The sequence below is a fragment of the Chromatiales bacterium 21-64-14 genome, from assembly GCA_002255365.1.
Classification (GTDB): domain Bacteria; phylum Pseudomonadota; class Gammaproteobacteria; order 21-64-14; family 21-64-14; genus 21-64-14.
The window spans coordinates 57,066-102,612 of record NCBI01000022.1 but is presented as its reverse complement, the minus strand read 5'-3'; the positions used below and the strand labels follow the sequence as shown (position 1 = coordinate 102,612).

General features: G+C 61.4%; 33 protein-coding genes, 3 tRNA genes and 1 pseudogene. 9 read left to right on the top strand and 28 right to left on the bottom strand.

Features of this window, described 5'->3' with window-relative positions; all coding sequences use genetic code 11:
- Position 1: 1 nt before the first annotated feature.
- Positions 2 to 1,135: a class V aminotransferase gene (locus B7Z66_11060; GenBank protein ID OYV75981.1), complete on the bottom strand. Its 1,134-nt coding sequence runs from the start codon at positions 1,133 to 1,135 to the stop codon at positions 2 to 4.
- A 468-nt stretch (positions 1,136 to 1,603) separates the two neighbouring features.
- Between B7Z66_11060 and B7Z66_11055 the strand changes: the two genes are divergently transcribed.
- Positions 1,604 to 2,791, top strand: a complete 1,188-nt coding sequence (locus tag B7Z66_11055) for a hypothetical protein (protein OYV75980.1) — start codon at positions 1,604 to 1,606, stop codon at positions 2,789 to 2,791.
- 172 nt (positions 2,792 to 2,963) lie between these two features.
- Here B7Z66_11055 and B7Z66_11050 read toward each other — a convergent pair whose 3' ends face one another.
- Entirely contained in the window at positions 2,964 to 5,831 is a 2,868-nt protein-coding gene (locus tag B7Z66_11050; protein ID OYV75979.1) for a hypothetical protein, read from the bottom strand.
- On the opposite strand from B7Z66_11050, the gene B7Z66_11045 reads away from it, so the two are divergent.
- From B7Z66_11045 to B7Z66_11035, 3 genes are all read left to right on the top strand, one after another.
- On the top strand, positions 5,832 to 6,044 hold the full coding sequence (locus B7Z66_11045; protein OYV75978.1) for a hypothetical protein: 213 nt from the start codon (positions 5,832 to 5,834) through the stop codon (positions 6,042 to 6,044).
- A 981-nt stretch (positions 6,045 to 7,025) separates the two neighbouring features.
- Entirely contained in the window at positions 7,026 to 8,417 is a 1,392-nt protein-coding gene (locus B7Z66_11040; GenBank protein ID OYV75977.1) for a hypothetical protein, read from the top strand.
- Positions 8,418 to 8,572: 155 nt separating this feature from the next.
- Positions 8,573 to 8,767: a hypothetical protein gene (locus B7Z66_11035; GenBank protein ID OYV75976.1), complete on the top strand. Its 195-nt coding sequence runs from the start codon at positions 8,573 to 8,575 to the stop codon at positions 8,765 to 8,767.
- 308 nt (positions 8,768 to 9,075) lie between these two features.
- Here the strand turns inward: B7Z66_11035 and B7Z66_11030 are convergent, their stop codons facing one another.
- The 3 genes from B7Z66_11030 to B7Z66_11020 form a co-directional block, all read right to left on the bottom strand.
- Positions 9,076 to 10,239, bottom strand: coding sequence for a hypothetical protein (locus tag B7Z66_11030; protein OYV75975.1), 1,164 nt, complete (start codon positions 10,237 to 10,239; stop codon positions 9,076 to 9,078).
- A 69-nt stretch (positions 10,240 to 10,308) separates the two neighbouring features.
- The gene (locus tag B7Z66_11025; GenBank protein ID OYV75986.1) at positions 10,309 to 10,953 is read right to left on the bottom strand and encodes a hypothetical protein; all 645 of its coding nucleotides are present in this window, start codon (positions 10,951 to 10,953) and stop codon (positions 10,309 to 10,311) included.
- A gap of 70 nt (positions 10,954 to 11,023) precedes the next feature.
- A complete protein-coding gene (locus B7Z66_11020; GenBank protein OYV75974.1) occupies positions 11,024 to 11,695 on the bottom strand; it encodes a hypothetical protein in 672 nt (223 codons plus the stop codon).
- 442 nt (positions 11,696 to 12,137) lie between these two features.
- Here B7Z66_11020 and B7Z66_11015 point away from each other — a divergent pair, with 442 nt between their 5' ends.
- A complete protein-coding gene (locus tag B7Z66_11015) occupies positions 12,138 to 12,422 on the top strand; it encodes a hypothetical protein (GenBank protein ID OYV75973.1) in 285 nt (94 codons plus the stop codon).
- A gap of 161 nt (positions 12,423 to 12,583) precedes the next feature.
- Here the strand turns inward: B7Z66_11015 and B7Z66_11010 are convergent.
- The 3 genes and pseudogenes from B7Z66_11010 to B7Z66_11000 all read right to left on the bottom strand — a co-directional run bounded on the left by B7Z66_11010 (position 12,584) and on the right by B7Z66_11000 (position 17,487).
- Positions 12,584 to 15,495: pseudogene (locus B7Z66_11010) on the bottom strand (Tn3 family transposase).
- A gap of 2 nt (positions 15,496 to 15,497) precedes the next feature.
- Positions 15,498 to 16,058, bottom strand: a complete 561-nt coding sequence (locus tag B7Z66_11005) for a transposase (protein ID OYV75972.1) — start codon at positions 16,056 to 16,058, stop codon at positions 15,498 to 15,500.
- 226 nt (positions 16,059 to 16,284) lie between these two features.
- Entirely contained in the window at positions 16,285 to 17,487 is a 1,203-nt protein-coding gene (locus B7Z66_11000; GenBank protein OYV75971.1) for a hypothetical protein, read from the bottom strand.
- 304 nt (positions 17,488 to 17,791) lie between these two features.
- On the opposite strand from B7Z66_11000, the gene B7Z66_10995 reads away from it, so the two are divergent.
- The gene (locus B7Z66_10995; GenBank protein OYV75970.1) at positions 17,792 to 18,589 is read left to right on the top strand and encodes a hypothetical protein; all 798 of its coding nucleotides are present in this window, start codon (positions 17,792 to 17,794) and stop codon (positions 18,587 to 18,589) included.
- A gap of 18 nt (positions 18,590 to 18,607) precedes the next feature.
- Here the strand turns inward: B7Z66_10995 and B7Z66_10990 are convergent, their stop codons facing one another.
- The 7 genes from B7Z66_10990 to B7Z66_10960 form a co-directional block, all read right to left on the bottom strand.
- Positions 18,608 to 19,354: a glutathione peroxidase gene (locus tag B7Z66_10990; GenBank protein OYV75985.1), complete on the bottom strand. Its 747-nt coding sequence runs from the start codon at positions 19,352 to 19,354 to the stop codon at positions 18,608 to 18,610.
- Positions 19,355 to 20,259: 905 nt separating this feature from the next.
- Positions 20,260 to 20,604: a hypothetical protein gene (locus B7Z66_10985; protein OYV75969.1), complete on the bottom strand. Its 345-nt coding sequence runs from the start codon at positions 20,602 to 20,604 to the stop codon at positions 20,260 to 20,262.
- Positions 20,605 to 20,642: 38 nt separating this feature from the next.
- Positions 20,643 to 20,978, bottom strand: coding sequence for a cytochrome C (locus B7Z66_10980; protein ID OYV75968.1), 336 nt, complete (start codon positions 20,976 to 20,978; stop codon positions 20,643 to 20,645).
- A 497-nt stretch (positions 20,979 to 21,475) separates the two neighbouring features.
- Positions 21,476 to 22,294 carry a hypothetical protein gene (locus B7Z66_10975; protein OYV75967.1) on the bottom strand — a complete coding sequence of 273 codons (819 nt, stop codon included), beginning with the start codon at positions 22,292 to 22,294 and terminating at the stop codon, positions 21,476 to 21,478.
- Between the two features lie 709 nt (positions 22,295 to 23,003).
- Entirely contained in the window at positions 23,004 to 23,945 is a 942-nt protein-coding gene (locus tag B7Z66_10970) for a hypothetical protein (protein OYV75984.1), read from the bottom strand.
- Between the two features lie 44 nt (positions 23,946 to 23,989).
- On the bottom strand, positions 23,990 to 24,706 hold the full coding sequence (locus tag B7Z66_10965; protein OYV75966.1) for a nucleotidyltransferase: 717 nt from the start codon (positions 24,704 to 24,706) through the stop codon (positions 23,990 to 23,992).
- The gene (locus B7Z66_10960) at positions 24,703 to 25,833 is read right to left on the bottom strand and encodes an inositol-3-phosphate synthase (GenBank protein OYV75965.1); all 1,131 of its coding nucleotides are present in this window, start codon (positions 25,831 to 25,833) and stop codon (positions 24,703 to 24,705) included. Before B7Z66_10960 ends, B7Z66_10965 begins: the two co-directional genes overlap by 4 nt.
- 1,151 nt (positions 25,834 to 26,984) lie before the next feature.
- Here B7Z66_10960 and B7Z66_10955 point away from each other — a divergent pair.
- A complete protein-coding gene (locus B7Z66_10955; GenBank protein ID OYV75964.1) occupies positions 26,985 to 28,094 on the top strand; it encodes an LPS export ABC transporter permease LptF in 1,110 nt (369 codons plus the stop codon).
- Positions 28,095 to 28,497: 403 nt separating this feature from the next.
- Positions 28,498 to 29,748: a glycosyl transferase gene (locus B7Z66_10950; protein ID OYV75963.1), complete on the top strand. Its 1,251-nt coding sequence runs from the start codon at positions 28,498 to 28,500 to the stop codon at positions 29,746 to 29,748.
- 39 nt (positions 29,749 to 29,787) lie between these two features.
- On the opposite strand, the gene B7Z66_10945 is transcribed toward B7Z66_10950, so the two are convergent.
- The 3 genes from B7Z66_10945 to B7Z66_10935 all read right to left on the bottom strand — a co-directional run bounded on the left by B7Z66_10945 (position 29,788) and on the right by B7Z66_10935 (position 34,133).
- Positions 29,788 to 30,813 carry a hypothetical protein gene (locus B7Z66_10945; GenBank protein ID OYV75962.1) on the bottom strand — a complete coding sequence of 342 codons (1,026 nt, stop codon included), beginning with the start codon at positions 30,811 to 30,813 and terminating at the stop codon, positions 29,788 to 29,790.
- An 802-nt stretch (positions 30,814 to 31,615) separates the two neighbouring features.
- Positions 31,616 to 32,764 (bottom strand): glycosyl transferase, encoded by a 1,149-nt coding sequence (locus B7Z66_10940; GenBank protein OYV75961.1) that lies wholly within the window; start codon positions 32,762 to 32,764, stop codon positions 31,616 to 31,618.
- A 196-nt stretch (positions 32,765 to 32,960) separates the two neighbouring features.
- On the bottom strand, positions 32,961 to 34,133 hold the full coding sequence (locus B7Z66_10935; protein OYV75960.1) for a hypothetical protein: 1,173 nt from the start codon (positions 34,131 to 34,133) through the stop codon (positions 32,961 to 32,963).
- Positions 34,134 to 34,250: 117 nt separating this feature from the next.
- Here B7Z66_10935 and B7Z66_10930 point away from each other — a divergent pair, with 117 nt between their 5' ends.
- Positions 34,251 to 35,702: a hypothetical protein gene (locus B7Z66_10930; GenBank protein OYV75959.1), complete on the top strand. Its 1,452-nt coding sequence runs from the start codon at positions 34,251 to 34,253 to the stop codon at positions 35,700 to 35,702.
- 48 nt (positions 35,703 to 35,750) lie between these two features.
- On the opposite strand, the gene B7Z66_10925 is transcribed toward B7Z66_10930, so the two are convergent.
- From B7Z66_10925 to B7Z66_10880, 10 genes are all read right to left on the bottom strand, one after another.
- Positions 35,751 to 36,581, bottom strand: coding sequence for a hypothetical protein (locus B7Z66_10925; protein OYV75958.1), 831 nt, complete (start codon positions 36,579 to 36,581; stop codon positions 35,751 to 35,753).
- Positions 36,569 to 37,702, bottom strand: a complete 1,134-nt coding sequence (locus B7Z66_10920; GenBank protein OYV75957.1) for a glycosyl transferase — start codon at positions 37,700 to 37,702, stop codon at positions 36,569 to 36,571. The genes B7Z66_10925 and B7Z66_10920 overlap by 13 nt, the downstream gene beginning before the upstream one ends.
- Before the next feature lie 431 nt (positions 37,703 to 38,133).
- Positions 38,134 to 39,138: a radical SAM protein gene (locus B7Z66_10915; GenBank protein OYV75956.1), complete on the bottom strand. Its 1,005-nt coding sequence runs from the start codon at positions 39,136 to 39,138 to the stop codon at positions 38,134 to 38,136.
- Positions 39,139 to 39,413: 275 nt separating this feature from the next.
- A tRNA-Leu gene (locus B7Z66_10910) sits at positions 39,414 to 39,501 on the bottom strand.
- Positions 39,502 to 39,562: 61 nt separating this feature from the next.
- Positions 39,563 to 39,636, bottom strand: a tRNA-Cys gene (locus tag B7Z66_10905).
- Positions 39,637 to 40,367: 731 nt separating this feature from the next.
- Positions 40,368 to 40,443: transfer RNA gene (locus B7Z66_10900), tRNA-Gly, on the bottom strand.
- A gap of 217 nt (positions 40,444 to 40,660) precedes the next feature.
- Complete coding sequence (locus B7Z66_10895; protein OYV75955.1) at positions 40,661 to 41,221, bottom strand: CDP-diacylglycerol--glycerol-3-phosphate 3-phosphatidyltransferase; 561 nt, start codon at positions 41,219 to 41,221, stop codon at positions 40,661 to 40,663.
- Positions 41,222 to 41,226: 5 nt separating this feature from the next.
- Positions 41,227 to 43,065: an excinuclease ABC subunit C gene (locus B7Z66_10890; GenBank protein ID OYV75954.1), complete on the bottom strand. Its 1,839-nt coding sequence runs from the start codon at positions 43,063 to 43,065 to the stop codon at positions 41,227 to 41,229.
- A 117-nt stretch (positions 43,066 to 43,182) separates the two neighbouring features.
- Positions 43,183 to 44,616 (bottom strand): hypothetical protein, encoded by a 1,434-nt coding sequence (locus B7Z66_10885; protein OYV75953.1) that lies wholly within the window; start codon positions 44,614 to 44,616, stop codon positions 43,183 to 43,185.
- 166 nt (positions 44,617 to 44,782) lie between these two features.
- Entirely contained in the window at positions 44,783 to 45,421 is a 639-nt protein-coding gene (locus B7Z66_10880; protein OYV75952.1) for a hypothetical protein, read from the bottom strand.
- Between the last annotated feature and the right edge of the window lie 126 nt (positions 45,422 to 45,547).

The window sequence follows — 45,547 nt, the reverse complement described above, 5'->3', positions numbered from 1 at the left end:
TTTAATCTACTACATAAGCCCGTACCCGGTCCAGGGCCGCATCCAATTGCGAATCCGATGTATGGAAATGGGGCGAAAACCGCACGCAACCTCCCCGCAGGGCGCATTGGATCCCCGCTTGTTGCAAGGCCTGAAACAGCCCTTCGGGGTGACTGTGGCGAGGCCGGAAAGCCACGATCCCTGCGAAGCGTCCGGGCGTCACTGGCGAACATATCGAAATTTCATCAATACGTTCCAAATTTTCAATTAAATATTGAACATTATTAATAACGGTTCTCTCAACCATGTCCATCCCCAGTTCCTCCAGCAGGGACAGACTCGCGTTCAGTCCATGGATCCCGAGCATATTGGGGCTACCGCACTCGAAGCGTCGGGCGGAGGCCGCCGGGGCCCAATCATCCCGGTCAAAATCACCCGCTGCCTCTACCATATGCCATCCGTACTGGTGCAGCCGCAGCCGTTCGCGCAGCTCCGGTCGCACATAGAATACCGCCAAGCCCTCGGGGCCCAGCATCCACTTGTGCCCATCCGCTACCACGAAATCCGCGGACACCGCTTGGGCATCGAAGCATACCGCGCCGATGGCCTGGATCGCGTCTACGCAGAATAGAATCCCCCGGGCGCGGCATTCGGCCCCCAAGCGCTCCAGGTCCATCCGCAGGCCGCTGGCATACTGCACCGCGCTGATGCTTACCAGGCGGGTGCGGTGATCGGTCAGGGCCAGCAAGGCATCTTCCGGGGAATCCGGCCCGGAGAGATCCGCCAGGCGCAAAGCCACACCTCGGGCGCGCAGGGAGTCCCATGGCAAGCGATTGGACGGAAATTCCTCACGCGCGCTGACGACATTGTCGCCGGGTTGCCAATCCAACCCATATGCGATCACGGAGAGGCCCTCCGAGGTGCTCTTGAGTAACCCGATGTCCGCGGCAGAACCCACGTTGATCAACCGCGCGAGCCGTTCCCGCAATTGCAGCTCGGTCTGTACCCAGCGGGGGTAGTTGCGCGACCCGTAGCGCAGATTTTCTTCGGCGAACGCGCACACCGCATCCACAGTGCGGCGCGGCCAGGGTGCCACCGCAGCGTGATTAAGGTAGATGATGCCGGGGTCCAGGGAAAACTCGTCGTGTCCGTCCATGACTTCTCGTCAGGCCAACGGTTAAGTTGCCCATACTACCGTAATACCAGGCCCTCGATTCCCGCCACCCTATTAGACGTATAATGTATATTATGTTAAATATAAGGCAAGCCCAATCGGGAGGCTACGTTGCGTCCCGCAGCCGGAAACCGGAACGAATCTGAACCCGTTGTTTCCCTGACACCACCGTTACCGGGATTCCGCCCTTTCAGGCCCCCTACCAACGTACGCCCAGCCCGGCCGCCAGCCCGGAATGGACGGCCTCTCGCCGCCATCACCCGTGCCGTCGGCGCCCCGGCGGTCGATCGCAACCGGACCGTCCGTCACACTGGGGCTCGTCTGAGCCGGACTGGGTCGGCCAACGGTTCAAACGGCCGACTCAAAATCCAGCTCGACACGCCGATATTCCCGATGTCTGACTGGGAAAAGAACGGACCACGGTCGTAAAAAAGGGAATACCGGTCAACGATGAATTTTGACATTCCGACGTTATTGGTCGCCGCCGCCCTGACAAGCGCTGTTGCGGCGGGCGCTCGCGTGCTGCTGTGGCGGATGCACCCGGAAGTGGCCGGGCTCGCCCAGTGGATGTGGGCCGGTATCGCCTCACCGCTCGCACTCCTCCTGATCGCAGGGCACGTTGCGCTCTCCATGCTGCCGCTGCTGTCATTGGCGCAAATCCTCATCGTCGGTGGACTGATCCTCGCCTGGGACGGATTTTCCCGCTTTACCGGGCGCCCGCGCGCCTCGACGCCGATATTGACCACGATCGGCGCCATCACCCTGGGTACCATCGGCTTGGCGCACTTTGAAGGCTCAATATCGGTACGCTCGTTCACGAACGCAGCACTGATCGCCGCGCTGTCTGGGCTGATCGCCCGTGACCTGTTGTCCGCCGCGCGCGCAAAGCGGGTCGCGATGCGCGCGACCGGGTGGGCCTATGGCGCGAATGCCGTCTTCTTTCTAGGACGCGCCATCTTGGTCGCTCGGGCGGTCCACGGCGACGGCCAATGGAACCCGGATGGATACGCCGCACTGCCCCTGCTGTGGTGGTCGGGCATCACGGTGGCGATCACATTGGGAATGGTGCTGATGACGGGTGAACGCCTTCAGGCGAGCCTCGACCGCCAGATCAGCGTTGACCCCCTGACCGGGGTGCTCAATCGCCGCGCCTTTCAGCTCCTCTCGGAAAAGGAGAAGGACTGGGCCCAGCGCCACGACCGCTCACTGTCGTTGATGATGATGGACCTGGATCACTTTAAGCAGGTCAACGACCACCTCGGTCATGGCGGCGGCGACGACATTCTCCGCCATTTCGTCGCCGTCTCGAAACTGGTGTTGCGCGGTAAGGACGCGCTTTGCCGTATCGGAGGCGAGGAATTTGTCGCCGTACTACCGGACACCACCGCTGCCCAGGCGCTGGCCGCCGCCGAGCGGCTGCGCGCCGCCTTTGCCGAGGGGTCGGAGCGCGCGGCTCCTGCAGCCTCCGTCCTGCCGTTCGCAATCACGGTCAGTATCGGGGTGAGTGAGCTCGGCCCGGACGAGGACATCGACAGCGCGTTGAGCCGTGCCGACGCCGCGCTCTACCGCGCCAAGGCCGCCGGTCGCAACCGCTGCGAATCGGCGTACCCCTTGGCGTGCGCGCCGTCCCAAACCTGAACTGGGCGCGCTCCCCGATCGCGCCGATCTCAGATCGAGGCGCGGCCCCGCATCTTCCAGCCACCCACGATCGGGCTGGGTATCCCTGCCGATCCCTCCGCCTCCTACATTCCGCGTGTCGCGCGCGTAGCGCCCCAACCCCCCCAGTGCGTACCCCGGGTATCACACGGCTTCAGAGGCTCATCGCGGGTTTTTTGCCGGATTTCCCACGGAGTCTGAAGGGGTCGTGCTTCGGCCACCATGCGTGCGCGCGACGCCGGATGGCCGGGGGCACTTCCGCCAGCCATACCGACTCGGGATCGAGATACCCGGCGAAAGCGGCAGCCCGCACACGTGCCGCCCGATCGGTGGCGTACCTGGCCTCGAAGGCGTATGCCCAGCTATCCTGGGGTTGGATCATCTCATGTTCGTGGGCCCAGTGGACGGCCTCGCGCAGGACACGCTTATCGCCGGTCTTTGTGTAGACCCAATCCGCCACCTGCAGCAGTTCGAACCATGTGTCGCTCGGGCGCCAGGCGTCGCGGGAGACATTCCGCTGGGCGGCAATCAGTTCCTGCAGGCTCGTCGCGCGCCGGCCTCGATCCGCGTCGATTACCGCGCGCGTCAGGTTGCCGTCAAATTTTCCGATCTGACGCCCGTCTTTTCCATCCAGCATGGTCGACAGTCCGGCAAGGATCTCAGGCTCCCGGGCCTCCGATGCCGCGATCGCAACATACGCCAGGCTCATAGCTACCCGGTCCGAACCGTATAGGGGCTGCGCCCTGTCATATTGCAGAAAGGCATCCAGCGATGCGCCATAGTTCCCCTGCTCCAACAGCGTGTACGCGTACAGAAAGCCCGCCACCCTGTCTCGCGCATACCGGGCAGATTCCGCCGTCCGCGGTGTGCAATGCACATTGCCAGCCACGCATGGTGCAGTCCGGCCCGGGAAATGCTCATGCAGACGGCCGATCATTGCCTTTTCCTGGAACTGAATCGCGGACAACGGAATGCTCTCCTCCATGCGTGCGATTGCCGCGACCTTCGCCATGGACGGCCCACGATCCATGACCGACTGATGCATCAGATAATAGATCGCCTGCCGCTGCTGGCCCACGTCGTTCGCGTTGATCAGGTAATCACCGACCCATTTCCTCATCTGGTCGAACGACTTCTTCTCCATGCGTTGGCCGACGAACAGCGACGCCCATAGCGACGGACTGTTGAAGCGCGGAGCGATCTCCTGAAAGCCCGTCTCCGCGGCCTCATGCAGTCCCGCCAATTGAAGGATGGTCAGATAGTCCCGGTAGCCGTCCGGACTGTTGTAACGCTTGGCCTGCCGGTAGGCGGCCACGATTGCGGCAGAATAGTCGGAATGGACGAATGCCAGATATTTCTGTGCGGTGTATTCAACCTCGGCGCCCGTATCCAGCCGGGCTGCGATCTCATAGAGTGGGATCGCTTCTTCGTAGTGACCCAGCCAATACAGTTTTCTACCGGAACCATAGGCAAAATCCGCGGTGGCTACCGGGTCCTTCCCGGGGGGATTCCTTAAATCGGGATACTGCATGAACGTCTTTGACGCCTCACGATATTGTCCTTTCCCGATCAGCAGATCCCCCAGATCCAGGTAGACGTTCGAACTCGCGTCGCCCCTGGTAATCGCGTCTTGCAGCAGCGTAATCGCCTTTCCATTGTGCCCCGCCGCAATCAGCCGGCCCGCGATGAACGGTACTTTTCCTGGCGCGCCGTCGAAGCGAGTCTGGAGCTCATGTTGAATCCCTGCCGCGTCCAATGCTCCGCTCTTTGCGGCCACGATCAGCAAGCTGAACTGGGTGTTCTCGTAGGGCAACGCCAGCGGATCTCCATCATAGGCATCTACCTCGATGCTGGAAGGGAAATCACAGCGTGCCAACCAACAATCGTTGCCGGTGTTCACTTGCGGCGAGCCAGGGGAAAGGACTCCGAGGATCTGGGAACGAACCGTCCCCGCGGAAGCCACCAGCCAATTGGAACCCCCTCCGAGCCGGATCGCGTTCGAGGCGAGTTGAAGCGCTTTCTTCAACAGAAACATCCGGGCGTTTCCGCTGGTCTTGGCGGCGTAACCCTGTAATGCTTCCGCATACAGCACCATGAACTCGGGATTTCCTTGTAGCCAGGGCGCCACCTGCTCCGCCAGCGCCTTTCCGGAACCGTAACTTGCATAGGTCCATACGTCGCGGTCGAGTTTCCGGAGAAGGTTCCCGATCGCGAGATCGCGATAGAGCGCCCATATGTCCGCAGGTTCCAGGCGGCTTCCGTATCGCGCACAACACGCAGGGCCTTGACTGGAAAAGGCGTGCCTGAATATCACGTCGAACAATGCATAGTCGCGGCCGTCCGTTTTAAGGGTACCACTGGCGATGCGTCCTTCCACCGCCTTTCGGAAAGGGGTGTCGAAGGCCGGAAAGAGACCCTGAAGGCTCACGAAGAACGGCATATTCTCTGGTGCGTACCAGGCATCCGCGTCACGCTCGGCCGATACAAGTAGCGTTGCCCACCCTTGCGACGGAATTGGAACGTCAACATCCTGTCCGCCATCCGGATTTTGATAGTAATAGCCAACCGCTTTCAGCTCGATCAGCGCCATCGCGCGTAATACCGGAGCGTGGATCGTCGGCACCAGCCTGGCCAGCTCCGGATAGTTCCCGTCCAGGTACTGTAGCAACGCGCGTTCGGCAGGCGTTTTCGGAGATGACAGATAACGTAGAGCAGCGGGCCGACGATACAGATTGAACAGCGCCCGTGCGGTGAGCACGTCGTAGTAAGGTGATGCGCGGGATACCCGATGGAGCGCCAACAGCGAGCGTTCGAATAGCCGCCGCCGTTCATAGCGCATATCGGTCGGGGTCATCATTGCCACCAACTGGAGGAAGACCGCGTTGGCGAGCGGGGACGTGGCGTCGACCGGCAGGTTTGCGATCTGTTTGGGGAAATCCGGCACACTCGTGCCCGGATCCAATGGCGGCAGGGCGGGCGTGTGCGTTTTACCCAGCAGGACCGCCACCGCGCGTGGGGCCATATGGGCGAATATCCGGTCAACGCGATGCGTTCCCGGGTCGTGGAACCGCGCGTGGAACGATCTGACGATATGGCCCTTGGCGTCGGTCAGGACAATATATACTTTTCCGTTCTGTACTTCAGCGCCCGCAGATACTTTCACCGGATGTATTTGGAAATCGAGATTCAGCAGAATGTGGACGACCTGCGCGCCGGCGCGCCGCGCGAGCGCTGAAACTCTACGGTCGTCCAGTTCTGTGGCCCGCTTCCCCAGCGCACGCAACGCCAGTTCAGGAGACATGACAGATTGACCCGTAGCGTCGTGCAGCGCGGCGGCCACCCAGCGCGCGCCCATCAGTCGGGTCACCCGGTCGTAATAGCGAAAGCTCTCTTCGACGGGCAGAACGATATACGCGTATTTTCCCTGAGACACTGCGCTCGAAGCACGCGCCTGCTCGGCGCGTTGTCAAGGTTCGTCTCCTGGGAGAGCGGGCGGTGACGGACGATAGGCATACAAATTAAACAGACGTTTCCGAAGATCGCTGACATTGGTTGCCGTTGCAGGATCCAGTCGGCGCAGCAATTCAGCGCTACGCGCTGCCTGTTCGGCCCGAGCCACGGCGTACCTTTGGGCGTCGTGATAGCGTGTATATCCTTGGTACCCAGCGACCGCGGCAAGACCCACCAAGATGGTCAGCAACAAATGGGTTTTCGGTGGGAAGCGTTTCTTGGGCATCCTGCACGATCCTTGACACCGTTAATGTCGTATCGCGGGCGGGACTGCCAAGCGCATGTCCCTGCATGCCCTTCTGTGCCACCGGTTCAAGCTGCGCAATGCATTCTTCGGCAGAGGAATGTAAACCTTAAAATCGTTGCGCTGTAGTGACAACAGTGGCGAATACCCCTCAATCCGATTGATAAACCCATGCCACTACGATGTCCACTGCAGCCTCTTCCCGGTAGGCCGCTTGAAAACCACATCCAAGATCCTGCCGTAGGTGGACATAACCGACACCGCTGGTTTACAAACCATCCACAAGCGGTAGGATAACCAGCAACCCGTCTTGCGAGCTTTCAATGTGGACCAGCTTCTCTACCGCGACGGATCACGTATTTCAATTGGGGCCTGCCGGACGCTTTGGTCGCAACCCGCCCGTGCGGGTTCGCAGCGGCACTTCTGGATTTCTTTGCTCCTCTGAGAACACTGAAGAACACTATGCGGCCCAAGACCTTGACCTATTGGTTCGTGCTGTTCGGTCTTCTGCTATATCCACCTGCACATGCCCACGCCTATGCACACCCCAATCCCGCGCTCAATGAGCAGGTACTTGAGCTGCCGGGCGACCCGCTCCACCCGGTGCTGTTGCAGGTGACGCTAATGGAGCCGAACGGTTCGGGTCCCTTTCCATTGGCCGTGCTCAACCACGGCAAGGCAGTGGGCAACCCACGGTTCGCGCCACGCTACCGTTCCGTGTACGCCGCGCGTTATTTCCTGTCGCGGGGCTACGCCGTCGCACTGCCAATGATGAGGGGATTTGCTGGTTCCGGGGGTACTTTCAGGCCGAGCTGCAGCGCGGAGGCGGACGGTATTCACGAAGCGCGGGACATTATCGCCGTCATCGAGGACCTTTCGAAGCGCAAGGAAATCGATACCCACCGCATCGTGGTCTTCGGTCAGAGTTACGGCGGGTGGAACAGCCTCGCCCTCGGCGCGCTCAACTACCCCGGCGTCAAGGGGATCATCGATTTTGCTGGTGGGCGAAAGGCCCCCACTTGCGGCGACTGGCAGGACGATCTGGCCGCCGCTGCGGGCGCCTTTGGCGGGCTGACGAAGGTCCCCTCCATCTGGTTCTATGGGAACAACGACGCGATTTTCCCGACACCGGTCTGGCGGGCCATGTACCGAAATTACACCGCCGCCGGGGGCAAGGCGCAACTGGTCGCGTATGGGCGATTTTTGAACAACTCCCACAACTTCCTCGGCGATATCGAGGCATTACCCATTTGGATCCCGAAGGTTGACGCGTTTCTCGCCCGGATCGGGTTGCCTAGCCGTGATCTCCACCCAAGCTTGCTACCCGCGCCCTACCCCAAGCCCACCCACTTCGCGGCCTTGGATGACGTGCGCGCTGTCCCAAACCTGAACCGCCAGGGCCGACAGTCTTACCGGGCATTTCTCAGAATTAAGGTGCGGCCGCGCGTCTTCTTGCTTGGCCGCAAGATCATCGTGACCACCAACGGTGGTTACGATCCCCTGGCGCGTGGGCTCAAGCTGTGCCGACAGGCCGGGCACCGGTGCTGGCCATACGCGGTGGATGACCAGGTGGTGTGGCCGTTCCGGCACATGGTGATACCGCCGCCCAGCCACTACGCTAAACTGGACAACATCGCAGCCGTTCCCTACGTGAACGTGGTCGGTCGCAATGGGTATCGAAGATTTCTCACACTTCCGTTGCCGCGTGTTTTCGTGATCGCACCCGATGGCGCATGGGATTTCGGAGCACGCGGCTTTGATCCCTTGGCCAGGACTCTGGCCCTGTGCCGCAAGCGAAACACGGATTGCCACCCATACGCCGTGAACAACCACGTCGTATGGAGAGGCGAGTGATGCGACGCAGGCGCGACGTTGGGCACTAAGGCCCACCGATCACTCCGTATCCAGAATTGATCTGGATCAAAATGCGTTGACACCCCACGCCCCATACTCCTCATGCAAAGGTATTGACCTCACACGTCGCCGTACACGGCGAAGGGGGTTTGGCCATGAAGATCACCGCATTCCTCGCGATCACCGGCCTGATCGCCACCACGATTGTCCTCGCCTCCGGTATCCGCTCTATGGTGCAGGGCGGCGCAAGCGATCTGCGCCAGAGCACGCGCATGATGATGGCCCGCGTGGAGTTGCAGGCCGCCACGGTCTTTCTGATCCTCCTGGCCCTCTACCTCAGTTTTCACTGAGGTCTTGACGTCAGAGGCTGGGTGTGGAGCGGCGTGATCAGGGCCCCGTGGACTCAATCACGGGGCGCTCCCGGTACTTGGCTGGCGACCGGGAGATGCCTGCGCGCCGTGAATCGCGCGCGCCCCGGATTCACCTGCGGTAAAGGCGTAAAGGTCACGGTAAAAAGCTGGGAGACCGAGGCACAGGAACGGCGCGCCCCTTGAACGCCCGCGACCTTGCAGCAGATCCGCGGGTGGCAAGCCTTGGATCCGCCCGCCCCGCCCAGCCGATGGACGATGATTGAGAGGCGCCCTCCCCTGTCCTACGTTCAGAACGCTGGCAATTCGGGGCGCTGGTCGGGCGCAATCCCGACGCCCTCGACTTCCACCAGCCACTCGGGGCGGCACACGGCGCCGGCGACGATTACCCGTGGCAGACCCGGGAGACGCTCGTGCAGCCGCGCTTCGATGCGTGGGTAGTCGGCGGAGTCACGCAGGTAGACGATCAAGTACATCAGGTCCACGAGGTCGGCCCCGCCGGCACGCATCAGCGCATCGACGTTGGCGATCGCCCGGTCGAGCTGGCGCAACACGTCGCCGCTGTGGATCACGCGTCCCGTGCGGTCGATGCTCGCGGTGCCCGAGATGAACAGGTGCGCGCGGTCGGCGTAGGCTACGCGGGTGCCGCGCTCGAAGGTGACGTGGTAATCGTGGGTCGGACACATGCGCGTGAAGTCGTTGATATAGGTGACCTGTCCCGGCGCCAGTCCCAGGATCGAGTAGGCATCCATTGCCACGAGATCCGAGCGGTGCGCGCACGCCCCTTCGATGCCAGTGCTGGCGATGTAATGCGTCGCGGGGGTCAGTCCATGGCGGGTGAAGATCTCGGTCCGCGCATCGACCATCCCCTGGTAGAAGACATCGATCGCCTTGATGTAGAGCCAGGTTCGGATGCAGTGCTCGCGCAGGGTGCCTCCCTGGGCCGCTAATGCCTTGATCAAGTCTTCGAAGATCTCGCTGGTCTGCGTTTGGACCGGATCGGCGCAGGCGTCACAGGCACCGGCACACAGGCGTGTGCTCCATAGGTGGCCGAGGCCGTTGTGTCGCACCAGCACGTGCCGGGTCGACAGACGTTCCTTGACCAGCGGTTCCGGGCTCGCGATGTGATAGGCCAAGAGCGCGATCTTCGCGCCGGACAACGGCGGCTGCTGGACGATGGAGACCGCCACCGGGTTGCGGGGAAGATCGGCGGCCAAGGGACTATCGCGCACTAAGGCGGCCTGGTTCAATACGTCGCTTAGGAAAATGCGCCGGAACACCGCGGTCTCGGGGGCTAGGCCGAGGGCGGCGCGTACCTCATCGTAGCGGGCGCGGACGAATTCGACCTGCGCCGAGAACCCAAGGGCCCGTGGGGCCTCCAACAGGAAGAAATGCTCTTCGGTCGTGTCCTGCCCCCGGAACGACCGGGCCGCAATATCGCCGTCAAGCCACATGGGCAGGATCCTGCGCCGTGGCGCGCCGATTCGACATCTTCGTGTAGGGCACCGGTGGGACGCGCCGACTCAGATAACGATGATCGGACGGTCCGGGAACGCGAGCTGATCCCGATCGCGCCAATCCGGACGCACATAGTTGATTTCGAGCAGCCGCCGCACGCCGCGGATCGGGCGCGGTTCAAAGCCATGCCAGGTATCGGGCCCCGGGACGAAGATCACGGCCGAGTTGAACTCCGCCGATGCGCGACCCACCCAACGGCGCTCGCTGTCGTAGATGTCGGTGCCCCACTCCTGCGCCTCCGGTCCGGTGCACAGATAGAGAACCAGTGAGAATAATTTTTCCGGGATATCCCTGTGCGGCTCGAGCCACGCGCCGTCGGTGTCCTGGATGTACTCCATGCGCAGATAGCCTCCCGCGACCCTGATTCCGCAGGTCTCCTGGAACAGTCGCGCGATCCGTGGCTGCTGCAGCGCATCGGCGAATGCGGCGCAGACCGGGAAATGTGCGCGCAACGCGGGCGTAAAGAACGTTCGCGTGCGGTTGTCGGTATCTCGAACCCCGCGTGTGTCCCCGACCATCGGTGGAGCGATCGGCAGTACCAGGACACCTACGGCCAAATCTTCGGGCAGGACGTCGTTCAGGACCCAATGGCGGTACGGCACATCGTCACGGCGCGCCGCGCGCAACGCGCGGGCGAAATGTTCCGTAATAACGGCGGTATCCGGTACGTGTGGAAAAGCCATGGTGGTTACCGGCCTTGTCTGGAATTCCCTGATGGCGCTAGCGCGGCGCCCAATCGATGATCTTGCGCAGGATCGGGACCGATTTGGCGAACGCGCTGACACGATGACGGAAATATTCGCGCCGGACATAGGCCTCGGAATCGACGTAGCACAACTGCAGGCTCATGCGCTCGCCCTTTTGGGGCAGGAACCCATGCCACGAATGGTCACAGACGCGGAACATCAGCATGCGTCCGAACTCCGGCGGGTATTCGAACGCGTAGTCTTCTCGGTTCGCGCTGCGCAGAATTCGTAGACGGCCGCGCTCGTAGGGCCATGCGTGGCTGAAACCGAGCAGTACCGTGACAATCTTGTGCTTCGAGTCCGGGTGCGCATAGCCTTCGTTGTAGTGTCCCGTGGTGTTTCCCATCATCACGATCACGGGGGGATAGACACTTAGGTCCATGTCGAACTTCTGCTCGACGAGGCGCCGGAACCGCACGCTCAGGAGATCCTGAACGACGGCACTGAAGCATGGACCATAGCGCAGGCTCGGCAGCCCGTAACTGCCCCGGTCCGGGATGTGCGGGGCGTCGGCAAGTACTGCATCCTTGGCGCGCTCCGCGATGGCGTGCTCAACGAAGCTGAAGTCGTAAGGGTCGTGGTGCAGCGCAGCGGCGGTGATGGCCGCCTCGTCGAGCAACGCAAGCGGTAGGTCGCGATCCAGCATCCTCGGGCCTCGTCCCGGGCAGTTGCGCACGGGCAATACGCTCATGCTAGGAACGACGCGCATAATGCAACTTGATCTGGCTCAATCCACGGCCGACCCGAGGACAATTCCGCGCGCGACCGCGTGCCTGGACCCGAAGCGTGCCGACTCGTCGTCCGCGCCCCGAAACGGTGCTTACCACCGTGGCGCTGCACCACGCGCGCGCTGTTACGCCCTGCGCGGCACCGTGCACATGCTGTAAAGTAATTAAATATCAGTTATTTGTAGTTATTCTGGCCGTTGGCATGGAAGTTGATCGGAAATCCACCATGGTAGGTGCGCCAAAGCGGGCGTACCTCTGACTGGCTGCTGCAGGCCACTCGACAACGGCGTCTCACGTGCCCCATGGCATGTGCGACGCTTTTTTTTGCGTATCGGAATGCGATGCCGGAGGGATCTGGAGATGGCGCTTGGCAGCAAGGCAACGCAGGTCCACCTCTTTAGTCTGAATACCATTCAGATGCGCACCTTTCATATCACGTGGTTCGTGTTCTTCCTGTGTTTATTCGGCTGCTCCGGTATCGCGACCCTGATGCCAGTCGTGCGCAGCGATCTCGGCTTGACTGCGGTAATCGTGACGGCGTTTTTCGCCACACTGGTTTGTTTCTCACCCGCCACCCTCGCTGAGGAGCAGCGCGCTCTGGAAGCAGCGCTGGCCGAGCGCGAGACAACATTGGCGCGTGCATGAGCACCAAGGGACGGTGCCGCGGGTGGCCGAGGGACCAGGCCCCCGGCCACCCGCACTTTCCGTCCTTTTGTATTCCGTAATCCGTTTTTTATGGACGCAAGGTGGGGTAACACCATGGATCTGCGCCGGGGGTCGCTTCAGAAAACGGAAAATAAAGCACGCTAAGCCGGTTGCAGGGGTCGTAGCGGCCTGAACTTGCCTGCGCCGATCTTGGCGCTGCTGCGCCAGAGGTAATCGCCGGTCAGGTTGATGTGCTCCCAGCCCAGCGGCGACAGGTACTGCAACAGGCCGTCATCGAAGACATGCCCGTTGCCGCGCAAGGCATGCGCTGCGCGCTCCAGATAGACCGTGTTCCACAACACGACAGCCGCTGTCACAAGGTTGAGGCCGCTGGCTCGGTACCGCTGCTGCTCAAAGCTGCGGTCGCGGATTTCACCCAGCCGGTTGAAGAAAACGGCGCGGGCCAGCGCATTGCGGGCTTCGCCCTTGTTCAGCCCGGCATGGACGCGGCGACGCAGTTGCGCAGGGCGACAGCCAAGCCGTTCTGGCGTGGATAGCTGCCGAGTTTGCGCAGCATCAGCGAAGCCGTCACCGTGCCCTGCTTGATCGAGGTGGCCAGCCGCAGGATTCCATCCCAATGGGCGCGGACATGTTTGATGTTGAGCGTGCCGCCGATCATCGGCTTCAGCGCATCATAGAGAGTCTCGCCCTTCGGAATGTAGAGCTTCGTGTCGCCCAGATCGCGAATTCGCGGCGCGAAACGGAAGCCCAGCAGATGCATCAGTGCAAAGACGTGATCGGTGAAGCCTGCCGTGTCGGTGTAGTGTTCCTCAATGCGTAAGTCTGACTCGTGGTAAAGCAGCCCATCCAGCACGTAGGTCGAGTCGCGCACGCCGACATTAACGACCTTGGTGTGAAACGGCGCGTACTGGTCGGAAATGTGGGTGTAGAACGTCCGTCCTGGGCTGCTGCCATATTTCGGGTTGATGTGACCCGTGCTCTCGGCCTTGCTGCCGGTTCGGAAGTTTTGGCCGTCCGACGACGACGTGGTGCCGTCGCCCCAGTGCTCGGCGAACGGATGGCGGAATTGGGCATTGACCAGCTCTGCCAGCGCCGTCGAGTAGGTTTCGTCGCGGGTATGCCAGGCTTGCAGCCAGGCGAGCTTGGAATAGGTTGTGCCGGGGCAGGACTCGGCCATCTTGGTCAAGCCGAGGTTGATCGCGTCGGCCAGGATCGTGGTCAGCAATAGGTTCTTGTCCTTGGCCAGATCGCCCGATTTCAAGTGTGTGAAGTGCCGGGTGAAGCCCGTCCACTCATCGACTTCGAGCAACAGTTCGGTGATCTTGACGTGCGGCAGGATCATGGCCGTTTGGTCGATCAGCGCCTGCGCGGTGTCCGGCACTGCTGCATCGAGCGGCGTGATCTTCAAGCCGGACTCGGTGATGATGGCATCCGGCAGGTTGTTGGCCGCCGCCATCCGGTTGACCGTGGCGAGCTGCGCTTCCAGCAGCTCCAAGCGCTCGTTCAGGTACTTGTCGCAGTCGGTGGCCACGGCCAGCGGCAATGCGCTCGACTGCTTGAGGCTGGCGAACTTCTCGGGCGACACCAGGTAGTCCTCGAAGTCCTTGAACTGGCGCGAACCCTGCACCCAGATGTCGCCCGAGCGCAGGGAGTTCTTCAACTCGGACAGCGCGCACAGTTCGTAGTAACGCCGGTCTATACCGGCATCGGTCATCACCAGTTTTTGCCAGCGCGGCTTGATGAAGCCGGTCGGGGCATCGGCGGGCACCTTGCGGGCATTGTCGGTGTTCATGCCGCGCAACACCTCGATGGCATCGAGCACGTTCTTGGCGGCGGGCGCTGCCCGCAGCTTGAGCACGGCGAGGAATTCCGGCGCGTAGCGGCGCAAGGTGGCGTAACTCTCGCCGATGCGGTGCAGAAAATCGAAGTCATCGGGCTGCGCCAGCTTTTGCGCCTCGGTGACGCTCTCGGCGAAAGCGTCCCAGGGCATGACGGCTTCAATGGCAGCGAACGGGTCGCGGCCTGATTGCTTGGCGTCGATCAGCGCCTGGCCGATGCGCCCGTACAAACGCACCTTGGCGTTGATCGCCTTGCCGGACGCCTGGAACTGCTGCTGATGCTTGTTTTTGGCGGCGTTGAACAGCTTGCCCAGGATGCGGTCGTGAAGGTCGATGATTTCGTCGGTGACGGTGGCCATGCCCTCGATGGCCAGCGCCACGAGGGTGGCGTAGCGCCGTTGCGGCTCGAACTTGGCCAGGTCGGCGGGCGTCATCTGACCGCCCTCGCGGGCAATCTTGAGCAGCCGGTTCTGGTGAACGAACCGCTCGATGCCGGTAGGCAGGTCGAGCGCCTGCCACGCTTTGAGGCGTTCGATGTGTTCGAGCATGTGGCGAGAGTTCGGCTTGGCCGGTGACTGGCGTAGCCAGGCCAGCCAAGTGGTCTTGCCGTTGTCGCGACGTTTCAGCAGGTCGTCGAGACGATGCCGGTGTCCGTTCGCCAATGGCTCGGACAGGGCTTCGTAGATGCGTCGGTTGGCGCGGGTGATGGCCTCGGCACTTGCGCGCTCGATGGCGTTGAGCGCGGGCAAAATGATCGACTGCCGCCGCAGGTGCTCAATCAAGGCGCTGGCCAGCACAATGCCTTTGTCAGTTTGCATGGCCAGATCGGTCAGCGTGTGCACGGCTTGCCGGTAGTGGCTCATGGTGAACGGCCGGAAGCCGAACACCGTTTGCAGTTCGACCAGGTGCTCGCGCCGGGTCTGTTCCCGCTGCCCGTAGTCGTCCCAGCTTTCGATGCCGACCTTGAGCTGGTCAGCGACCAGTCTCAGCAAAGGCGGGAACGGCGGCTGATCGACACCAAGGAGAATGCCGGGAAAGCGCAGGTAGCAGAGCTGCACGGCAAAGCCCAGGCGGTTGGCCGGGCCGCGCCGCTGCCTGATGAACGACAGGTCGGATTCGCTGAACGTGTAGTGACGGATCAACTCATCCCTGGTGTCCGGCAACGCCAGCAGGTTTTCCCGCTCGGCGGCGGACAGGATGGAACGACGCGGCATGTTTACTGATCCGTTCTCAAGTATTGATACAGGGTCTCCCGGCTGACACCAAACTCACGGGCCAGCTTTGACTTTTGTTCGCCTGCATCGGCCCGTTGACGCAACTCAGCCGCACGCTCTGGCGATAGGGCTTTCTTGCGGCCCCGATAGGCGCCGCGCTGCTTGGCCAGCGCAATGCCTTCTCGCTGCCTCTCGCGGATCAGGGCGCGCTCGAATTCAGCGAATGCACCCATCACAGACAGCATCAGGTTTGCCATCGGCGAGTCCTCGCCGGTGAAGGTTAGGCATTCCTTGACGAACTCGATGCGCACACCGCGCTTGGTGAGTTTTTGCACCAAGCGGCGCAAGTCATCGAGATTGCGCGCCAAGCGATCCATGCTGTGCACCACCACGGTATCGCCCTCGCGCACGAAGGTCAGCAGCGTGTCGAGCTGCGGGCGCTGCGTATCTTTGCCCGAAGCCTTGTCGGTGAACACCTTGTCCACCTGGCTCTGTTCGAGCTGGCGTTCTGGGTTTTGGTCGAAGCTACTGACCCGCACGTAGCCGATGCGTTGACCGTTCAAGGGTATCTCCTGCACAAAAGTGTCAGGTAAAAATCTATAACCCTTGGTGGATGCTGTCAATAAATATCGACATAGACTCTAACTTGACGTATTTGAATTGCAGAACCTGACGCCCAGTTAGGGTATAGCTAAATCGGACAGGTTCAAACTTAACGCGTCATACAACAGACGGAGCATCCATCTTCATCGCGGGTCAAATTGATGCGGCTTGCTGCGTCTCTCGAACTTAACGGGCATGATCCGGCTCTTTCATTTGGAAGCAAAGAGTTTCCCTTTGGCCCCCTGCCAGCAATTGCAACTCCGCTTCAAATTCGTGTGGCTCTTCGGGTGCGGCCGTACTCTGATAGATTGCATCTCCAGGCATAAGTGAGAGCAGAAGCGTCTCCTGCAAGCTTCCGGGTCGCTTAATGCTAACCGTAACTTGCAGCCCTTCAGCGCGGCGGGATAGGGTCAACCGCATCCGCTCCCCTTGCGGGGTGTCTACGATCTCAAGACTGCCTTCTGCCAAAGAGCAAACGACTTTGAACGGTTCTGGCGCGTGATGGTGGCCACCCAGATGCGAGCTGGTGGGCGAGTCTGCGACCGCATCTGGCGCGCCAAAAGTAATGCTCGCAGTTCTGAGTGCCGGGAGGTGCCCAAGTAACTCTTGGTGTAGCAATGCGGCAATGCTTTTTGCTTGGGCCAAAGACAGATTATCGCCGACGTCGATCGCCAAGTCCGTATGCAGTCGGTGACCAATCCAGCGAGCCCGCGTATCGATGATCCGCTTAACACCCGGTACATGCTCAGCCGCGTGGCGGATTTCTTCAATGACTTCTGGTTCAACGCCATCGAGCATGCGCGTCAATACGGCATGATAGCCATCGGCGATTAGCGCGGCGCTTTCGATTTCGCGACCGACGCGGATACGGAAAACGGCGACCACTTCGTTGCCGATAAAGCCGATGACACCGGCAATACCGACCCAAAGAAGTTGCGTGATCGGCTGCGGGTGGATCAAGCGGTTGATCGCCTCGTATCCGGCGATCCCGGCACTAAAGAGTATGATCAGAACGATGGAAATTCCTGCCAAATCCTCTACTCGGCCATAGCCGTAAGTGAAAGTCTTGCTCGGTTTGCGGCGAGCAAGCATGAACGCAAACCAGAGAGGAATCGCGGTGGTTGCATCGCCAACGTTGTGGATCGTGTCCGCAAGCAAAGCGACCGAACCCGTTGCTATGACGACCGTGATCTGCAACGCCGATGTGATGGCAAGAATGATAAAAGACCACTTGATGGCCCAGATACCGCGGGTAGTCGTCGCAATTGTTGCGTCGATCACTCCATGAGTGTGACCATGCGAACCGCCACTGTCATCATGGTCGTTCCCGCCATGCCCGTTTACCCGTTTCTGGCCGCCAAATCCAAGCCAGGCAAGAATTTTTGACATCCTGTTTACCCCTCTCATAAATATTTGCTGATTTCTTTCAATTCTTTAAGCGCGCCTTTTGCCGTTTGTGGATCGGCGCGCACTTGTAGCTCAAGACAATGGTCTAATGGAGAGGATATTACATCGAATTACCCAACCTTGTCATTCACGTTGATGAGGAAGCCACTAACGTGCTTTATTTTCCGAATTCTGAGACGACCCCTATTATGCCCTGGGCCGGGCCCTGGATAGTTTCCGGGACAGGACAGCGCGGCAATGGCATCCTCTGGCCCTGAGGGCCCTGGCCGATTGGCCCGGCCCAACCTTGATCCTGGACTGGTGGGTCGCCGAGGCGAGCCATCGCCCAGAACCCTGGATGGCGCGCGCTATCCACGGTGTCCGCCTAGCGGAGGGCATGGTGGGGGTCCAACCGAGCCCCGGCGGAGTCGCGGCGCTGCACCGGTATTTCCACCGCATCGAGCAGGCCGAACGGGATCTGGCAGAGGCTGCTCAGCGGGATCCCGAAAGCCCGGAACCGTATGCGTGGCTGCTGGCTACGGCGTTGACCTCGGGCGCGGAACCGGATGAGATCCAGGCGCGCTTCGCGGCGGTCTGCGCGCGGGACTCGGACCATCTGCAGGCCCACCTGCTTCGGCTGCAATCCCTCGGGGACCACGGAGATGGGCACGCGGCCCTCGCCTTCGCCCGCGGCGTCGGGGAGAGCATGCCGCGCGGCCATCCTCTCCATGTCTTGATTCCCTGCGCTTATATCGAACACTGGGCATGGATCCGGTACCTCCACGGACCGGAAACCGCCGATGCCCAGCTACGCGTACCCGGCACCTTCGGCGAACTCACTGCCGCCTACTGTCGCAGCGGACTGGGCCAGGACCAGGGATCGGCGGATTCCACGATCCTACGTCGTTTTGCGGCCGGCTGCTTCGCGGCTGCCTTCTACTTGGCGGGGGAACGGGCCGCGGCGCGGGAGTCTCTGTCCAAGATCGGCCCCTGGGCCAGCCCCTATCCGTGGCGCTATCTGCAAACCCAGGTCCGGGATCATCCGGATCCCGGCTACGTGGTGGACCGCCTGCGTAGCGAACTGCACCAGGGACTCTCGGCGTGAGCCCGTCCGATCCACCGGCTACGCGGTGGCCTGCGTCGTCAGCCAGACCGTAAGCGCCTCCGAACCGCCGATCCGCTCCCCGTTGACGAATACCTGGGGCACCGTGTCTGTGCCACTGACCGCCCGCAACGCCCGGTCCGAGGCCCCGATGCCTACCACGATCTCCTCATAGGCGAGACCCGCCTCTGCGAGCTTGCCCTTGGCGCGCTCGCAATACGGACACCCTGGGCGGGTAAACACGGCCACGCCGGGCAGCGCCGCGGCACGCGGATTGAGATAACGGAGCATGGTATCCGCATCGGAGACTTGGTACGGGTCGCCGGGGACTTGGGGCTCCACGAACATCTTCTCGATCACCCCGTCCCGCACCAGCATGGAATAGCGCCAGGAGCGGAGCCCGAAGCCGAGATCCGCCTTGTCCACCTGCATGCCCATGGCAGCGGTGAATTCGCCGTTGCCATCGGGAATGAATCGGATCTGATCGGCCCGTTGCTCCTTCTGCCATGCCTCCATGACGAAGGGATCGTTCACCGAAACGCACAGGATGTCGTCCACACCATTCGCCCGGAACACCGCCGCCAGTTCGTTGAAACGTGGAACGTGGGCCGAGGAACAGGTAGGTGTGAAGGCACCCGGCAGGGCGAATACCACCACCGTCTTGCCGGAAAACAACGTCTCGCTGGCGATCTCCGCCCAATCACCGTCCCGGCGTACGCGGAACCGCACCGGGGGTACCCGTTGGCCTTCTCGATTCTCCAACATGATGTCGCCTCCTGTCATTCGTGGTCATGTCCGAAGCAGCGTGTCGGATATACACGGGGTCCGGCGTCTGATCCACAGATTAGGGCCGGCAGGGTTAGAGGTAAAATGGATTGTTACGATTAGATAGATAGTTTAAATCTATTTCAGAAGACCTGAGCCCGGCCCGGGCCGCTCGTGCTACTCGCTGGCGCAAGGCATGCCCAGAACATCCGCAGACGGATCACACCGTCTCCGCCTGCGCGGCGGCCCCTGCGCCCGCGTAGGATCCACCACCACGCTCCCGGGGTTCACACCGGCGTCGCCTCCGCTCGCGGCCCGGCCACCCGTTTGTACAAACATGGGATGGCCCTGCGGGCCCGAGTGATGGGCTCAAACCGGACGGACGGCGCGCGGCAGGCCAGTCCGTGGCTCCAATCCGGTCGGGCCCGGCGCGATCCGGCGCGCCATGGGACCCTGGGGGCTTTAGGTGGAATGGTGCTTACGGTCGTCAGAGCCGGACCAGACCGTTAAGTTTGGTCATGGAAGGTAGCGAACGCACGGGAACCGCGTGCCTGCATCCATGGCTTTCCGTAACCATTGCTTTACGATATGGGCGCTCAGCAAGTGCCCCTTGCGTCAGATGCGGAAGTGAGGATTGGGTCGAGCTCTGCGGACGCGGACAGACCACCAAGGTCCCGATCCGCCAGGCAAGATTCGCAGGCTGGCCAAACGGAATTACAAAACCAGCGGGGTGCCGACGGCGGGTCCCCACATGATGGCCAAGAGGCACTGATGCGGTGCGGTGACGGATTTTACTATCCGCAATCCCCGGAAGCCCGCGCCGGGAGACCGGGAACTGAACCAGTCATGCAGGGGCAGAGCGTCGGGCACTGCGATGCCGCCGCCCGCCGCGGCGGCGGCATCGTAGGTTAATAGTGCAGTGGCTGTTCCTGCAACTGCACCACGCCCTTCTGGCGGGAAAAATACGCCGCCAAGTTCTCTATGTCCTGCTTGCTCAGGCCCGCCGCCATTCCCTTCATGATCACGTTGGTACGGGCACCGGTCTGGTACTCAGTCAGCGCCTGGACGATGTAACCCTGATACTGACCGGCCAGCCGCGGATACTGGGGATTGGTGCTGTTGCCGTCCTTGCCGTGGCAAGCCGCGCACATCACGGCCTTCTGCTGGCCCGCCGCCGCGTTGCCGTCGGCGAAGATCTGGGCGGAAAATGTGGCAATAAACAGGACCGCCGTACAACCGAGTAGTCGCTTCATGTGGGACCCTTACCTTTCGGTTACCGAGCGCCGCGGCGTTACTTGCCGCCGGATGGATAGGTGGAAAAGTATGCTGCGAGGTCTTCCATGTCCTGCTTGCTAAGCGAAGAGGCTTGGGCATGCATGGTCTTGAAACTCCGCGCACCGTCCTTGTACTCCTCTAACGCTTTGACGATGTACTGGGCGTGCTGACCACCCAGTTTGGGTACAGGGTAGGTGGGGTAGGCATTGTCGTAGGTAGGAATCCCGTGGCAACCCATACAGGGGAAGGCCTTCTCCTTGCCGGCGACTGGATTGCCGGCTGCCTGGGCACCCGGTGACAGGGACCAGACCAGACCAACCGCCATGAGGCCGAACAGTAGCCGCTTGGTCATCTTGCTCCTCGTGCTCTTTCAAAGAACGATGGAAGTCCGTTCCGGCTGTGCCGGACGGACCCTGGCTCGCCCTGGGCTCCCCGCCCAGGGCGAGGCGATTGTATCAGTTCTTGGCGATGGTGCAAAAAGGCACGCATGGACTTCGGGGATCCGGGTTTTCGACCCCTCCGGCCCAGGTTCCGAGTGGACTGCAGGATACGTTCCGATGTCTCCGCGACCGGTGCCGCTCGAGGCACGGCCCGAGCGGGCGGAGGCAGCCCGGGCTACGCCCGGGGGCGGTCCCGGACAAGGATTGGGGTTTACTGCCGCGGCGCGGATCACATCCGCCGTCCCTGGCTGCGGCGGCCAAGCAAATGCGGGTGAAAAATTCGGGTCGGGGCCGCGTGGGCGGCGCCGGACGACGCCGCGAGGGTCAGTGCCCCACGGTTCGCGCAGTCGCAAAAAAGCGGTGGCCTTCGGGCCACCGCGTGAGATTTTTGGAGAACTGGCCGGTAATATCAGCGAGAGCGGGCCGTTCCGTAACGCCGCGCCGCACCCCAGCCGAGCAAGGCAATACCCATTAGCACCAGGGTCGCGGGCTCCGGAACACTGGGCGTGCCACCGGTGAATCCGCCACCACCGATGCCGATGGAACGGGCACCGAAGGCCACGGGCTTGCCGTTGTTGTTTCCGAAAGTCGGGCTGTCGGTGACCTCGAATATGGTGAACAGCGACGTATCCACCCCGTCATAAAAACTGTGGGTGATGTCGGCATCTACCACCGGATCGGTCAGGCCGATGCCTAACCCCGCGGTGGTGGGTGCGAACACACCGCTGGTAGAGATGGTATTGTTCGTCGTGGTCCCGAAGGAGGGAACGAAGTCGTACCACGACTGGCCGAAGCCCTGGTCGGTGTTGACGTACAACGATCCGCCAGCGTTGAAATAGGTGGCAAACTGGGCGGCAGCACCCGCCAGCGCGCTCTGAGCACTCGAAAATCCGCCCGAACCTACCATCACCGTGTCAAATCCACCGGCCAGCGCCGCCGCAATCCCTGCCGCGTTGGGGTTAAAAAAACTGGCAGAATAGCCGGCACTCGTGATAGCGCTAGGGCTGCTGCCAAGGTTGACGCCGATATAGCCCACCGTCTTGCCGGACCGGCCCGCAGCCGTGGAAGCGGTGCCAAAATTCACGAAATCCAGGCCCGCCGCCATGTATGCGCTATTGTTGTGCTCGTCCGAATCATGGCCGGTAATGAAAATCGCACCCGCGTGGGCGCTCCCTGCAACCGCGGCCGAAAGCATCAGCCCCATCCATTTTAAAATTTTCGCGCTCATCGCACTCCCCCTGCCAAGTCGTTGTCGATTCGTAGACCAAGGAATGGGCTCCGGTTTTTCGCGTGCGCCCGCCCTACACCGTCTACATTCAATCGCCCAAGCGTCGGACACATGATGTAGTGCTAATAACTACATTCACACACCGTGCCAATAATTATTATATGTTTTAAATCAATTTGTTAATAAATAATTATTGTAGTTATAACATTTACATGTAAAACAATCTGACACTATTCGAAGACCTCAGCGTCTAGTGTTGCCTCCCAGCAGGCCACTGGAGTCCCCCAACCCCCTGTGTCCAGGCGAAAATCCCGATGCAAGCCCGTTTCACAACGCCCTTGGTCCCCTGTATAAAATCCTGACGCCCTGGCTGTGCGAGGCGGCGCAAGCTCGCGTCGAGCCACGCCATCAAAGGTGGGGCTACCTGCATGCGCCGCTCGGACGCTGGTATGGCGGTATGCGCTTTATGGTCTCGGATCGGGAGTTGCGGCCCACTACACAACTTGGCCTCCCTGTTCATGATGCCGAGCGGCGCATGGAGCGGGAAGCAAGCGCGGAAGCACTAGGCTTGGTCTATCGGGAGGCGCTGGCCAGAGCGCCCCGCCGAGGGTGGCGAGCCGCAGCGGCAGCGTCCCGGACATCGTGCATGACGGCGCCAACGGACTGGCACTTCGTACGCCGACCCCAGGACTGCCCCGTCCTGACGGCGCTAGCGGGCGCCTGCCGGCTCCTGCGCAGGACCCGGGACTTCTTCGGCCTCGTTGTTCGGTTTCGCTCCGAATTCGTCCAGGTATCGTCCAAATGTCTGCCAGTGTTGGCGTTGTGCGTGGATGCGCCAGCCCATCACCAAGTTCAGCCCAACCAGCTCCCACACGAAGTACAGCCACGGAACCCCCAACATCGCCGCCAGGAAGATCCCTAAGGTGCGATAGTTGGCCGACAGCAATGCCCATGCCCGCACCGGACCCGCGAAGACCTCGCGGTACCGAAGCCGGATGCGTGCCTGATCCTGTGGATGCCGCGCCAGCACCGCCGCGAGCCGCTCGCGCAGGGACACAGCGCCACCAGAGGTTAAATACTGAAGCTGCACGTAGCGCAGGTACACACGGCGCAGCGGCCCCCCAGTCCGAGCACGCAGATCCTCGATACGCGGCAGCTCTGCGGATCGCTTGTCGCGCCCCCAAAAATCGTACTCCTGGCGTTGTAACTCATAGGCGGCCGATTGTACGGCGTGGGCGAGACCGGAGAGCACCACCAACCCCCATACCGCTGGACCCAGGCGTTCCGCCATCGACAGCGCCAGCCCCGTATAGACGGAAATGAATGTCACATAGTCACAGATTCCATCAATAATCTTTCCGAGCTGTGACTGGCGATGGGTAAGTCGGGCAAGTTGCCCATCGCTCCCATCCAGGATGTGCCAGGAAATCATCAGGGCGAAGCCCGCGGGCGCGGCCCACCAGGACCGGTAGTGAAAGTAGGCGACTCCAGCGAGGATGCCGCACGTCATGCCGGCGAGAGAGACGAGGTTCGGTGCTACCCCGAGACGCGCGAACCACAGCGTCAGGCGCCGTGAAGCGGGGTGAATGATACGAAGGTTGGTGACCTCTTCGATCTCAGGGGTGCGCGACGCGGATTCCAGATCCTTCAGGGTCGCTTCGGCCGCGGCTGGACGCCGGCCGGAGGCGCCCACGCTCAAAGCAGGCCCTGGTCGATTAGTTGCTCGCCCTTGCGGAACGCGGCGGGATCATCGACGTCGACCCAGATCCGGTCCTTGATGTCGAAGCTGCGCGCCTTGCCCCACTCGGCGAGCACGTTCATCGCGCCGGATATGCTCTCATCGCCACGCTGGAAACTCTCCTCGAGGGCGTCGAAGATCACCGGTGTGCACAGGAACACACCGGTATCGATGGCGTTATGGTCCCGGATCACCTTGCCCACGAGTTCGATACGCCCGCCCGAACAACGCACCCGGGTCACGTCCTCCGGGTCGTTGAGCGGGTTGTCGATGTTGTGATCGACGCACAGCGTGACGGTGCCCGGCTCATGAGGTGTGGCGAGCACGTCGCGGATGATGTGCGGATCGACCAAGTGGTCGCACATGGTCAACAGGAATGGACCCGACAGATACTCCTTGGCCTTATAGACCGATACGCCGTTAGCGCGCTCCCAATCCTCATTGATCACATGGGTGATGGATATCTGCTCGCGGGCTGCGAACGCATCCAGCGCAGCACGCAAGGGCGCCCCCCGGTAACCACTCACCACGTGGAACGCCGCTACGCCCGCGCGACGCGCATTGTTGATCACCCGCTCGATCAGCGGTACACCCTTCACCTTGATGAGGGGCTTGCTTTCGCCCTTCTCGCGGAGCCGGGTACCCTGTCCCGCTGCCACGATCAGACAGTTCATCCAACGGCCCTCGCCGCAAGTGTATGGTTGCGTATGAAGGTTTCAGTCAGTTCGTAGGCCTCGTCATCGGTGTACTGCTTGGGCGGATGCTTGCAGAAATACGCCGATGGCGCCTCCAGGACCCCGCCTTCGCCGTTGAGCAGCGCCAGCTTGCAGCAGCGGATCATGTCGATCGCCACTCCAGCTGAGTTGGGGGAATCCTCCACCGAGAGCCGCAGCTCGATATCCATGGGCACGTCGCCGAACAACCGCCCTTCCATACGCAGGAAACAGAGCTTGTTGTCGTTCTGCCAGGGCACGTAGTCGCTCGGGCCGACGTGGATGTTTTCGTCTGCAATGCGCGTCTCGGCGACCGACTGGACCGCCTCGGTCTTGGAGATCTTTTTAGATTCCAGTCGCGTCTGATTCTTCATGTTGAGGAAATCGGTGTTGCCGCCGGTGTTGAGCTGGTAGGTACGCATCAGCTTTACGCCGCGCTTGGCGAACAGGTCGGTCAGCATGCGGTGTGTGATGGTGGCGCCGAGCTGGGATTTGATGTCATCGCCGATGATTGGGAGCTTGCGCGCCTTGAAACGCCGGGCATACTCGGGGTTGCTGGCGATAAAAACCGGCATGTTGTTGATGAAACCGACACCCGCATCCAGGGCGCATTCGGCGTAAAATTTCGCCGCCTGCTCGGAACCCACGGGCATGTAATTCAACAGAATCTCGGCGCCGCTTTCCTGTAGCGAACGAATCACGTCTTCCTTGGACAGTTCCGCGGCATCGGCGATCACAAAGGTACGGTTCTCCTCGTAGTTCGCCATGTGCTCGGAGACGCCGTCCAGAATCTGCCCCATCTGCACCGTGACCCCGCTCGGCGCCAAGTCACCGCAAAACACCGTGGTGCAGTTGGGCTTAGCAAAGATTGCCTCGTTGACGTCACGGCCGACTTTGCGCTTGTCGATGTCAAACGCGGCGACCACTTGTACGTCACAGGGCCGGTAGCCACCAACTTCCAGGTGCATCAGGCCGTTGACCCCGGTGCGGCAGCGCTCCGGTGTGTAGTAATTGATCCCCTGAATCAGGGAACTCGCGCAATTTCCCACCCCGGCGATCGCCACCCTGATTTTGGCTACCTTAGCCATAATACACCTCGCTCGCGTGTGACAACATTTTAAGAAACAACATGTTACTGATTGTTTCAGGCCATGACGTTACAATAGTTCCCAGCAAAGGGCAAGCGGCGCACACGCCCCACCTGTGCCTCGCCCGGGTCCGCCGGCAGAGACCCACGGCGCGCGTCGCCAGCGTCTATTACCATGAGCCGGATTAGCCGGCCAGGCTCGGTTTTGCCCCCTGCGGGCGGCGGACCGTCGCCGGTCGGGGGGCATTCGGAGAGTGGGGCTACGGCAAGCGCCGCGGGGGTGGCGCGGAACGGTGGCACGAAGATCCGCGGTGTGCGCAGCCCGCTTCTGTCCGTTCGCCCACGAAGGGGATTCCGTGCGCACACGGGCCGACCGGAATTCGCGGGGGTCCATGACACGCGAGAAGCTCCGCCGCAGAATAAGGTATTTTGACACTGGGTTCAGGTGATTTCAAGGCGCTGAGGCGGCTTCCCTCCCGGCCCGGAGTCCTCCACGGGGCTTGGGCGCCCTCGCACGGGCACGGGAACCAGGATACACCCCACGGGGGCAATCCATTTGCGTGGCGCAACGCCGGCACGGGGCGGCGGTTGCACCGCCCCGGAGAACTACGAAATAATCCCGCGGATCCTGGCGTCAGGGTGGTGGCGTCCGCGGCCGGTATTACCCCGCCGCCGCGCGGGCGTCCCTGGCCCCAACCCCGTTTCTGCCGACGGAGATCCGGGCACTTAAGACCAACCGGTGAAGCTGCTGATCCTGAACAACCGCGTCAGCGGAGTGCGATCCACAAGGGCCTGCTGACGCCGGCACGGCGCACCTGGTCGCACATCACCCACAAACACCCCAAGGTTCAGTAATGGCTCCCAGCACCCACGCTTTCATATGTGCTTCACTTCCTACTACTGTGTCGTAGTTGAACGGGCTAACACGCGGCTACCGCGATCTCGGACCCAGCGGCTGGAACGCGGCGTGTTTCGCAGCGCCCCTGCTCCGACCACCGTCATTCAGGATTACAGTGCCGTGAACAACCAAAACCCAAAACCTTGGGCCTGTGTGGTGAAGGCCAGTTACATCCTGCAGAAAGTCCCCCGCGCCACTCGCCGATCAAGTGCCGAACAGACAACCGGTACGCGGCCGCCGCTCGCCCGCCGTCCTTGGACAGGGCCGTGATTGTTACCCGTTATCTGACTCGAGAGATCGTCAAGCCGCTGGTGATGCTGTCGCTGGCGTTGGTCGTGATCTTCGCCGGTTACAGCAGCGCGGTGTTCCTCACCCAAGCGGCCAATGGCGTGCTTCCCACCAGCGTGGTAGTTGAGCTCATCGCACTCAAGACGATTATTGCCCTCGGAGTCCTTTTACCCATCGCGCTCTACTTGGGGGTGGTTATCGCCCTGGGACGGATGTACACCGATAGCGAGATGACGGCCTTACATGCACTGGGTGTTGGCCAAACGGATGTCCTACGCGCGGTCGTCGGGCTCGCGCTGGCACTGTCCATGCTTGTAGGCATACTTACCGTGTATGTCCGACCGTGGTGCTACCAGCAATCTTATCAGGTCAAGGCCCGAGCCCGCGTGGAATTCAACCTGAGCAACATCGAACCGGGGAATTTCAGCGAAAATAGCGCCGGCACTCGTGTGATCTTTGCGGCCAGCGGCGCAGGCAGCGAACTCCAGCGAGTGTTCATGCAACGCGAGCAACCCCACGGCGGCACTCAGGTCCTATACGCAATGCAAGCTCGCCAGGAACGCGACCCTGACTATGCTGCGCCACTCCTGCGCATGCGCAATGTGCACATATACGACCTAGCACGCGACGGCGGTCAGGACTTCATCGCCTCGGTCGCAGCGCTCTCCTATCACATGAACGAGCCGTCGATAGAGCCGATCGGATTCTGGCACTCGTCGGCTAGCATGGGCCAGCTGGCTGCCTCACACGCTCCGCCCGACATCTCCGAGTACCAGTGGCGGCTGACCGCGCCGGTCTCTGCCCTGCTGCTCGCAATCCTCGGTATCCCCTTAAGCCGAACACGCCCACGTCAGGGGCGTTATGCAAACATGCTCACAGCGGTGCTGGTCTACGCGGCCTATTACAGCCTGGATATCATGATCAGGTCCTGGGTCAGCCAGGGAGTACTGTCGAGCGTGCCAGGTGTGTGGCTGGCACCCATTGCGCTCGCCGTGATCGTACTCACCACCTGGAGTCGCCCACTCGACGCTTTGCGCCGCTGGCGCTCCGGCAGTGCCGGGGCGGCGGCGCCGTAAGCCTGCTCAACCGCCTATCACCGATGGACCGCCACCGGTCGGTTACTGGTGATGCCGCTGTTGCTGCCGGGGCTCGATCTACAGAGTCTCGGGATCAGATCAGTTGCATTGTCCGCTGCTGTTATCATTTGCTGAACCCGCCGGCGCCCGCCCCGCTGACCCTGCCGTAGCGCCTTCACCCCCACGGCCATTGACCGGGATGCTTCCCTACGTTGCGCCGTTAAGGGTAGAATTTGGGGAAATCTTCCCCTCTCCGCCGCTCGGAATGTCTCAGGCCTCCGACCAAAGCGACCCGCGGGGCCGGTCGGGATGACTCCGCGCCTTTTCCCCGGCTGGAAACAGCCGAGCGTGGTACACCAGCGCGGCGAAGCCGTGAGCATTGCCTGCACGAAGGGAAACCGATTTGAAGATCTTTTTTACGTTCGAAAATCCGCTTCCCAGCCCGGAAGCCGATGCCGAGGTCTTCATCAACACCGCAAAAGCCCTCGCGTCGCTGTCCGACCAGCCATGCTGGCTACACGTTCCTCTCCCGCGACGCACCAATCGTGTCGGAACGGTCGTGGGGACAGGAATCGACGTCGTCCGTGCTCTGGCCCCAACCCGGCCCGCGGTTCTACGGCACCTCTGCTGCGCCATGACGCTTGCGTGCCATCGCGCCTACTGGCAGGCCGACCTCGTCTATACCCGCAACCTCTGGGTCGCCCGGTGGGCGCTGGCGTTCGGGCAACGCGTCGTCTTTGATCACTATCGCCCCTGGGCAGACCAAATTCCACCGCTGCAAGGGTGGATTTTCCGTATTCTCTGCCATCGACGTTTACTGGCCCACATCTGCCACTCGGAATACACAAGGCTCAGCTATCTACGCCTGGGTGTCCCTGAAAGTCGGATCCTATGTGTCCATAACGGCTATGACCCGACGAGACTAGGTACTCCGGTGGAAGCAAGCGCTGCCAAACGAGCCATCGGCATCCCTCCGGAACGTATTTCGGTCATGTACACCGGCCGGATCAACGAGCGCAAGGGCATCGAAATCGTGATCGCCGCGGCACGCCGCCTGCCCGAAATCATTTTTGTCCTCGTCGGCTCTTATGGTAACGGTCCAATCGAGCAATCCGCGCGCGACGTCCCGAATGTACGGATTTTCCCCTGGCAATCCGATACGGAGTTGCCGAAATTTTTGTACGCTGCGGATATCCTGCTGATCCCTCCGAGCGCGAAACCACTCGGACAATTTGGAGTAACGGTCCTGCCCCTCAAGACATTCCTATATATGGGGACCGGGCGCCCGATCCTCGCCGGAGACACCCCGGATCTCAAAGAAGTGCTCAGCCACGGCCGCAATGCATTTCTGTGCCGGAGCGACAGTACGGAATCCCTTGTTGCTGGAATCCAAACGCTGGCCGGAGATTCGGTACTGCGTGAAACCTTGGCCGCCACTGCATTGCGCGACGCGCGCGGCTTCACTTGGGAGGCCCGCGCGAAACGGGTCCGGGAGATCATCGAACCGCGGCTTGCTCTGGCGCGGCAGAGCCATTCGTTCCGAGACCGGGTCCGCCGATCCGCGCGTTGGTTTGCCAACTTGGTATTGCGACGATCATGGATCCTGCCGTCCGACTCCGAGCCGCCCGAAAATAAACCCCCTGCAGGGAAATGATGGGCCTATGGTCCACGGCGTCCGGAACCGGCAGGCAGTTCACGCGGGTGCGCTGTCCTCGCCACCCGGATTGGCCCACGGCGCAGCCAGTTCGGCCAATAACTGCCGATCCCGATGTGCCCGAACATAGCGCGCGTCGAACACCCGCATAATCTCCCGTGCGCGCACGGACCCATACCAATGCACGACGCGTGTGTCGGGATAGAGCACTTCCTCAAGACGTGGCCGCTTACCGGGTGGATGCACCCGGAACCAGTGTTCCGAGATTTCCGGCCCTAGGGGAAAGAAAACCTCTGGGGGCAGGACCCTGATGTCTGTCGCAGCCGCAGCCCCGGCACCGCGCAAGGCATCCTGCAGGAGTTCCGGGCCGAGTGCATTACGCGAGCGGACCAGATCCTCAGGGCGCAAGGCCCCAGCGCGACCGAGTAATTCGGCAAGAAACGGGTGCCCAGGCGCAGCGCCCAACACCGCACCATTCGCAGCCGTGGGAAACCAATGCTCGATACGCCGAAAGTGCCGCCACCCGCGCGGATGACGGCGTAGCAGGTCTCGGGTGACAGAGCGCAGCACGGCTGCCCCAAAAACCAGGGGATTACGGCTCGCGCGGACCACTCCTGGCCAGACCAGCCGCTCCCTTCCGCAGAAAACGCCACCGGCCGCTCGTAGCGCGTCCAGTGGCGCTACCGTAACGGTATCCACATCCAAATAAACACCACCATAGATCCACAACAGTGCCATACGCGCAAGGTCGGACTGCATGGCCGGGCGGTCGGCGGCCCACTTTGCCACCTCTACGATCCGCGGCGCGACCCCTATCACGCGATCGACCAGCTCCAGGTAATCCAGATGCACGCATTTGACCCGCGGGGTCCTTAACAGGTCCACAAAATACTGCGCGCCGCTCAGATCGTCGGCGTGGTGAAGGATGACCTGCTCGTACCCCCCGCGGTCGGCAGCCGAACGAACCGCCAGCCAATTCAACCAAGGGAAACTCCGTCCGAACCAGACGAAGTGCGCGATCGGTGGAATACTATCGGTCAACGTGTCTCCCATCTTCAACAACAATTCGATTGAGAAGTCTCGAATTTATCCTTCTCAAAGAAGCTTCATTATGAAATTGACAAAATGGAACCCGAAATTATTCTTCAGCCAGTTATTCGAAACCAAATAGTGAAAAATTCTTACCTTGCTTTTTTTTAATCTAAACCACGCATCGCGCTGCGCCCTGGCATCCTGATCACTATAGCCACTCCCATGAGGATGGTCTACCGTGACCCCATCGTCAACCATCGCATATCGCCTAGTGGCCATGCTGAGAAAGCCTAGGTATATGTCCACGCCATGACCAATTTTGTTCACGGCTAAATCTATCGGACAAATTTCCTCAAGGTAGCTTAATGGTGTTACGAAACAGAAACCTTCAACAAAGGTCACCTTCCTCAGTCGATTACTACCCAAGTTATTCATATGATGATGCGTGGAATATTTTGCTGATGGTGCATAGACCCCTACTATGAATGCTTCGTAAACCTTATGAATTCTGTCGAACAATGCCTCAGGCTCATCAATAATCACATCTGAAGACGGCATTTCCATTTCCGTCAATTTCGACCCACTATCTAGCAGAACGGTGTCGCAAAAGGGAGAAAGGTTTTTCTTTAATGCAATTGCACCTGCATTGCAATTATGGTTCACAATCACGGTTAAAAGCCGCTTGATTGGCAACGGTGCCATTTAAAAATACCTGTTAGAATTTGAATTACGCGGATTAAACTTTGAGTTTCTGCTATGTGCACATAGGCAGATCCCATATCGACTGCCGCCCCCCTGCGTGCCGGCAGGAAAGCGAGCCGAAGGTTGAAGGCGATCAACGACCTCGACGTTGATCATGCGTCAGCACCTCGTCATACAACAACTCAAGCGCAGCGGTTCGATCCTCGATGTCGAAGCGCGCCTCCACCAGCGCTCGCGCCTGCCCCCCCATGCGCCGCTGTTTGTCACGATCCATGAGCAATGCGGTCATTCGCACGGCTAACTCGTCGGTGTCGCGCTCAGGCACGAGATAACCGGTCTCGCCGTCGATGATGACTTCGGGGATGCCGCCGTGGCGAGTACCTATCGCCGGCACCCCGGCGGCCGCGGCTTCCAACACGACCATCCCCAGGCCCTCCGTGCGCCCGGTCCTCGTGCGTACGCTCGGTAGCACCAACATTGCAGCCTTGTGCATCCAGTTAATCACTTCGGCGTGGGGCTGCGCCCCTAAAAACTGGATCTGTCCACCCAGCCCCATGGACTGTCCCAACTGCTGCAAATGGCGCCTCCGTGGTCCGTCACCGATAATAATCAGCTTGGCCTTCGGTACGTCACTTGCCACTTTGGAAAAAGCGCGGATCAGATACTCTGTCCCTTTCATTTCCACCAGCCGGGCGACATGGAGAATCCATGGATTCTCCGCGGCCGACTCTCGACTGCGGATCGCCCGCGTATCGACGCCGATGTAGTGGACGTGAGTGCGTTCCTCGGGGAAGCCTAGGGCAAGCACCCGTTCGCGGATGAACGACGATACACACAGGAACAGATCTCCCTGCCGTGCCAAGCGTTTCCGGAACAGGGGATAGTTGGCCCAGACGGGCGAACACAACATAGCCGCGGTCGATAGCGTCGCGTCGAAGCCGTGGAATGTGGTGACCAGCGGCACGCCCAGCCGCTTGGCCAAGCGTAGCGCATAGACGCCTTCCACGCCGAAGTGCGCGTGGATCAGCGCCGGGCGACGCCCGGCGAGCAGCCGCAAGTAGGAACGCGGGTCCCGTGTAATCACCTGGGATACCAAGCGGTGAAAACGTCCTAAGCCTGCCAGATCCTCCAGGGCCAACGATTCCGCACCCAATGGGACGGACCCATACCGGAAGCGCCCAAGGTAGAGTGGCTTGAACCGCCTCAAACGCCCGGCCTGTTGTACAATGAATGGTTCAGAAATTCTGAACAGGTTGTGTCGGTACACCACAACTTCACGCATGTTCGAGCAACCCTTGGAGCACTCGGTTCGGCAGGCACAAAGACGCAATCTTTGCACTGCGACGCGTCACGTCATTAGGAGTGAGAAAGCTAGGCATGGGAGGCTAGGAGGAGCAGCTCGAATGTACGATAGCATAAATGCGTGGATACCCAAAGTCGAGGACTGGAGCAGCGGTGTATCGTCCATGCCCGCCGGCTTATCCCCGTCCGTGCTCCGGGCCTACCCATGGCGCCGAAAGGGCGCTCAGTAACTGCCGGTCACGGTTTTCCCTTGCATAAGCGGCATTGAATATCGGGATGATGTGTTTCGCGCGTACCGATGCGTACCAGTGCACGATACGCGTGTTTGGTCCCACGAGCTCCGCCGAACGTACTGGCTTGTGCCTCGGATGCAGCCGAAACCAGTGTTCCGAGATCTCGGGGCCGAGTGGGGTGAAGTACTCCGTCGGTAGAACCCTTACATCGTTGCCCCGATACCGGGACAAGACTTCTTCCAAAAGATCAGTCCCGGCGGCGCAGCGCGAGGCGGTCAGTCGCTTAGTTGACAAGCCAGCGGCGCCGTTCATAAGCTCTACCAGGAGCAGATGTCCCGGCGCCGCGCCTAACACCGCATTGGACGGACCCACCGGATACGCATGCTCGATACGCCGAAAATAGCGCCAACCGTTTGGGTGGCGCCGCAACAGGTCTCGCACACCTGAGCGTGCGACGGCGAGCCCTAACTGCAGCGGGTTGCGGCTACCGTGAACCGCCCATGGCCACACCAGCCGTTCCGCACCGCAGAAAAACCCACCCGCCGCCCGCAGATCGTCCAGCGGCGCAATGGACACCGTATCCATGTCCAGGTAGACGCCGCCGCGGCGCCACAGCAGCACCAAGCGCACGAGATCGGCCTTCATGGCCGGATCCTTCAACGACGCAGCCATGGCGACAATGCCGGGAGCTATCGATTCCACAGACGTTAACAATTCATGGTAATCGAACCGGGCGCATTCGATCCTCGGATCATGGACGAGCCCCCGAAAGTGTTCCGCCTCACGCAGGTCATCAGCGTGATGCAGGAAGACCCGGTCATAGCCCCCGCGATCGGCGGCGGATCGAACCGCCAGCCAGTTCAACCATGGAAAATTCTTACCGAACCACACAAAATGTGCATGCGGGGGGATGGCGGCGGGCACTGGCAATACATCTCCTACGCTGTAGTTGTGGTCGAGCGGCGTCGACGACAATATTGCTGCATTGCCGACGGTGCAGCGGAGCCAATTTTGTATGCTAGCGCACTTCGGCTGGCAAGGGTAATGGCACGCGGCCGCAGGGCGTACACACCGACCTACCCACGAGCGGGGGCACCAAGGCGGCCCCGTGAAAATATCACCGCGCCGTTTCGATCACGCCTGCGACCCCAATAATTGCGATCACACCTGCGACCCCAATAATTGTAGAATGCGGAGCTTGTTCCCGATACGCTGCCATAAGCACGAAAAAACTTGGATGACCACCATAAAAATTTGCGCCGCGGCTTCAACTGGCTCGGCAGTGCGACGATCATTGCCAAACTGATCGATTTTGGGACGACGCTGGCCGTCCTGTGGTTTCTGACAAAAGATCAAGTGGGTATCGGATCGCTCGTTTGGTCCATCGCCTTCGTCGTGGAAGCAACCGAGGGCCTCGGTACCGGCGCCGCCATCTTGCAGGCTAAGTCGATTTCGCGCCTACAGTTGGACTCGGTCTTCTGGTTCTCCATTGGGGTCGCCGTGATCGCTGGCGCACTAGTATGGCTCGCGGCGCCCCTGATCCAAGACCTCTACCACATCCCGGGCTTGGCCAACTACTTCGTCGCAGTGATCGCGAAATTGCTGTTCGTCGGAGCGGCGCTGGTACCGCTACAGATGCTCAACCGCGAACTCAAATATGAGCGCATTGCCGTCGTGAATGTCTCTGCCACGTTAGGTGCCGCGCTGACGCGTCTTACGGTCGCGGCCATGGGCGGTGGCGCCTGGGCCATTGTCATTGGCTACGCCGCCCACGGCCTATATGTATTGATCGGCGTCCAAATCGCCAACCCCTTCGTCCCCCGTCTGCGTTTCCGTCTGAGCGCGATCACGGGGCTGATCCACTTCGGTTTCCGCGCCGCCGCCGCGGAAACCATGCAGCAACTCTTTCGCAACGTAGACTATCTGTTGGTCGGTTGGTTTTACGGCCCCGGTCCGCTGGCAATTTACCGCGTAGCATTCGATATTACCATGGAGCCTGCAGCCGCGATCGGGGATCTGGTAAACCGAACTGCTCTGCCGGTTTTTTCCAGATTCTCGGTAGCCAAAGAACAGGTCGCACAGTCGTTCACCTGGGCCATCGGCCGGATCGTGACCCTTATCGGTCCATTCATGGCCGCCTTAATCCTGAGTGCAGATCAACTGACAGCTTTGATCCACGACGCCAATGGGGCCAGCTACTCTGCTGCTGCATTACCTCTAAAGATTCTCGCTGGCGCGGCCGTGCTCCGCGCGCTCTATCAGCTCTTGTATCCGCTGGTGCTGGGAACGGGACGCCCGGGAATGGCCGTGCGCATGTCGGCGTCGACCCTGCTGATGCTGACGGTTGGTTTGCTGGGTGCCGGGATGATATTTCAGGCGCAGCACGGCATTGTAGCGATGTCGTTGGTGTGGCTGGCAATCTATCCCCTGTTGTTGGTTTGGGGCGCCCGATTCGCCGTGCATACGTACGCGCTAAATATGCGCGAATTGGCGAGTTCCATGGCGATCCCGGTGACGGCAACCGCCGCCATGATAGCTGCAATCGAGATGATCCGCTTACTGGCGAACTGGCCCAACCCCTATCTCCAAATAACCGTCACATTGACGGCGCTGGCCCTTACTTATGCAGGCATGTTTTTCTACACCCGCCGGCGTATCGCCAAACTCACCGCCGGTACGGGTTAACCATCACACAATTCCACCCGCCGAGCGTCCGGGAACCGATTCGGCTGTTTATACGTCTGCCCGCAGGCGCCTGTGTCGAGGGCCCAGCACCGGTGGCCACCAGCATAACTTTTCCACATCCAACACCCACTCGCCCTCCATGGAGAACTGGGGATGGGGTGATCCGGGCGGGTGGATTTCGTAGAGGGTTTCGCGTTTTGGCCAGCGGTGGGTCGCATTCCAAGTCCAGGCGCCGTGGCGCCTGTAGAAGCGCATGAGACGCCGGGCGGTGTTACGGTCGGGCGCCACGCAGCACCGGTTGGTCCATGACACCTGCGCACTGAGATTACACGCAAGTGGCCAACTCTTACGGCTGACATAATTCGAGAACCAAAGGGCGTACCCAAGCTCCGGCTGCAATGATGCGACCGCCCGATGAACCTGAATGTGCTCGGCGTGCCCGTACTCGCCCCATGGGTTGTGTGTATAGACCGTGGCGGCCCCGGCAAGGACTTGACGCAGGACTGACTCAAGGCGCGAATAATTGGCCTCGTAGCGAATACGGGCGGCAGGATCCGCGATTGCGATGCCCGATTCGGTAAGCCGCGGGCGGGCCCACTCCACGACGGTCTTGACGCCGCTCTCGGGCACGTCCAGGCTCAGCACCCGACCCAATGGCAGGGCGGTCACGGCGGCACGGCGCGCAGAGGAATCCCGAGGCCGTTCGAATAGGTCACCGTAGCAGAAGATGACACGATCGGCGCCGACGATCGCCGAGCTCAGCCACAGCGCCTCGTCATCCGGGTGAGCGACGACCACTGCAGTGAACCCTTGTTTAACCGGGTCGTTGGCTATCGCCGACCGATCGGTGAATGCATTGGAGTCTGTCACCGCCCCGATAGCACCCTATCGTAAAAGCCCTCGAGCCTTTCAGTCTGCTTGTGTATGTCAAAACGCGTCTCGACCAACTCGCGCGCGCGACGGCCCATCCAGGCCCGTTGCGTGGCATGGGCGAGCAACTCGCCCATGCGGGCTGCCAATTCGTCGCTGTCCCGCTCCGCTACAAGGTAGCCGGACTGGCCGTCGGTAATGATCTCGGGAATCCCACCGTGACGCGTGCCCACTGCGGGCACGCCGGCGGCAGCCGCCTCCAACAACACCATGGGACCGCCCTCAGTACGCCCGGTGCGGGTACGGACACTGGGCAACACGAATATGGCAGCCTTACCCATCCAAGCCATGACTTCGGCGTGCGGAAGCGCGCCGAGAAAACGTACCGTCTCCCCTACCCCCAGCGACCGAGCGAGAGCTCGCAGCCGCCGTTCGAGCGGTCCCTCGCCGATGATTACCAACTCGGCGGGCGGGGTACGCGGCGCGAGCTTGGCGAAGGCACGGATCAGGTACTCCGTTCCTTTGACCTGCACTAGCCGCGCGACGTTCAAGATCGTCAGGGGTTCGCCGCCCGGTTCACGCGGCTGGATCGCCGCGGTGTCGATGCCGATATAGTGAACGTGAGTGCGCTCCTCCGGAAAGCCTTGGGCAAGCACCCGATCGCGGATGAACGACGACACACACAGGAAGAGATCTCCCTGCCGTGCCAAGCGCCTCCGGAACAGGGGATAGTTGGCCCAGGCGGGCGAGCACAGCATGGCCGCGGACGACAGAGTCGCGTCGAAGCCGTGGAATGTCGTGACCAGCGGCACGCCCAGGCGCTCGGCCAAGGGCAGCGCATAGACGCCTTCGATCCCAAAGTGTGCGTGGATCAATGCCGGGCGACGTCCGCTGAGCAACCGCAGGTAGGAGCGTGGGTCGCGTGCGATCACTTGGCGTGCCAAACGATGAAAGCGCCCTAAGCCCGTCAGGTCCTCCAAGGCCAACGACTCTGTGCCCGGCGGGGCGGATCCGTACCGGAAACGTCCGAGGTAGAGCGGCTTGAACCGCCTCAAACGCCCGGCTTGCTGGGTAATAAACGGTTCGGAGATCCTGAACAGATTGTGTCGGTATACCACAACTTCACGCATGACCAAACAACTCCGGGAATACCCAACTCAGGAGGTACAAATAGATACTCTTGGCTAGGCACGACTGTGTCGCGGCCCGCGTGATGCCTGCAGAACATCCATGCCCCACAGGGATTCGGACTCGCAATTGGCCCTGGCTGCCCGCCGGGGCCCTACGCCTACCGGGGACTGCGCACCCGCGCGCTACGCTCGCCCTGCGCACAGCGAGTGAGGGCACCAATCATCGGGGAAAATCCCGAACGTTTAATAGCATAGATGCGCGGATACCTAAAGTCGAGGATTGTGGCGGCAAACACCGTATTTACATACGGCAGGTGCCGATAGACGGGGACTACGGTTCCTAGAGCTTCCTTGTGCCGTGTCACTGGATTGCATTAAATGCCGCCCAGATGTGTGACGACGGCAGGCGGCCGAATTCGGGTTTCCGCGGTTTAGGCGCTCTTGACCGGGATGCGAGGTTCTGGATCGCGGATCGTCTGAGCGCCGCGCCAGCGATCGAACATGCTCATCTGGTGCACGCAGCTCAAGGTGCATGCCGGACTACAGCCCTTTTGGGTCTTGAATTCCCGCTTGATGTCATCGCGGGTGTATTCGAGCAGCGGCGTGCCCGGATACCCGCGGCGCTGCGAACACCAATGGACCTTCCCGTGCTCGCAGATATACAGGTAACGGGCCCCGGCCCGGCACTTCCAGTCATTCGGCCGTCCGCGCATCAAGTTGCGCTGAAACAGCCAGTAGTTCACATGGTGCGTGAAGGACGGGGAGATGGAAGTCACCCTCCGGTAGGCCGTCGACTGCACCGGGCTCAGCGGTTTCAGCGTACCAGTGTCGTCGTGCAATACGCCAACAGAATGGAAGAACCCGTATTTCACCGCCGTCTCGGCCACCGTCACCACGTCGCGGGTCCGTTCGTCCGTGATGCCCAGGACCGAATTCACGTTGACCTTGAACTTGGCGTACCGGGACAGCAGTTCAAGCTTGCGATCCACGGACTTCAGGCTCTTCATCGACACTTCGTCCGGCTCCAGGTTGTCGATACTGATCTGCATCCCCTGTAGCCCCGCGTCGTTGAGCTGCTCGATGCGTTTGCGGCTCAGCCGGAACCCATTGGTGATCATGGTGACGATCATCCCGCGCGCGCGGATTGCGTGAATGACCGCCTCGAGATCGGGGTGCAGCAGCGGCTCACCCCCGGTACAGGTGATTGCCGCGGTTTTCAGCTTCGCGAGATGGTCCACCTGGGCCAGCAGCGTCGCCAGTGGGACCGGTGGGGAATAGTCGTCGTATTCGTTACAGTAGCCGCAGCTGAGGTTGCAGCGCCGCGTGACTACCATCTGGGCCAGCAGCGGGTTATAGCGGGAAGTGAGTGCGCGGGTCAGAAACCCGGCGCTGGAACGCAGGCCACTCAAGCGGCGCGTGAAGGCATTGTCGGTCATGGGGTCCAGGGACTTGGATCAGTCGTCGCTAGGATGGGAATCGGCCCGACATCCATAAGCTCCTATCGGGACGCGAAATTCCCGCGCATTATCCGCGGCACCGCCGCCCATCGCAAGTCTTCAGCGCCGTACCGTTCCGCCAGTCCGGTGTCTTGGCGCAGATTGCCGCCAACCCTACGAAGACGTCGACTATACGCCTCGGTCGGACGGAGACAGGGGCCCGGTGAAGGCCGAGAAAATTTAATCAATCAACTTACGATAACGCCTGTAAGTGCTGGTGCCCAGGGCCGGATTTGAACCGGCACGGCCGCAATGGCCAGCGGATTTTAAGTCCGCTGCGTCTACCTGTTCCGCCACCCGGGCACGCGTGCGCCGGGTCGATTGTACCGCAATGGGAGGTGAGCGTCCGGTAACACCGGACGTGTGGAGGCTAGGCCCGGAATCGAACCGAGGTACGCGGCTTTGCAGGCCGCTGCATGACCACTCTGCCACCTAGCCGAAGGGATGCGGACGCACGGTTGGCTACCGAAACCCAGCGGGAACGAGGGTACCAACGGGGCGAGGATAATAACAAGAGGCTCCGCGGCGGTCCACACCCTAGCGCCCGGGCGTTGGCGGACGCGCAAATCGTGGCAAGACGATCACAGAAGTCGGCCCGGGCCCGGCGGGGACGAGCCTAATTAAAACCATACGAGGTGATCGCAGTACCCGCAAGCCGCACGCCGCTGAGGTCCACCGACAGGGTGTGCCCCGAGATAGGTCCACTGAGCCGCTCGGGGCGGCTGGCCGAACGCACCGGCGGCATTGGTGATGCTTTTGGTCCCAGATAGCAGATTGGACAGCGCCATGATCGGATTCGGAAAGCTGGCCATGGTCACGACGATCGGTGGCAACGCAGACACAGTACCAGTCGTGTAGCTCCCATCGCCGCTACCGAGCGAGGTGCTGGCCACGGAGCGGCTATTGCTGGGAATCGTAGGGGCCGAAGTACCCTCGGTGATCAGTAATCCCGTCGCCAGGGATACCGGGTGTACTCCGCAAAATAATGAGCCCAACATGTCGGATCATAGTGCACCGATTCCACCGGAATATATAATTTTCTGTAATTTCAATCTGTTAATTGAAACGCGACAGGGAAAGCCGGTGTAAATTTTTCCGACACACCGACGTATACCATGCCCCGCCCGCCAGGCGGGGGTACATCAGGTGGAACCGGAGAAAAAGGAACGTGGAGCGGGAAACGAGACTCGAACTCGCGACCCCAACCTTGGCAAGGTTGTGCTCTACCAACTGAGCTATTCCCGCGCTCGGTCTGTCATTGTAGCCGCGGGCCCTTTACTGTCAAGCACCGCGCCGCGCCGGCGCCCCTGGTATGCGGTTGAAAACGGCGACCGCTGGCCCGTCATCGCCTCGCGGCGCCGCAGTGCGGGTTTGCCGATTGCTCCATGTTCCAAACACTGTGTATTCGGGAACGGAGATATCCCGCCACTTCCGCGTCGGCCGGCGGTTTGTCAACGGCCGGCTAACCGTGCCGGCTCATCGCAGGCCATGCGGAACGCAGGTAGAGAAACATGGACCATAAGGTCAGGGCCGCTGCGGTGTACAGCAGGATCAAGCCGACCGCGTAGGTGGGAAAGTCGCCCACTGGAGCCTTGTACAGCAGCAGCACCAGGGCACCCATCTGCGCGGTGGTCTTGATCTTGCCGATCACGGTCACCGCTACCCGGGTGCGTTCACCTACGTGGGCCATCCACTCGCGCAGGGCAGAGATCGCGATTTCGCGGCCGATGATGATGACCGCGGGCAATACGAACATCGGATGTGGATCGCCCTGGACCAGCAGGACCAGCGCCACCGCCACCATCAGCTTGTCCGCCACCGGGTCCAGAAACGCCCCGAAGCTGGAGGTCTGTCCCAGGCGGCGCGCCAGGTAGCCGTCCAGCCAATCCGTGATAGAGGCGACGGCAAACAACACCGCGCAAGCCGCCCGGGCCCAGGTGAATGGCAGATAGAAGACCAGCACGAACACCGGAATCAGGACGATGCGTAACCAAGTGAGCAGATTGGGGATGCTGAAGATCATGGGCCTCAGCGATCGGTGACGTGCAGCGAATCATAGATGCGCTGGGCCAGCTCGCGGCTGATGCCCTCTACCCCAGCAAGATCCTCCACGCCGGCCCGCGCCAGCTCCCGCAGGCCGCCGAACTGGCGCAGCAGCCGTTGACGGCGTTTCGGTCCTACGCCCGGGATCGTCTCCAGGGTGGAGGTATTGCGGGCCCGGGCCCGGCGTTGCCGGTGGCCGGTGATCGCGAAGCGATGGGCCTCGTCCCGGATCTGCTGGATCAGGTGCAGGGCCGGTGAGTCCGGCGCGAGCAGTATGGGGCGCCCGCCGGTCGCGCGGTGCAGGACTTCCGCCCCCGGCCGCCGTGCCGGGCCCTTGGCCACGCCCACCACGGTGACGCCGGCCACCTGGAGTTCCTCCAACACCCGCCGCGCCTGCGCGACCTGACCGCGGCCACCGTCGATGAACAACACCTCTGGCAGGCGCCCTTCCCCTTGCTGAATCCGCGTGTAGCGGCGGGTCACCGCTTGCTGAAGGGCCTCGTAGTCGTCCCCCGGGGTGATGCCCTGGATATTGAAGCGCCGGTAGTCGGATTTCACCGGGCCTTCCTGGTTGAACACCACGCAGGAAGCGGTAGCCGCCTCGCCCATGGTGTGGCTGATATCGAAACACTCCAGCCGCGTGGGAGCTTCCTCCAATTCCAGGACTTCCCGTAGGTGCTGCATGCGCCCTGCCATGCCCGCGCGGCTTGCAAGTTGCGCGTCGAGGGCACATTCGGCGTTGGTCTGGGCCATCCGCAGCCAGCGCGCCCGTTCCCCGCGCACCCGGTGCGAGATGGTCACCCGGTGACCCGCTTGCGCGCCGAGCGCGGTTTCCAGCAATGGTGCATCATCCAGGGGGTGATTCACCAGGATCTCCGTGGGCACCTCCCGGTCGACGTAATACTGGGAGAGGAATGCCCCGAGAATCTCCGCCGGTTCCGCTTCAGCGGGGATCCGGGGATGGAAGGCCTTGTTGCCCAGGTTGCGGCCGGCACGTACGAAGAACACCTGCACGCAGGCGGCACCGCCGCGCACCGCCGCGGTCACGATGTCCAGGTCCCCCCCCTCCCCGCTCACGTACTGGCGTTCGCGGACCCGGCGCAGGCTCGCGATCTGGTCGCGGTGGCGTGCCGCCGTTTCGTAGTCCAGCTGGGCCGCCGCCTGCTCCATGCGTTCCGCCAGGGTGTCGATCACCTGGTCGCCCTTCCCCTCCAGAAACAAGACCGCGTGCTGCACGTCATCCCGGTAGCGCTCCGGGGTGATGCGGCCGACACAAGGCGCCGAACAACGGTGGATCTGGTGTTGCAGACAGGGGCGCGACCGGTTGCGGAAGACGCTGTCCTCGCAAGGGCGGATCTGAAACAGCTTCTGGAGCAGATTCAGGCTCTCGCGCACCGAGTGAGCGGATGGGTAGGGGCCGAAATAGCGCCCGCGTGCCCGTTTCGCGCCGCGGTGGAAAGCCATCCGTGGATACTCGTCCTCGATGGATACCTGGATATATGGATAACTTTTGTCATCCCGCAGCAGGATGTTGTAGCGCGGCCGCAGGTCTTTGATGAGGTGGCACTCGAGGAGCAGCGCCTCTGCCTCAGTGTGGGTGACCGTGACCTCCACATGGTGCATCTGCTCCATCATCGCTCGGGTCTTGTGGCTGTTGCCGCCGCTGCGGAAATAATTCCCCAGACGCTTGCGCAGGTCCCGGGCCTTGCCTACATAGAGCGCCTGACCGCTACTGTCCACCATCCGATAGACGCCCGGCCGATGGGATACGGTGCGCAAGAACCCCCGCGCGTCAAAGGAGTTGGAGATACAGGGTTCCTTCATGGGGCAATTATACGGCATCGATTCCCTCCACCCCTGCGGCCAACGAAGGCGATCTGTGCACCGTACTTACCGCTTCCGGTCACTTGTCCGCAGCCGGTTGCGCTATAACGATGGGGCTTAAGCCGGTACCTCCACCACCTCGACGTGGCCCCGCACCGGGTCCACCCGCAGCAGCGTGTGGGCATTGGTGTTGGCCACCCACAGGGTGTCACCAGCGCTGCTGATTCCGCCGGGTTCCTCCAGCGGATGGTCCAAATTTAATGTAGAAATAGAATGAGTAGTCACATCTAAACGTTTTATTTTATTATTGTATGAATCCGCGATCCACAGGACGTCCCGCCCCGCATCCCAAGCCACACCTAAGGGGTGTTGGAGGCGCGCGTCCACCCCGATCCCATCCTGATCTCCGAACTCGAACAGGCCGATTCCCACCAACGTGTCGAGGCGCTCCGCCGTCAGGTCTACTACACGGATCGAAGAGGTCTCCGCGTCGGCCACATACAGGCGTCCAGCGGCGAGGGCGAGACCCGAGGGTTGGGCCATGGCGGCCAGTTTGCAGGGCCCATCGACGATATCCTCGCGGCCGGAGCCGGTATGGACGCCCAAAGTGCTTCGTTTCAGGTCCATGGCCCAGATCTGGTGTTGCCCCGCCATGGCGATATAGAGCACGCCGTCGTCATAGGCCACGTCCCAGGGCGAGTTCAGGGGTGCCTGGAGCGGATCGTCGAAACGCTCGCCGGCGTGCCGCCCCAGGGTCCCGTTGCCGGCGATGGTCTGCACCTCGCCGCTCAACAGATGGATCTTGCGGATGGCGTGGTTGCCGGTATCCGCAACGAACAGAAACTCATCGGCACGCGTCAAGCCTTGGGGGTCGTTGAAGGACGATTCCTCGAGTCGCCCATCCACCAGCCCCAGGGAACCGGATCCGAACACGCGTACCACCGTGCCATTGGGCCGCAACTCCAGGATGCGGTTGTGGCCGCTGTCGCTCAGGTAGACCCGATCGGAGCTCGCGCAGACCTTACCGGGAAAACTCAGGGGCACCCGGGGTTCCGGATGAGGCCGCGGGGTCACGGTCGGGGCGCGGCGCAGCCCCTGCCGCTCCGCTTGATTCAGGTGCCGTTGGATCAATTGATCCAACTGACGGCGGCGGCCTTCTCCGGGCAGCGCCCCCACCACGTAGCCTTCCGGGTCGATGAATATCACCGTGGGCCAAGCGCGGATCCCGTATTGGCGCCAGACCTGAAACTTCGGGTCATTGGCAACCGGATGTCGTATGTGGTACCGGTTGATCGCCTTGCGCACATGGGCCGCGACCCGCTCCTGTGGGAACTTGGGCGAGTGCAGGCCGATCACGGTCAGGGCATCGGGATATTTCTGTTCGAGATAGCGCAGGTCCGGAAGCACATGCATGCAGTTGATGCAACAGTAGGTCCAGAAATCCAGCAATACCACCTTCCCGAGTTGCTCGGACAGGCGCAGGGGGCCATCAATGTTCAGCCACTCCAATGAATCCGGTAGTTCGGGCGCACGGATGCGGTTTTCGCTCATGATGGAAGTTCCTTCTCGCTTGCCGCCGCGACGGGATCGGGGTGCCCGCGGCCGGTAGATCCGGGCCCCCAGGCCACGGCCGAGTTCCTGTGCTTGCCATCATGTTAACACTGGGGGAAGTAAACCGTTGCCCGGGAAGCCATTGCAGTGGGAACCGGGACCCCGGTCAGGCATCTACGATCATCCCATGGTGGTGCGCCAGACGCACCATCTCCACCTCGGATCGCACCCCTAGTTTGCCCCGTAGCCGTTGCCGATAGGTATGGACAGTCTTCGGGCTCAGGCACAACCGGGTGGAAATCTCGCCCACTGATTTTCCCTGGCTCACCAGGAGCAACACCTGCATTTCCCGATGCGACAGATCGCCGAACGGCGCGGGCCCATGCCCGTTCAGGCGCCGCATGGCCCAATGATGAGCCGTATCCTGACTGACGTACCGCTTCCCGGAGGCCACCTGCCGGATGGCCTGGATCAGCTCTTCCAGAGATACCTGCTTGCTGAGAAAACCAGACACCGCACGTTTGGCCCACCCATGGGGCATGATGAAGTTGACGTGCTCCGTAATCAGTATCAGTTTCAGGGCGGGGAAATGGCGCTGCAGACGTGCAATCCCGTCCACGATCCCGATATCAGGCGCGTTGACTGCGAACAGAGCCACGTCGGCGACGCGCCGCGCGAGCAGCGCCGCGGCCTCGCGGCAGTCCTCCACTGCCCCCGCCACGCGGACTTCCTGGCCGTCTTCAAGCAAACGGCGGAGTCCGTCGCGCACCAGCACATGGTTGTCGATCAAAAGGACGCGGATCATCACCAAAATCCAGGCAAGAGCACCCAAACAATTTAGCGGCAAACCGCGCGGTTTCTTTAGCGCTACAATTCCAAGCCGCCGACCCGGTCACAAAACGCGCCCGCAGGCGACGCGCGCCCGGGGGTT

Excerpts from the sequence above, each read along its gene's own strand:
- B7Z66_11060 (OYV75981.1), bottom strand. The coding sequence starts at position 1,135 with ATGGACGGACACGACGAGTTTTCCCTGGACCCCGGCATCATCTACCTT.
- B7Z66_11055 (OYV75980.1), top strand. The coding sequence starts at position 1,604 with ATGAATTTTGACATTCCGACGTTATTGGTCGCCGCCGCCCTGACAAGC.
- B7Z66_11050 (OYV75979.1), bottom strand. The coding sequence starts at position 5,831 with ATGGCCCCACGCGCGGTGGCGGTCCTGCTGGGTAAAACGCACACGCCC.
- B7Z66_11045 (OYV75978.1), top strand. The coding sequence starts at position 5,832 with ATGGGCGAATATCCGGTCAACGCGATGCGTTCCCGGGTCGTGGAACCG.
- B7Z66_11040 (OYV75977.1), top strand. The coding sequence starts at position 7,026 with ATGCGGCCCAAGACCTTGACCTATTGGTTCGTGCTGTTCGGTCTTCTG.
- B7Z66_11035 (OYV75976.1), top strand. The coding sequence starts at position 8,573 with ATGAAGATCACCGCATTCCTCGCGATCACCGGCCTGATCGCCACCACG.
- B7Z66_11030 (OYV75975.1), bottom strand. The coding sequence starts at position 10,239 with ATGTGGCTTGACGGCGATATTGCGGCCCGGTCGTTCCGGGGGCAGGAC.
- B7Z66_11020 (OYV75974.1), bottom strand. The coding sequence starts at position 11,695 with ATGCTGGATCGCGACCTACCGCTTGCGTTGCTCGACGAGGCGGCCATC.
- B7Z66_11015 (OYV75973.1), top strand. The coding sequence starts at position 12,138 with ATGGCGCTTGGCAGCAAGGCAACGCAGGTCCACCTCTTTAGTCTGAAT.
- B7Z66_11000 (OYV75971.1), bottom strand. The coding sequence starts at position 17,487 with ATGTCAAAAATTCTTGCCTGGCTTGGATTTGGCGGCCAGAAACGGGTA.
- B7Z66_10985 (OYV75969.1), bottom strand. The coding sequence starts at position 20,604 with ATGAAGCGACTACTCGGTTGTACGGCGGTCCTGTTTATTGCCACATTT.
- B7Z66_10980 (OYV75968.1), bottom strand. The coding sequence starts at position 20,978 with ATGACCAAGCGGCTACTGTTCGGCCTCATGGCGGTTGGTCTGGTCTGG.
- B7Z66_10975 (OYV75967.1), bottom strand. The coding sequence starts at position 22,294 with ATGAGCGCGAAAATTTTAAAATGGATGGGGCTGATGCTTTCGGCCGCG.
- B7Z66_10965 (OYV75966.1), bottom strand. The coding sequence starts at position 24,706 with ATGAACTGTCTGATCGTGGCAGCGGGACAGGGTACCCGGCTCCGCGAG.
- B7Z66_10960 (OYV75965.1), bottom strand. The coding sequence starts at position 25,833 with ATGGCTAAGGTAGCCAAAATCAGGGTGGCGATCGCCGGGGTGGGAAAT.
- B7Z66_10940 (OYV75961.1), bottom strand. The coding sequence starts at position 32,764 with ATGCGTGAAGTTGTGGTGTACCGACACAACCTGTTCAGAATTTCTGAA.
- B7Z66_10920 (OYV75957.1), bottom strand. The coding sequence starts at position 37,702 with ATGCGTGAAGTTGTGGTATACCGACACAATCTGTTCAGGATCTCCGAA.
- B7Z66_10915 (OYV75956.1), bottom strand. The coding sequence starts at position 39,138 with ATGACCGACAATGCCTTCACGCGCCGCTTGAGTGGCCTGCGTTCCAGC.
- B7Z66_10895 (OYV75955.1), bottom strand. The coding sequence starts at position 41,221 with ATGATCTTCAGCATCCCCAATCTGCTCACTTGGTTACGCATCGTCCTG.
- B7Z66_10890 (OYV75954.1), bottom strand. The coding sequence starts at position 43,065 with ATGAAGGAACCCTGTATCTCCAACTCCTTTGACGCGCGGGGGTTCTTG.
- B7Z66_10885 (OYV75953.1), bottom strand. The coding sequence starts at position 44,616 with ATGAGCGAAAACCGCATCCGTGCGCCCGAACTACCGGATTCATTGGAG.
- B7Z66_10880 (OYV75952.1), bottom strand. The coding sequence starts at position 45,421 with ATGATCCGCGTCCTTTTGATCGACAACCATGTGCTGGTGCGCGACGGA.